This window comes from Streptomyces sp. NPDC002911, from assembly GCF_053591835.1.
This window is the reverse complement of the sequence record NZ_JBSFUO010000001.1, coordinates 461,374-517,494: the sequence shown is the minus strand read 5'-3', so window position 1 is coordinate 517,494 and position 56,121 is coordinate 461,374. Positions and strand designations below refer to the sequence as shown.

At 70.2% G+C, this 56,121-nt stretch carries 55 protein-coding genes and 2 pseudogenes (2 of these 57 cut by a window edge); 36 read left to right on the top strand and 21 right to left on the bottom strand.

What is annotated here, in order from left to right; all coding sequences use genetic code 11:
• Positions 1–1,274, top strand: the 3' portion of a protein-coding gene (locus ACWD04_RS02335) for a thioredoxin domain-containing protein (RefSeq protein ID WP_451127180.1). Its footprint begins 763 nt before the window's first position; 1,274 of the gene's 2,037 nt are visible here — the last part of the coding sequence; its start codon lies beyond the left edge, outside the window; its stop codon occupies positions 1,272–1,274.
• Between the two features lie 59 nt (positions 1,275–1,333).
• Here the strand turns inward: ACWD04_RS02335 and trhA are convergent, their stop codons facing one another.
• On the bottom strand, positions 1,334–2,017 hold the full coding sequence (gene trhA, locus ACWD04_RS02330) for a PAQR family membrane homeostasis protein TrhA (RefSeq protein ID WP_451127178.1): 684 nt from the start codon (positions 2,015–2,017) through the stop codon (positions 1,334–1,336).
• Positions 2,018–2,224: 207 nt separating this feature from the next.
• On the opposite strand from trhA, the gene ACWD04_RS02325 reads away from it, so the two are divergent.
• Positions 2,225–4,060 carry a phosphoenolpyruvate carboxykinase (GTP) gene (locus ACWD04_RS02325; RefSeq protein WP_451127176.1) on the top strand — a complete coding sequence of 612 codons (1,836 nt, stop codon included), beginning with the start codon at positions 2,225–2,227 and terminating at the stop codon, positions 4,058–4,060.
• A 229-nt stretch (positions 4,061–4,289) separates the two neighbouring features.
• Positions 4,290–6,044, top strand: coding sequence for an Ig-like domain repeat protein (locus ACWD04_RS02320; RefSeq protein WP_451127174.1), 1,755 nt, complete (start codon positions 4,290–4,292; stop codon positions 6,042–6,044).
• Positions 6,045–6,187: 143 nt separating this feature from the next.
• Here the strand turns inward: ACWD04_RS02320 and ACWD04_RS02315 are convergent, their stop codons facing one another.
• From ACWD04_RS02315 to ACWD04_RS02290, 6 genes are all read right to left on the bottom strand, one after another.
• Positions 6,188–6,586, bottom strand: a complete 399-nt coding sequence (locus ACWD04_RS02315) for an SCO4983 family protein (protein WP_451127172.1) — start codon at positions 6,584–6,586, stop codon at positions 6,188–6,190.
• Between the two features lie 113 nt (positions 6,587–6,699).
• On the bottom strand, positions 6,700–7,911 hold the full coding sequence (locus ACWD04_RS02310; protein WP_451127170.1) for a pyridoxal phosphate-dependent aminotransferase: 1,212 nt from the start codon (positions 7,909–7,911) through the stop codon (positions 6,700–6,702).
• A gap of 242 nt (positions 7,912–8,153) precedes the next feature.
• Complete coding sequence (locus tag ACWD04_RS02305; protein WP_451127168.1) at positions 8,154–8,978, bottom strand: arylamine N-acetyltransferase family protein; 825 nt, start codon at positions 8,976–8,978, stop codon at positions 8,154–8,156.
• Between the two features lie 101 nt (positions 8,979–9,079).
• Positions 9,080–10,315 (bottom strand): amidohydrolase family protein, encoded by a 1,236-nt coding sequence (locus tag ACWD04_RS02300; protein WP_451127166.1) that lies wholly within the window; start codon positions 10,313–10,315, stop codon positions 9,080–9,082.
• 53 nt (positions 10,316–10,368) lie between these two features.
• A complete protein-coding gene (locus tag ACWD04_RS02295; protein ID WP_451127164.1) occupies positions 10,369–10,836 on the bottom strand; it encodes a GAF domain-containing protein in 468 nt (155 codons plus the stop codon).
• Positions 10,833–12,257 (bottom strand): MFS transporter, encoded by a 1,425-nt coding sequence (locus ACWD04_RS02290; RefSeq protein ID WP_451127162.1) that lies wholly within the window; start codon positions 12,255–12,257, stop codon positions 10,833–10,835. The genes ACWD04_RS02295 and ACWD04_RS02290 overlap by 4 nt, the downstream gene beginning before the upstream one ends.
• 159 nt (positions 12,258–12,416) lie before the next feature.
• Between ACWD04_RS02290 and ACWD04_RS02285 the strand changes: the two genes are divergently transcribed.
• Entirely contained in the window at positions 12,417–13,376 is a 960-nt protein-coding gene (locus ACWD04_RS02285; RefSeq protein ID WP_451127160.1) for a MurR/RpiR family transcriptional regulator, read from the top strand.
• 242 nt (positions 13,377–13,618) lie between these two features.
• Here the strand turns inward: ACWD04_RS02285 and ACWD04_RS02280 are convergent, their stop codons facing one another.
• Positions 13,619–15,289: an N-acyl-D-amino-acid deacylase family protein gene (locus ACWD04_RS02280; protein WP_451127447.1), complete on the bottom strand. Its 1,671-nt coding sequence runs from the start codon at positions 15,287–15,289 to the stop codon at positions 13,619–13,621.
• A gap of 13 nt (positions 15,290–15,302) precedes the next feature.
• On the bottom strand, positions 15,303–16,634 hold the full coding sequence (locus ACWD04_RS02275) for an amino acid deaminase (RefSeq protein WP_451127158.1): 1,332 nt from the start codon (positions 16,632–16,634) through the stop codon (positions 15,303–15,305).
• 107 nt (positions 16,635–16,741) lie between these two features.
• Here ACWD04_RS02275 and ACWD04_RS02270 point away from each other — a divergent pair, with 107 nt between their 5' ends.
• From ACWD04_RS02270 to ACWD04_RS02250, 5 genes are all read left to right on the top strand, one after another.
• Complete coding sequence (locus tag ACWD04_RS02270; protein WP_451127156.1) at positions 16,742–17,800, top strand: sugar kinase; 1,059 nt, start codon at positions 16,742–16,744, stop codon at positions 17,798–17,800.
• A complete protein-coding gene (locus ACWD04_RS02265) occupies positions 17,797–18,555 on the top strand; it encodes an IclR family transcriptional regulator (RefSeq protein WP_451127154.1) in 759 nt (252 codons plus the stop codon). The genes ACWD04_RS02270 and ACWD04_RS02265 overlap by 4 nt, the downstream gene beginning before the upstream one ends.
• Before the next feature lie 6 nt (positions 18,556–18,561).
• Positions 18,562–18,972, top strand: a complete 411-nt coding sequence (locus ACWD04_RS02260; protein WP_451127152.1) for a RidA family protein — start codon at positions 18,562–18,564, stop codon at positions 18,970–18,972.
• A gap of 141 nt (positions 18,973–19,113) precedes the next feature.
• Entirely contained in the window at positions 19,114–20,586 is a 1,473-nt protein-coding gene (locus ACWD04_RS02255) for a GntP family permease (protein WP_451127150.1), read from the top strand.
• Between the two features lie 171 nt (positions 20,587–20,757).
• Positions 20,758–22,062, top strand: coding sequence for an Nramp family divalent metal transporter (locus ACWD04_RS02250; RefSeq protein ID WP_451127148.1), 1,305 nt, complete (start codon positions 20,758–20,760; stop codon positions 22,060–22,062).
• Between the two features lie 157 nt (positions 22,063–22,219).
• On the opposite strand, the pseudogene ACWD04_RS02245 reads toward ACWD04_RS02250, so the two are convergent.
• A pseudogene (locus tag ACWD04_RS02245) lies at positions 22,220–22,400 on the bottom strand (FAD-dependent oxidoreductase); the annotation flags it as partial.
• Positions 22,401–22,725: 325 nt separating this feature from the next.
• Here ACWD04_RS02245 and ACWD04_RS02240 point away from each other — a divergent pair.
• Positions 22,726–23,244, top strand: coding sequence for a hypothetical protein (locus ACWD04_RS02240; protein ID WP_451127146.1), 519 nt, complete (start codon positions 22,726–22,728; stop codon positions 23,242–23,244).
• A 403-nt stretch (positions 23,245–23,647) separates the two neighbouring features.
• Here ACWD04_RS02240 and ACWD04_RS02235 read toward each other — a convergent pair whose 3' ends face one another.
• Positions 23,648–25,381, bottom strand: a complete 1,734-nt coding sequence (locus tag ACWD04_RS02235; RefSeq protein WP_451127144.1) for a chitinase — start codon at positions 25,379–25,381, stop codon at positions 23,648–23,650.
• 563 nt (positions 25,382–25,944) lie between these two features.
• Here ACWD04_RS02235 and ACWD04_RS02230 point away from each other — a divergent pair.
• The 12 genes from ACWD04_RS02230 to ACWD04_RS02175 all read left to right on the top strand — a co-directional run bounded on the left by ACWD04_RS02230 (position 25,945) and on the right by ACWD04_RS02175 (position 35,682).
• Positions 25,945–26,811: a hypothetical protein gene (locus ACWD04_RS02230; protein WP_451127142.1), complete on the top strand. Its 867-nt coding sequence runs from the start codon at positions 25,945–25,947 to the stop codon at positions 26,809–26,811.
• Positions 26,812–26,893: 82 nt separating this feature from the next.
• Positions 26,894–27,598, top strand: a complete 705-nt coding sequence (cpaB, locus tag ACWD04_RS02225; protein WP_451127140.1) for a Flp pilus assembly protein CpaB — start codon at positions 26,894–26,896, stop codon at positions 27,596–27,598.
• Positions 27,599–27,605: 7 nt separating this feature from the next.
• Positions 27,606–28,865, top strand: a complete 1,260-nt coding sequence (locus ACWD04_RS02220) for an AAA family ATPase (protein ID WP_451127138.1) — start codon at positions 27,606–27,608, stop codon at positions 28,863–28,865.
• Entirely contained in the window at positions 28,862–29,275 is a 414-nt protein-coding gene (locus ACWD04_RS02215) for a TadE family protein (protein ID WP_451127136.1), read from the top strand. Before ACWD04_RS02220 ends, ACWD04_RS02215 begins: the two co-directional genes overlap by 4 nt.
• A gap of 6 nt (positions 29,276–29,281) precedes the next feature.
• Complete coding sequence (locus ACWD04_RS02210; protein WP_451127134.1) at positions 29,282–29,695, top strand: TadE/TadG family type IV pilus assembly protein; 414 nt, start codon at positions 29,282–29,284, stop codon at positions 29,693–29,695.
• 31 nt (positions 29,696–29,726) lie between these two features.
• Positions 29,727–31,064 (top strand): CpaF family protein, encoded by a 1,338-nt coding sequence (locus ACWD04_RS02205; RefSeq protein ID WP_451127132.1) that lies wholly within the window; start codon positions 29,727–29,729, stop codon positions 31,062–31,064.
• Positions 31,065–31,074: 10 nt separating this feature from the next.
• Positions 31,075–32,010: a type II secretion system F family protein gene (locus ACWD04_RS02200; protein ID WP_451127130.1), complete on the top strand. Its 936-nt coding sequence runs from the start codon at positions 31,075–31,077 to the stop codon at positions 32,008–32,010.
• Between the two features lie 17 nt (positions 32,011–32,027).
• Positions 32,028–32,915 carry a DUF5936 domain-containing protein gene (locus ACWD04_RS02195; RefSeq protein ID WP_451127128.1) on the top strand — a complete coding sequence of 296 codons (888 nt, stop codon included), beginning with the start codon at positions 32,028–32,030 and terminating at the stop codon, positions 32,913–32,915.
• 613 nt (positions 32,916–33,528) lie between these two features.
• Positions 33,529–33,756 carry a hypothetical protein gene (locus ACWD04_RS02190; protein ID WP_451127127.1) on the top strand — a complete coding sequence of 76 codons (228 nt, stop codon included), beginning with the start codon at positions 33,529–33,531 and terminating at the stop codon, positions 33,754–33,756.
• The gene (locus ACWD04_RS02185; RefSeq protein ID WP_451127125.1) at positions 33,756–34,409 is read left to right on the top strand and encodes a pilus assembly protein TadG-related protein; all 654 of its coding nucleotides are present in this window, start codon (positions 33,756–33,758) and stop codon (positions 34,407–34,409) included. Before ACWD04_RS02190 ends, ACWD04_RS02185 begins: the two co-directional genes overlap by 1 nt.
• Before the next feature lie 26 nt (positions 34,410–34,435).
• Positions 34,436–35,023 carry a hypothetical protein gene (locus ACWD04_RS02180; protein WP_451127123.1) on the top strand — a complete coding sequence of 196 codons (588 nt, stop codon included), beginning with the start codon at positions 34,436–34,438 and terminating at the stop codon, positions 35,021–35,023.
• A gap of 8 nt (positions 35,024–35,031) precedes the next feature.
• Positions 35,032–35,682 (top strand): OmpA family protein, encoded by a 651-nt coding sequence (locus tag ACWD04_RS02175; protein WP_451127121.1) that lies wholly within the window; start codon positions 35,032–35,034, stop codon positions 35,680–35,682.
• 125 nt (positions 35,683–35,807) lie between these two features.
• Here ACWD04_RS02175 and ACWD04_RS02170 read toward each other — a convergent pair whose 3' ends face one another.
• The 3 genes and pseudogenes from ACWD04_RS02170 to ACWD04_RS02160 all read right to left on the bottom strand — a co-directional run.
• Complete coding sequence (locus ACWD04_RS02170) at positions 35,808–36,368, bottom strand: dihydrofolate reductase family protein (RefSeq protein ID WP_451127119.1); 561 nt, start codon at positions 36,366–36,368, stop codon at positions 35,808–35,810.
• 166 nt (positions 36,369–36,534) lie between these two features.
• Positions 36,535–36,726, bottom strand: coding sequence for a hypothetical protein (locus ACWD04_RS02165; protein WP_451127117.1), 192 nt, complete (start codon positions 36,724–36,726; stop codon positions 36,535–36,537).
• A gap of 11 nt (positions 36,727–36,737) precedes the next feature.
• Positions 36,738–37,067: pseudogene (locus tag ACWD04_RS02160) on the bottom strand (Scr1 family TA system antitoxin-like transcriptional regulator); the annotation flags it as partial.
• A gap of 573 nt (positions 37,068–37,640) precedes the next feature.
• On the opposite strand from ACWD04_RS02160, the gene ACWD04_RS02155 reads away from it, so the two are divergent.
• The 4 genes from ACWD04_RS02155 to ACWD04_RS02140 all read left to right on the top strand — a co-directional run bounded on the left by ACWD04_RS02155 (position 37,641) and on the right by ACWD04_RS02140 (position 40,463).
• Positions 37,641–38,243: a sigma-70 family RNA polymerase sigma factor gene (locus tag ACWD04_RS02155; RefSeq protein ID WP_451127115.1), complete on the top strand. Its 603-nt coding sequence runs from the start codon at positions 37,641–37,643 to the stop codon at positions 38,241–38,243.
• On the top strand, positions 38,240–38,902 hold the full coding sequence (locus ACWD04_RS02150; protein WP_451127113.1) for a hypothetical protein: 663 nt from the start codon (positions 38,240–38,242) through the stop codon (positions 38,900–38,902). Before ACWD04_RS02155 ends, ACWD04_RS02150 begins: the two co-directional genes overlap by 4 nt.
• Positions 38,903–38,994: 92 nt before the next feature.
• A complete protein-coding gene (locus ACWD04_RS02145) occupies positions 38,995–39,177 on the top strand; it encodes a hypothetical protein (protein ID WP_451127112.1) in 183 nt (60 codons plus the stop codon).
• Positions 39,178–39,275: 98 nt separating this feature from the next.
• Positions 39,276–40,463 carry a glycosyltransferase family 39 protein gene (locus tag ACWD04_RS02140; protein ID WP_451127110.1) on the top strand — a complete coding sequence of 396 codons (1,188 nt, stop codon included), beginning with the start codon at positions 39,276–39,278 and terminating at the stop codon, positions 40,461–40,463.
• Positions 40,464–40,627: 164 nt separating this feature from the next.
• Here the strand turns inward: ACWD04_RS02140 and ACWD04_RS02135 are convergent, their stop codons facing one another.
• Positions 40,628–41,020 (bottom strand): DUF192 domain-containing protein, encoded by a 393-nt coding sequence (locus tag ACWD04_RS02135; RefSeq protein WP_451127109.1) that lies wholly within the window; start codon positions 41,018–41,020, stop codon positions 40,628–40,630.
• Positions 41,021–41,125: 105 nt separating this feature from the next.
• On the opposite strand from ACWD04_RS02135, the gene ACWD04_RS02130 reads away from it, so the two are divergent.
• From ACWD04_RS02130 to ACWD04_RS02120, 3 genes are all read left to right on the top strand, one after another.
• Complete coding sequence (locus ACWD04_RS02130) at positions 41,126–41,917, top strand: prepilin peptidase (RefSeq protein WP_451127107.1); 792 nt, start codon at positions 41,126–41,128, stop codon at positions 41,915–41,917.
• A gap of 70 nt (positions 41,918–41,987) precedes the next feature.
• The gene (locus tag ACWD04_RS02125) at positions 41,988–42,806 is read left to right on the top strand and encodes a class I SAM-dependent methyltransferase (protein ID WP_451127105.1); all 819 of its coding nucleotides are present in this window, start codon (positions 41,988–41,990) and stop codon (positions 42,804–42,806) included.
• A gap of 104 nt (positions 42,807–42,910) precedes the next feature.
• On the top strand, positions 42,911–43,366 hold the full coding sequence (locus ACWD04_RS02120) for a hypothetical protein (protein ID WP_451127103.1): 456 nt from the start codon (positions 42,911–42,913) through the stop codon (positions 43,364–43,366).
• 27 nt (positions 43,367–43,393) lie between these two features.
• Here ACWD04_RS02120 and ACWD04_RS02115 read toward each other — a convergent pair whose 3' ends face one another.
• Positions 43,394–44,572, bottom strand: coding sequence for a winged helix DNA-binding domain-containing protein (locus tag ACWD04_RS02115; RefSeq protein ID WP_451127101.1), 1,179 nt, complete (start codon positions 44,570–44,572; stop codon positions 43,394–43,396).
• A gap of 263 nt (positions 44,573–44,835) precedes the next feature.
• Complete coding sequence (mgrA, locus tag ACWD04_RS02110) at positions 44,836–45,873, bottom strand: L-glyceraldehyde 3-phosphate reductase (protein ID WP_451127099.1); 1,038 nt, start codon at positions 45,871–45,873, stop codon at positions 44,836–44,838.
• Positions 45,874–46,080: 207 nt separating this feature from the next.
• Here mgrA and ACWD04_RS02105 point away from each other — a divergent pair, with 207 nt between their 5' ends.
• The 5 genes from ACWD04_RS02105 to ACWD04_RS02085 all read left to right on the top strand — a co-directional run bounded on the left by ACWD04_RS02105 (position 46,081) and on the right by ACWD04_RS02085 (position 51,933).
• Positions 46,081–46,842, top strand: a complete 762-nt coding sequence (locus tag ACWD04_RS02105; RefSeq protein WP_451127445.1) for an isoprenyl transferase — start codon at positions 46,081–46,083, stop codon at positions 46,840–46,842.
• Between the two features lie 355 nt (positions 46,843–47,197).
• Positions 47,198–48,520 (top strand): PhoH family protein, encoded by a 1,323-nt coding sequence (locus ACWD04_RS02100; RefSeq protein WP_451127097.1) that lies wholly within the window; start codon positions 47,198–47,200, stop codon positions 48,518–48,520.
• Between the two features lie 389 nt (positions 48,521–48,909).
• Positions 48,910–49,623: an aggregation-promoting factor C-terminal-like domain-containing protein gene (locus tag ACWD04_RS02095; protein WP_451127095.1), complete on the top strand. Its 714-nt coding sequence runs from the start codon at positions 48,910–48,912 to the stop codon at positions 49,621–49,623.
• 130 nt (positions 49,624–49,753) lie between these two features.
• Positions 49,754–51,172, top strand: a complete 1,419-nt coding sequence (locus ACWD04_RS02090; protein WP_451127093.1) for an AI-2E family transporter — start codon at positions 49,754–49,756, stop codon at positions 51,170–51,172.
• Between the two features lie 29 nt (positions 51,173–51,201).
• Complete coding sequence (locus ACWD04_RS02085; protein ID WP_451127091.1) at positions 51,202–51,933, top strand: VOC family protein; 732 nt, start codon at positions 51,202–51,204, stop codon at positions 51,931–51,933.
• A gap of 63 nt (positions 51,934–51,996) precedes the next feature.
• Here the strand turns inward: ACWD04_RS02085 and ACWD04_RS02080 are convergent, their stop codons facing one another.
• Both ACWD04_RS02080 and ACWD04_RS02075 read right to left on the bottom strand, forming a co-directional pair.
• Entirely contained in the window at positions 51,997–52,530 is a 534-nt protein-coding gene (locus ACWD04_RS02080; RefSeq protein WP_451127089.1) for an alkyl hydroperoxide reductase, read from the bottom strand.
• A gap of 11 nt (positions 52,531–52,541) precedes the next feature.
• Positions 52,542–53,096, bottom strand: a complete 555-nt coding sequence (locus ACWD04_RS02075) for a peroxiredoxin (protein WP_056793803.1) — start codon at positions 53,094–53,096, stop codon at positions 52,542–52,544.
• 132 nt (positions 53,097–53,228) lie between these two features.
• On the opposite strand from ACWD04_RS02075, the gene ACWD04_RS02070 reads away from it, so the two are divergent.
• Positions 53,229–54,188: a LysR substrate-binding domain-containing protein gene (locus tag ACWD04_RS02070; RefSeq protein ID WP_451127087.1), complete on the top strand. Its 960-nt coding sequence runs from the start codon at positions 53,229–53,231 to the stop codon at positions 54,186–54,188.
• A gap of 251 nt (positions 54,189–54,439) precedes the next feature.
• On the opposite strand, the gene ACWD04_RS02065 is transcribed toward ACWD04_RS02070, so the two are convergent.
• Both ACWD04_RS02065 and ACWD04_RS02060 read right to left on the bottom strand, forming a co-directional pair.
• Positions 54,440–54,700: a hypothetical protein gene (locus tag ACWD04_RS02065; RefSeq protein WP_451127085.1), complete on the bottom strand. Its 261-nt coding sequence runs from the start codon at positions 54,698–54,700 to the stop codon at positions 54,440–54,442.
• Positions 54,697–55,668, bottom strand: coding sequence for an SPFH domain-containing protein (locus tag ACWD04_RS02060; RefSeq protein WP_451127083.1), 972 nt, complete (start codon positions 55,666–55,668; stop codon positions 54,697–54,699). Before ACWD04_RS02060 ends, ACWD04_RS02065 begins: the two co-directional genes overlap by 4 nt.
• Before the next feature lie 221 nt (positions 55,669–55,889).
• Here ACWD04_RS02060 and ACWD04_RS02055 point away from each other — a divergent pair, with 221 nt between their 5' ends.
• On the top strand, positions 55,890–56,121 hold the beginning of the coding sequence (locus ACWD04_RS02055; RefSeq protein WP_451127081.1) for a transglycosylase domain-containing protein. Its footprint extends 2,003 nt past the window's final position; only the first 232 of its 2,235 coding nucleotides appear in the window; its start codon is at positions 55,890–55,892; the stop codon falls past the right edge of the window.

The following is a 56,121-nucleotide window of genomic DNA, read 5'->3' as shown; positions in this document are numbered from 1 at the left end:
TGGACCGGGAGTGGATCGTCCCGCACTTCGAGAAGATGCTCTACGACAACGCGCTGCTGTGCCGTGTGTACGCCCATCTGTGGCGGGCCACCGGCTCGGACCTGGCCCGCCGGGTGGCCCTGGAGACGGCCGACTTCATGGTGCGCGAGCTGCGGACCGCCGAGGGCGGCTTCGCCTCCGCCCTGGACGCCGACAGCGAGGACGCGCAGGGGCGGCACGTCGAGGGCGCGTTCTACGCGTGGACGCCCGCGCAGCTGCGCGAGGTGCTGGGCGAGGAGGACGCCGCCTTCGCCGCCGAGTACTTCGGGGTGACCGAGGAGGGCACCTTCGAGGAGGGCTCCTCCGTGCTGCGGCTGGTGCGGACCGGGGAGTCCGGAGAGGCGGGGGCCGCCGACGCGGCACGGGTCGCGGACGTACGCGCCCGGCTGCTCGCGGCCCGGGAGCTGCGGACGCGCCCCGAGCGCGACGACAAGATCGTGGCCGCCTGGAACGGACTGGCGATCGCCGCGCTCGCCGAGACCGGGGCGTACTTCGACCGCCCGGACCTCGTCGAGCGGGCGACCGAGGCCGCCGACCTGCTGGTGCGGGTGCACATGGGCGACGTCGCACGGCTCTGCCGCACCTCGAAGGACGGCCGTGCCGGGGACAACGCGGGCGTCCTTGAGGACTACGGTGATGTCGCCGAGGGGTTCCTGGCGCTCGCCTCGGTCACCGGCGAGGGCGCCTGGCTGGAATTCGCGGGCTTCCTGCTGGACATCGTGCTGGAGCGCTTCACCGGCGAGGGCGGGCAGCTGTACGACACGGCCGACGACGCCGAGCAGCTGATCCGCCGCCCCCAGGACCCCACCGACAGCGCCACCCCGGCCGGCTGGACCGCCGCTGCGGGCGCACTGCTCTCCTACGCCGCGCACACCGGCTCCGAGGCGCACCGTACCGCGGCTGAGGGCGCCCTGGGGATCGTCGGGGCGCTCGGCCCCAAGGCACCCCGGTTCATCGGCTGGGGGCTGGCGGTCACCGAAGCGCTGCTGGACGGTCCGCGTGAGGTCGCGGTGGCCGGGCCGGTCGCCGGGGAGCTGCACCGGACGGCGCTGCTGGGGCGGGCGCCCGGCGCGGTCGTCGCGGCGGGCGAGGGGCTGGAGGCGGGCACCGAGTTCCCGCTGCTGGTGGACCGGCCGCCGGTGGGCGGCGAGCCGGCCGCGTACGTCTGCCGGCACTTCGTGTGCGACGCGCCGACGACGGACGCGGGGGAGCTGGCGGCGCTGCTGGGCGGCTGACGCACGGAAACGGGCCCGGCCGTGGTGGCCGGGCCCGTCGTTTCATCCAACAAAGCGTCTCACTGCTGCTGGGCGACCAGGAATATCCCGACGTAGTGCGCGACGAACGCCGCCAGCGTCAGCGAGTGGAACACCTCATGGAAGCCGAACCAGCGCGGTGACGGGTTCGGGCGCTTCAGGCCGTAGATGACGCCTCCCACGCTGTAGAGCAGCCCGCCGACGACGACGAGGACGAGTACCGCGATGCCGCCGGTGCGCATGAAGTCCGGCAGGAAGAACACCGCCGCCCAGCCCATGGCGATGTAGCAGGGGGTGTAGAGCCAGCGCGGGGCGCCGACCCAGAAGACACGGAAGGCGATGCCGGCCGCCGCGGCACCCCAGATCGCCCACAGGAGCGGGCGGCTGGTGGAGGCGGGCAGCAGCAGGAGAGCCAGCGGCGTGTAGGTACCCGCGATGATCAGGAAGATGTTCGCGTGGTCCAGCCTGCGGAGCACCGCCTCGCCGCGCGGGCCCCACGTACCGCGGTGGTAGACCGCGCTCACACCGAACAGCAGGCAGGCGCTGAGGATGTATACGGCGCAGGCGACGCGCGCGCGCGTGCTGTCGGCCAGGGCGATCAGGGTGATGCCGGCGATGACCACCGCGGGGAACATTCCGGCGTGCAGCCAGCCACGCATCCGTGGTTTGACCGGGACGGGGTCGGTGAGCTCGACGGGCCCGGACGCGGAAGCGGCAGAAGTCATATCCGCATGCTACCTACGCCTCCGTAGGTAACCGATCCGAGTGGCGATGCTCACATGTGCGGCCCACTGGACATATGGGCGCGATGGCCGGATGATCAAACGAGTGCGGTCGGCACCGGATGAGCGCCATGGGAATTCGAAGGGGTCAGCATCCGGGTCGCAGCCCCCACGGGGCCTGACAACACACCCTCTCTCCAAGGAGCGATCGTGGCGCGAGACATCGCGGCTCCCCTCACTGTCCCCACTCGGCACCAGGAGCTCGTCTCCTGGGTGGACGAGATCGCCGCCCTCACCCAGCCGGACCGCGTGGTCTGGTGCGACGGCTCGGAAGCCGAGTACGAGCGCCTGTGCGGGGAGCTCGTCGCCAAGGGCACCTTCACGAAGCTCGACCCGGTCAAGCGCCCGAACTCGTACTACGCGGCGTCCGACCCGAGCGATGTCGCCCGCGTCGAGGACCGCACCTTCATCTGCTCCGAGAAGGAGGAGGACGCGGGCCCGACCAACCACTGGAAGGCGCCCGCCGAGATGCGGGAGATCTTCGCCGGGGAGAAGGGGGTCTTCCGCGGCTCCATGCGCGGTCGCACGATGTACGTCGTCCCGTTCTGCATGGGCCCCATCGGCTCGCCGCTCTCCGCGATCGGCGTCGAGATCACCGATTCCGCGTACGTCGCCGTCTCGATGCGCACGATGACGCGTATGGGGCAGGAGGTCCTGGACGAGCTCGGCGCCGACGGCTTCTTCGTCAAGGCCGTCCACACCCTCGGTGCGCCCCTGGAGGAGGGCCAGGAAGACGTTCCGTGGCCGTGCAACTCCACCAAGTACATCTCGCACTTCCCCGAGGACCGCGAGATCTGGTCCTACGGCTCCGGCTACGGCGGCAACGCCCTGCTCGGCAAGAAGTGCTACGCGCTGCGCATCGCGTCCGTCATGGCCCGGGACGAGGGCTGGCTCGCCGAGCACATGCTGATCCTCAAGCTGACCCCGCCGCGCGGTGAGGCTGAGGCCCCCACGTACATTGCGGCGGCCTTCCCCAGCGCCTGCGGCAAGACCAACCTCGCCATGCTGGAGCCCACGATCCCCGGCTGGACCGTCGAGACCATCGGCGACGACATCGCCTGGATGCGGTTCGGCGAGGACGGCCAGCTGTACGCGATCAACCCCGAGGCCGGCTTCTTCGGGGTCGCGCCCGGCACCGGCGAGCACACCAACGCCAACGCCATGAAGACGATGTGGGGCAACTCCGTCTTCACCAACGTCGCGCTCACCGACGACGGCGACGTGTGGTGGGAGGGCATGACCGAGGAGCTCCCGGCGCACCTCACGGACTGGAAGGGCAACGACTGGACCCCCGAGTCCGGCACGCCCGCCGCCCACCCCAACGCGCGCTTCACCGTCCCGGCCGGCCAGTGCCCGACCATCGCGCCCGAGTGGGAGGACCCGAAGGGCGTGCCGATCTCGGCCATCCTCTTCGGTGGCCGCCGCGCCTCCGCCGTCCCGCTGGTCACCGAGTCCTTCACCTGGCAGCACGGCGTCTTCCTCGGGGCCAACGTCGCCTCCGAGAAGACCGCCGCCGCCGAGGGCAAGGTCGGAGAGCTGCGCCGCGACCCGTTCGCCATGCTGCCGTTCTGCGGTTACAACATGGGCGACTACATGCAGCACTGGGTCACGGTCGGGAACGACAAGCCCGACGCGTCCAAGCTGCCGAAGATCTACTACGTGAACTGGTTCCGCAAGAACGACGCGGGCAAGTTCGTGTGGCCCGGCTTCGGTGAGAACAGCCGCGTCCTCAAGTGGATCGTCGAGCGGCTGGAGGGCAAGGCCGAGGGTGTCGAGACGCCGATCGGCATCCTGCCGGCCAAGGGCTCCCTGGACACCGAGGGGCTGGACCTCTCCGAGTCCGACCTCGACTTCCTGCTCGACGTCGACAAGGAGATCTGGCGCGAGGAGGCCTCGCTGATCCCCGAGCACCTCGACACCTTCGGTGACCACGCCCCGAAGGAACTGTGGGAGGAGTACCGCGCGCTGGTCCAGCGACTGGGCTGACCCGCTCCCCGTCCCCGCGGCAGGGTCTCTCGACATCCGCCCTGACCCGTGGGGTCGACGGCCCGCCGCGACGGCACCCGGAGCTTCCCAAGGCCGGGTGCCGTCCCCTTTCGGGGGGAATGGCCATACATCGCCAACAACTTGCGCACGTAACCTTCACATCTGTTGCATGATCCCCACAGGGCGTCCAGAGAGACCGGGGCGCCGTCGACCCTGTGGGGGGAATCAGTTGAGCAGGTTCAACAACTCGAGCAGGCCGGGACAGAGCAAGCGCGGCATAGCGACACTCCTCGCGCTCACGCTCGGGGGCGCCGGCCTCACCGTGCTCGCGGCGCCCGCGGCCCACGCGGCGGACGACGATGTGGCCAAGCTGCCCATCTCGTCGTTCTCGTCCATGGTCGTGGACTCCGCGCACGAACGGGTCTACATCAGCGACGACGCACGGTCCACGACGGTGAAGTCGTCGGTCCAGGTCTACAACTTCCGGGGCCAGAAGGTCGATGAGCTGCCCAGCACGACCGGGTCCGTGGGCGGCATGGCTCTCGCGCACGACGGTTCGAAGCTGTACGTCTCCGAGATGTACCGGGTCGTCGCGTACGACACCGGGACGTTCGAGAAGACCACCCACACCGCGACCAACTGGGCCGGCCAGTGCGGCCGCCAGGTCGCCTACGCGGGCGGCAAGGTGTGGCACACCGACACCGGCTACGCCACCCTGTGCGACGAGCGCCAGAACTATCTGTACGGGAGTGCGAACGGCAGCCCCTCCTACACCGGCTGGGAAGGCGCGGGCAGGCTCCACTTCGCGACCTCGCCCCAGGCCCCGGACCTGCTCGCCGTGGGGCAGACGCTGAGTCCGGGCGGCACCAACCCCTATCTGACCGTCTTCGACAGCAGCGGCGACACGCTCGTGCGGGGGCCGCAGCGACGCTTCGCCGACAGCACGGGTGCGGGCGCGCTCGACCTGAGAGACCTGGCGCTGTCCGCCGACGCCGGCCGGCTGGCCGTCGCCGACGCCGCGCACGGCACCCGGCTGCTGGACACCGCCGACCTGTCCGACGCCCAGACGCAGTACCAGCCGCTGCCGGACGGCGCGAAGGCGTCAGCCGTCGCGTTCAGCGCGGACGGCGAGTACGTCGCGCGAGGCGCCACCGCCACCGGGTCCACGGCCGACCTCCTGATCCAGAAGGCGGATCCGGAACAGGGCACCACCGCGCTGGAGTTCGCCTTCGAAGGTGAACTCGACGGCGCCCGGGTCGCCCCGCGCGGCCTCGGGTGGTCCGAGGACGGCTCCCGGCTCTTCGCCGTCACCACCAACGCCTCCGGCACCGGCTACTGGCTGCATGTGATCCAGCCCCCGGCCGCCCAGCACGACTCCCGCTTCACGGGCACTTTGTCCACCACCCCGGGCACGCCGGTCGTCGGCGAACCGCTCGGCATCCGGGGCCGGCTCGAACTCGACGGCCCCGCACCCGCCGAGCCGGTCAAGGTGTCGGCCGTGCGTCATGACGCCGACGGCGACCGCAAGCTCGCGGCCGTGGAGGCCGGCACGGACGGCACGTTCACGGTCCTCGACGTCCCCTCGCTGGTCGGCGAGGCCACGTACACCCTGTCCTTCCTGGGGGACGTGACCCACCGTCCCGCCGAGGACGTCACCCTCCAGGTCACGGTGGCGAAGGCGCCCACGGCCATCACGCTCACGGCTCCGGCGGAGACGACGAAGAACCAGAGCCTGGAGATCACCGGCACCCTGACCGGCCAGGGCCGGGCCCTGCCCCCGGGCATCACCCTGTCCGTGCAGAGGGCCGACAAGAAGGGCACCTACACCCTCACGTCGGCGGCGGTCGCGGCCGACGGCACCTTCAGGATCAACGACCTGGCATCCGTCCGGGGCGAAGTCGTCTACACGGCCGCCTACGCGGGAGACGACCTGCACAGCGCCTCGACCGCGTCGGCCACGGTGCGCGTCCGCGCCGCCCTGTAACCGCCCAGCCGCTGGTGCCGTGGCAGGCCCGCGCCACCCTCCGGGCGCGCGCGGGCGGAAGACGCGCGTGCCGGGTGCGGTCCGCACCCGGCACGCGCGGGGCACCCGGTCCACGCGTCTTCGCGACCCGTGGGCCGGGGCCGTCAGGGGGCGCCGACCAGAGCGGTCTGCGCGGTGGTGTGCGACAGGGCCGCGGTGTGCGCGTCCATGGCCTCCGCCGCGAGGATCGCCACGGCGGTGTCGGCGCGGGACGCGGCCACCACGAGAGCCCGGCCCGCGAGGGCGTGGGCGCGGCGGTGCAGAGCGGCCGGGGACGCCTCGCTCCGTCCGGCGTGCCGGGCGGGCGGTGCGGAGCGGAGCCGGGCGATCTGCCCGGCGATGCGGTCACCTTCTGCGGTCAGCCCCAGCTCGTCGGTGACGGCGAGCAGGGCGGCGAGGTGCCCGGCGAGCTGGATGTCCAGCTCCTCCTCGCGGCTGCGGTGCGGGAAATCGGCGTTGTCGGCCGATGTGTGGACCGACTGGGTACGGATCGGCTCGTACATGGGTGGCCTCCTGATGTCACAGTAGGACCATCCTATCTTGGATGCAGTCTAAAGTTATGTGGGATCCGAGAGAGCTCGGCCGCGCAGAACGGCTCAGGGCCGTCCGCAGGCGCTCAGGGCTGGCTGTAACCGTCCAGGAAATTGCCGATGCGCGTCACCGCGTCGGTCAGATCCTTGGCCGGCGGCAGCGTCACCACCCGGAAATGATCGGGCTCCGGCCAGTTGAAGCCGGTGCCGTGCACCACCATGATCTTCTCGGCCCGCAGCAGGTCGAGAACCATCTGCCGGTCGTCCTTGATCTTGAAGACCTTGGGATCCAGCCGCGGGAAGAGATACAGCGCCCCCTTCGGCTTCACGCAGGTCACCCCAGGGATCTGCGTCAGCAGGTCGTACGCCACGTCCCGCTGCTCCAGGATCCGCCCGCCCGGCAGCACCAGCTCGTTGATCGACTGCCGCCCGCCGAGCGCGGTGGCCACCGCGTGCTGCGCGGGCATGTTGGCGCACAGGCGCATATTGGCCAGGATGGTCAGGCCCTCGATGTACGAGGAGGCGTGCGCCTTCGGGCCGCAGACCGCCATCCAGCCGGAGCGGTATCCCGCGATCCGGTAGTTCTTGGAGAGCCCGTTGAAGGTGAGCACCATCAGATCCGGGGCGACGGCGGCGGTGGGGGTGTGCGTCGCGCCGTCGTAGAGGATCCGGTCGTAGATCTCGTCGGAGCAGACGACCAGGTTGTGGCGCCGGGCGATCTCCGTCAGCCCGCGCAGCATCTCGTCGTCGTAGACCGCGCCCGTCGGATTGTTCGGGTTGATGATCACGAGCGCCTTGGTGCGGTCGGTGATCTTCCGCTCGATGTCGGCGAGGTCGGGCATCCAGTCGGCCTGCTCGTCGCACCGGTAGTGCACCGCCGTACCCCCGGCCAGTGAGACCGAGGCCGTCCACAGCGGATAGTCCGGAGCCGGCACGAGCACCTCGTCGCCGTCGTCGAGCAGCGCCTGCATCGACATCTGGATCAGCTCGGAGACGCCGTTGCCCAGATAGACGTCCTCGACGTCGAGGTCGATCCCCTTGGTCTGGTAGTGCTGCATCACGGCACGGCGCGCGGACAGCAGGCCCTTCGCGTCGCCGTAGCCGTGCGCGCCCGAGAGGTTGCGCAGGATGTCCTCGAGGATTTCCGGCGGGCACTCGAATCCGAACGCCGCAGGGTTGCCCGTGTTGAGCTTGAGGATGCGATGACCTGCGGCTTCGAGCCGCATCGCTTCCTCGAGCACGGGGCCACGGATTTCGTAACAGACGCCGGAGAGCTTCGTGGACTGGATGACCTGCATGCGTGCGAGCTTACGACCGTGTTCCGCGCGGTGCTCACGGTTCCCGGCCCGGTTGCTCCCTCCGGGGGCGTGCGACGGCACGCCGGGTCTTCCATCGGCATGCCGCCCCGGCCGCGCACCGTGGGAACGGCCGGTCAGGGCCGCGCCGCGGCTTGGAATGAGGGCATCGGCACAAACCGGGTGAGATGCGCCACGCGGGGCTGACGGCCCCTGGGCGCATCTCCCCCGGACCACTCCGGATCTCAGCCGGGCAGAACGGTCCCCTCGGGCAGCCGCACGCCGAAGTCCTCGGCCAGCACCCGCAGCACCTCGGCGGAGGAGCCCAGTTCCCGCTCCTGGACCGTGCCGTCGTCGGCCGTCTCCACCAGCGTCCGGCCGGACAGGGAGCGGTGCAGGCCCGGCAGGGTGCGCTGGGCGTACACCGCCTGCCGGAACGGTGAGCGGGGGTTCGTCGCGATGTGCCAGTTGATGACGTCGTAGTCCGGCGCCTCGAACGGCTCCAGGGTGAATTCGTACTGCGGCTCCCAGTAGCCGCCCTTGTCCGTCTGCAGCTCCCACATCTCCAGCGGCCCGTCGTGCGGGGCGTGCACCAGCCGGTGGCGGCGCGGGGTGTCGAGCAGCTCGGTGTCCACCACGAGCGGGATCGGCTCCAGCAGCGCGCCGTGCGTACCGAAACCCACATCCGCCAGCCAGGAGGCGGGCTCACCCTCACCCGCGGCATCGATGTGCACCTGCATGAGCATGTGCGTACGGGGCCGGATGTCACCGGGGGCGGCTCCCAGAACCACCCGCGCGGTCAGCAACGTCACCCGGAAGCCGAGCTGGGTCAGGACGGCCGAGAGGAGGGTGTTGTGCTCGTAGCAGTACCCGCCGCGCTCACGGCGCACGAGTTTTCTCTCCAGGTCCGGCAGCGCGAGGGACGGGGCGCTTCCGAGGAGGGGCTCCAGATTCTCGAACGGAATACCCAGCATGTGGGCGCGGTGCACGGACCGCAGCACCTCCACGGTGGGGCGGCGCTCCCCGGACCATCCGATGCGGGCGAAGTAGGCGTCGAGGTCGAGTGTCATACAGCGACACTACGCAGACACCTCAGAGGTTTCTCAAGTCCGGTGACGGCGAAGGAGATACGGGGAACGCGGCCCCCGTGTGCCATGCGGCGGCCCCCGTGTCACGCGGCGAGCGTGGACCCCCGCTGCGCGGACACGACGGAGCCGCCCTGGACGACGCCCACCACATGGGCCGGGTCCGCAAGGAAACCGATGTCCGTCAGCGGGTCACCCCGCAGCACCACCAGGTCGGCGTGCGCGCCCGGCTCCAGGGTCCCGATCTCGCCCCGCATGCCGAGCAGTTCGGCGGCCGTGGAGGTGGCCGCGCGGATCACGTCGATCGGCTGCTGCACTTCGGCGCGGATACGGAACTCCTCGTTCTGGTGGCGGTGCATCCCGCCCAGGAGGTCGCTCCCGTACACGGTCCTGACTCCTCCCCGTACGGCCCGCTCCAGCGCCGCGAGGCCCTGCCCCAGCACCTCGTCCACCTTGCGGTGGCTGTCGGCGGGCAGTCCGAATTCGGGCCCCTCCTTCTTCAGCGCCCAGTAGGTCACCAGCGTCGGCACGAGAAACGCGTCGTACTCGGCGAAGAGCCGTACGCTCTCGTCGTCCAGCAGGTTTCCGTGCTCGATCGAGCGAATGCCGGCCCGCAGCGCCCGGTTGACGGCCCGCGCCGTGTACGCGTGCGCGGCGACGTAACGGTTCGCGGCCTCGGCCTCCTCGACCACGGCGCGCAGCTCGTCCATGGAGTACTGGGTCGAATCGATGCGGTCGGTGGGCGAGGCCACGCCCCCGGAGGCCATCACCTTGAGGTGGTGGGCGCCCTTGCGGAGCTCGTCGCGCGCCGCCGCCCGTACCGCGTCGACGCCGTCGGCCACCCTGCCGAGCCCCGCGCAGCAGGGGTGGTCGTCGCTGACCCGGGTGCCGCGGCCACGGCTGTCCCCGTGCCCGCCGGTCTGGCTGAGGGCACGGCCGCAGAACATCAGCCGGGGCCCGCGCAGCAGCCCTTCCTCCTGGGCGTCGCACAGGCCGTAGTCGGCGCCCGAGGCGTCCCGCACGGTAGTGAAACCGCGGTCGAGCATCCCGCTCATGATCCGGGCGCTGTGGGCGGCGACGTAGCTGGGCGAGGAGGACGGCAGCGCGCCCAGATCGGCGGTGGAGGCCGTCACATGGACATGGGCGTCTATCAGGCCCGGCAGGACGTGCGCGCCGGCCAGGTCGACGGTCCTGACACCGTCGGGAGCGCTCAGCGCGGTGCCGGTCTCGGCGATGCGCCCCTCGGCGCACCGAAGGTCGGTCTCCTGGTAGTCGCCGGTGGCCACATCGAGCAGTCGGGCGTTGCGCAGCAGCAGGGACAAGGGGGTCTCCTCGGTGAGTCAGGTGTACGGGGACGCGGGCGCGGGTGCGGGGGTCAGTGGCCGGTCCTGTCCGCCCGCACGGTGAAGGCGCGCAGGTCCGGGACCGCCTGTGAGGCGAGGGCGCTCAGGGCCCGGACGGACTCCTCGTCGTAACGTCCCTCGGCGTCCAGGACGTTGAGCATGCCCAGCGTGCGGCCGTCGTCGACGACGGGGACGTTGACGACCGCGCCGCAGCCGAGCTCGTCGATGGTCCGGTGATCGGCGAAGACCTCGCGTACGGCGGCGCGGTCGGCTCCCAGATAGGGCAGCTGCCGTGCGATGCACTGCTCCAGCCAGCCGCCGGACACCTCGACGGACTTCTCGCCGCCGACCGGGTACGGGCCGGGGTGGCTGCTGTGGACGCGGTGCAGGACGCGCCGCTCGGGAATCCAGGCCAGGACGGTGAAGAGGCGGACGCCCACCGTCGTGCGGATCTCCTCCTCCAGCGCGGGGAGCAGGCCGGTCGTGGATGTGTCGCTCATCGGGAGTTCACCTCGGTCGTGGTGGATGCGGGAGGGAGGCCGGACGGTGCCGGTTCGGGTTCGGTGAGCTCCTCCAGGGAACGTCCGGCCGTGCTCACGCCGAACAGCACCGTGCAGATCACCCCGACCGCGAGCACGGCCGTGGTCAGACCGAAGACACCGGCGAAGCCGAAGCTGGCGGAGGAGACCCCGATGATCACGGGGGCGAGGATGGAGCCGACGCGGCCGAAGGCGCTGGACATGCCCGTCCCGCTGGCCCTGATCCAGGTCGGGAAGACCTCGGGGGTGTAGGAGTAGACGCCCGCGTAGGTGCCGTTGAGGAAGAAGGAGAGCACCGCCCCCGCCATGGTGATCGACACCGGGGTCGTGGTCTGGCTGAGCCAGAAGGCGCTGAGGGCCGAACCGGTGAGGTAGAGGGCGATCACGTTCTTGCGGTCGAGCCGCTCCGACAGCCAGGCCGCCGAGAAGTACCCGGGGATCTGCGCCAGATAGATGATGATCGAGAACTCGAAGCTCTTGGTGACGGTGATGCCGCGCTGGATCAGCAGGGTCGGGATCCAGGAGAAGAAGCCGTAGTACGAGAACGTGATCACGAACCAGATCAGCCAGGTGATCGCGGTGCGCCGGGCCATCCGGCCGCTCCAGAGGTACTTCAGCGCGGCGAACAGGCCCAGCGCCGGCCGGGCGGGCGCGATCGCGGCCGCCGTCGCGCCGCCCCCTACCGGTACGGGAGGCAGCGGTTTGCCGATGGCCTTCTCGACCTTGCGCTCGAGATCGGAGACGACCTCTTCCGCCGCCGCGAGCTCTCCCCGGGCGATCAGATAGCGCGGCGATTCGGGCAGGGAGCGCCGCCACCAGAGCAGCATCACCACGGGCAGCGCCGTGATCACCTGGGCGACCCGCCAGCCCTCGGGGACGGTCGGGACGACGAAGCGGCCGATGAGCGCCGCGGCGACGAAACCGAAGGAGAAGAACCCGGCGAGCGCCCCGACGAACCAGCCCCGGCGCGCGGCCGGCACGAACTCCGAGAGGAACGGGGCGATGATGGCGCTCTCCGCGCCGGCCCCCGCCCCGGCCAGGATCCGGGCGCCCAGGAAGAGCTCGTAATTGGGTGCGACGGCCGCCACCAGGGAGAAGAAGGCGTAGAAGGCGAGCGCCCACATCATCACCTTGCGACGGCCGATGCGGTCGCCCAGGAGCCCGGCGGCCACGGCACCGAAGAGGAAGCCGAACGGCGAGGCGGAGCCGATGAGCCCGAGCGCGCCGTTGCTGAGGTCCCAGGCCTCCTGCGCGCTGGGCATCAGGAAGGCCACGACGGCCGAGTCCATCCCGTCGAACGTGTATCCGAGGCCACCGATCAGGAGCAGGGCGTAATGGGGCTTGCTCAGCGGCAGCCGGTCGAGTCGGGCCAACAGCGTCATGCCGCACCTCCAGGTCTTCGAGTTGGAGGCAACGTAGTATGCAGAATCTGCGAACTGCAATGGTTGTTGCAGATTTTTCTGATCGTTACACCGGTAGCCTGGGCCGGAAACACGTCGGAGACCCGCCTCACGGGGCCGTGGAGAACAGAGGGAGGCCCAGTGGCGGCAGCAGGACCCGACCCCGACGTGGATGACGACGGCAAGCGTGGCCCCGAGGGCGAGCGGCCCGCCCCCGACGCCGGCGACAGCTTCGAGGAGTGGCTGCGCGGCCGGCTCCCCGCCCGTGGTCTGCGCAGCAAGGGCACGGCGGTCCTGGACGTCCTCCTCACCCAGCCGCGACGTGCCTCGTTCGCCTCGACCGCCGAGCTGGCGTCCCTGGCCGGGGTGAACATCGCGACCGTCACCCGCACCGCCCAGGCTCTCGGATTCGCCGGCTGGCCCGCACTTCAGCAGGAGCTCAGGGCGCGCTATCTGTCCGCCCTCAGCGCTCCCGACGTCGCCGCCGAACACCACGCGACGGACGGCGTGGCGGACGCGTCCCTGCGCCGCGACCTCGACAGTGTCGCCCTGCTCACCCGGCGCCTCGACGGCGGCGCGATACGGAGGGTCGCCGAAGCGGTGGCGGCCGCCCGGCACACGGTCGTGGTCGCCGACGGCAGTTACGCGGCGACCGGGATCGCCTTCGCGCACAACGCGCGACTGGCCGGCTACCGCGTCACCGCGATCACCGGCGGCGACGCCCAACTCGCCAACGTCATCTCCGACATGACGGACGATGACGCGCTGGTCGCCATCAGTTTCTGGCGGCTCTACGCGAGCACGGTCCTCGCGGCCGGAGAGGCGCACCGCCGGGGTGCCAAGGTCTTCGCCCTCACGGACGCGGCGAGCCCGGCGCTCACCGAGGCGGCGGACGAGGTCGTTCTCGTACCGGCCGAAGGCGTGTCCTTCTTCCCCTCGCTCACGGCCGGCACCGCGGTGGTACAGGCCGTCGTCGCGGAGCTCGCCGCCATCGATCCCGAGCGGACCCGCCGTGCCATCGAGGCCGCCGAGGCCCAATGGGACCGCTTCGGCCTGCTGCACCGGCGCCCCCGGCCGCGCAACGGGGCCGCCGAGCACTAGGCGCGGGCCGCTGTCCGATGATGTGACCAACCCGGTTCACCGGCCGCGGATCCGCAGCATGCTCCGGACAGCCGGTCACGCACCGGTCAGGGAAGCGTCCGGGAACTCCCGGACCCACACCTGGCCCGCCCTCACCCCGGCCGGCCGTGAAGCCCTCGCCGGACATCCCTGGCGGAGCTGCGTCGCATCGCTGCGCCGGCAACAGCGTGTCCAGGGGCGCCTCGTGCGCCGCCGGCCCGCGGTCAGCCCGTCCGCCGGCCGCTGCCCCGTACCGCCCGGCCCGCCAGGACCGAGGTCCGCTTGCCGTCCTCGATGACGAAGCGGCCGTCGATCAGGACGTACGGGACGCCCACCGGGAGTGTGCGCGGCTCGTCGAACGTCGAGCCGGCCGCCACCGTGGCCGGGTCGAAGAGGGTGAGGTCGGCGCGGTAGCCCTCGCGGACGTGACCGCGGTCCGGCAGGCGCAGGCGGGCGGCCGGACGGGAGGTGAGGTGGGCGACGCACTCCTCCAGCGAGAGGATGCCCAGCTCCCGGACGTACCGGCCGAGGTACTGGGGGAACGTGCCGTACGCACGGGGGTGCGGCTTGTCGCCCTGGAGGATGCCGTCGCTGCCGCCGGTGTGCACCCGGTGGCGCATGATCTGTCGCACGTTCTCCTCGTGACCGACGTGCTGGAGAATCGTCGTGCCCAGCCGGTCCTCGGTGAGCAGCCGGCGGGCCGTCACCCAGGGGTCTTCGCCGCGCAGCAGGGCGGACTCGGCCACCGTACGGCCGACGTACCCGGCGAGGCCGGGTGAGCCGACGCCGGAGATCTCGATGGTGTCCCACTCGATCGGGACGCCGTGGCAGCCGTCGGAGCCCAGGACCTCCAGGTGGTGGCGGATCCGCTCCGCCGTCGCCTCGTCCGCGAGCCGGCCCAGGATCGAATCGGGTCCGCCCTCGCTCGACCAGCTGGGCAGCATCGCCACGAGGGTCGTGCAGCCGGGGGTGTACGGATAGGTGTCGAGGGAGATGTCCGCGCCCGCCGCGAGGGCGTCGTCCAGGAGGGCGAGGAGGTCGGGGGCCTTGCCCTCGTTCACGCCGAAGTTCATGGTGGCGTGCGCGAGATGGAGGGCGCAGCCGGCGTCGCGGGTGAGCTGGACCATCTCCTCGTACGCGGCGAGCGCTCCCGCGCCGTACGAGCGGTGGTGAGGGCAGTAGTAGCCGTCGTGGGCCGCCACCACCCGGCACAGCTCGGTGAGTTCGGCGTCCTTCGCGTACATCCCGGGGGTGTACGTCAGGCCCGAGGACATGCCGACCGCGCCTTCGGCCATGCCCTGGGCGATCAGCTCCTTCATCCGGTCCAGTTCGGGGTCGGTGGCGGGGCGGTCGTCCCAGCCGACGGCGAGCATCCGGACCGTGCCCTGCGGGATGAGGTAGGCGGCGTTGACGGCGATGCCCTGGCCGCCGAAGTTGCGGTCGAGGCGGTCCAGGTAGCCGCCGACGGTGCGCCAGTCGAAGTCGATGTCGCTGCCGTCGCCGTTCCAGCCGGCGATGGAACGGCGGACCTCGGCGAGGGTGCGGTCGTCGGCGGGGGCGTACGACAGACCGTCCTGCCCGAGGACTTCCAGGGTGACGCCCTGGGCGGCCTTCGCACTGTGGTCGGGGTCGCGCAGCAGGGCGAGGTCGCTGTGCGCGTGCATGTCGATGAAGCCGGGCGCGAGCGCGAGGCCGTCGGCGTCCAGGGTGCGGGCGGCGCCGGGGCGGGGGCCGTCTCCCTCCCTCCGGATCTCGGTGATCCGGCCGTCCGTGATGCCCACGTCGGCGCGGTAGGAGGGGGCGCCGGTGCCGTCGATGACGCGGGCGTCGCGGATGACCAGGTCCATGAGAGGTCGCCTTTCGGAGGTGGGGGAGCGGGAGGGGCTCCGCCGGATCGGAGGGCCGGGATCAGAAGAAGGTGCGGATGTAGTCGGTGACGGTGCCGTCCGCCTCCACCAGCGGGATCAGCTGCCACTTGTCGAAGGAGGTGCAGGGGTGCGAGAGCCCCATGCCGATCCAGTCGCCGACCTCGAGCTCCGCGCCCGCCTCCGTACGCACCCAGCCGTGCTGGTCGGACAGCCCGCTGACGGTGATGCCGGTGGCCGGACGCACCGAGCCGTCGCGTGCGGAGCGGACGACCTGCGCCTCCGGGAGGTCCAGGTCGTAGGCGGCGTCACGCTTTCCGGCGTTGACGAAGGCCTGCTCGGGGGTGGGGCGGGAGACGACCTGGGCCCAGAGGCGGAAGGCCGGCTGCAGCGCGCCCTCCTCGGGGATCCGGTTGAAGGGGGTGAGATGGCGGTAGTGGCCGTCGTCGTGGCTGACGTACGCGCCGGAGCGCAGCAGCCTGAGGACCGGCCGGCTCAGCGTGGGGATCCCGGCGAAGACATCGGCGACCGCGTCGAACCACGCGCTGCCGCCCGCGCTGACCAGGATCTCCTCGCCGTCGGGCAGCGCCGCGAAGCGGCCGGCCGCGTCGAAGTCCGTGGCCAGTGCGACGAGGCGGCGCAGCCACTCCCGTACCCGCTCGGGGGAGGCGTCCGGCACCTCGCCCTCGTAACCGGCGACGCCCACCAGACGCAGGGTGGAGGCGGCGGCCACCGCGTCGGCGACCGATGCGCAGTCGGCCTCCGTACGGGCGCCGGTGCGGGCGCACTGGCCTGCCCCCAGCTCCACCACGACGTCGACGGGGCGCACGGCACCTGCCGCGCGCAGGGCCTCGTCCATCAGCTCGACGCCGCGCACGGAGTCGACGTAACAGGCGAACGTGAAGTCCGGGTCGGCGTCCAGCTCGCCGGCCAGCCAGCGCAGCGCCACTGCGTCGACCAGCTCGTTGGCCAGGAAGATCCGCCGGATGCCGTAGGCGCGGTACACCCGGGCCTGGTGGGGGACGGCGGCGGTGATGCCCCAGGCGCCGTACTCCAGCTGACGGGCGAAGAGCTGCGGGGACATCGACGTCTTGCCGTGCGGCGCGAAGGCCAGGCCGTGCCGCTCCGCGTACGTTTCCAGCAGGGCGAGGTTCGCCTCGACCGACTCGGCGGAAAGGGCCAGCACGGGGGTGGTGAAGCCGCCCGCGAAGAGGTTGCGGCGCTCGGCCGCCAGTGCGCCCACGGTCAGCCCTTCCGCGTCGGGCGGCAGCGCCTTGAAGCGGTGGTCGACCCGCTCGCCGGCGAGTGCCGTCACGGACTGTTCGGGGGACTGCTCGGTGGCCAAGGGGGTCTCCTCGGGAACTGGTCGTTGCATTCTGTGCAACGGGCGTTGCGTATATCGCTCAAGGCTGTCTAACATCCGAGCCGATGCCGGGTCAATGGTGAGCACCGGTGCCCACGGCCGACCATGAGGAGCCCAGAGTGTCCGGATCCGCAGCCAGGACAGCCACCGCGGACGTCGTCTGCCTCGGCGAGTCCATGGTGACGTTCCTGCCCTCGCAGCCGGGCCGCCTCGCCGACGTCCCCTCCTTCGGCCGCGGCATCGGCGGCGCCGAGTCCAACGTCGCCTGCGCGCTCGCCGCCGCGGGCCACCGGGCGAAATGGGTCGGCAGGGTAGGCGCCGACGGCTTCGGCGACCACCTCGTCGACACGATCGCCGCCTACGGGGTCGACACCTCCGCCGTACGCCGCGACCCGGCCCGCCCCACCGGCATCTACTTCCGCACGGCGACGGACCGGGCCACGGACACCCACGAGGTGGCGTACTACCGGGCGGGTTCCGCGGCCTCCGCGATGTCCCCGCACAACGTCCCGCACGAGGACCTCCTCGCTACCCGCGTCCTGCACCTGTCCGGCATCACCGCCGCACTCTCCGCCGACTGTCTGGCGCTCCTCCACGACCTCACCGCCCCCCGCGACGGCCGCCCGCTGATCTCCTTCGACGTCAACCACCGCCCCGGCCTGTGGCGCGACGGCGAGACCGGCCCGGACGTCCTGCTCGCCCTCGCCCGCCGCTGCGACCTCGTCTTCGTCGGGGAGGACGAGGCGGAAGAAGCCTGGGGCGTCCACGGCGCCGAAGCGATCCGCGCGGCCCTGCCGGAGCCGGACGTGCTGGTCGTCAAGGGGGGCGCGGAGGGCGTCACGGTCTACTCACGGACGGCCGGCAGTCCGGCACAGGACACCGTCACCACCGTCTCCTCCCTCCACGTCGACGTCGTCGCCGCCGTCGGAGCGGGTGACGCCTTCGCCGCCGGGTTCCTCTCCGCCACCCTGCGCGACCTGCCCGTACGCGACCGCGCCCGGCACGGCCACCTCATGGCCGCCGCCGTCCTCACCGTCCCCGGCGACCTCACCGGCCCTCCGTCCCGCGCCCACGCCGACCGGCTGGCCGCCCTGGACGACGACGCCTGGGGCACACTTCGTCTCGGCCCCGGCTGGACAGCCGCCGCCGGGGCGAACGAGGAGGTACCAGTCACATGAGCCAGACCGTCGACCGCGCGCTGAGCATCCTGCCGCTGCTCGCCCAGGGCCCCGCCGACCTCGGCCAGGTCTCGACACGGCTCGGCGTCCACAAGTCCACGGCACTGCGCCTGCTCCGTACCCTCCACGAACACGGACTCGTCTTCCGCCAGGACGACCAGCGCTACCGCCTCGGCGCCCGGCTCTTCGCGCTCGCGCAGGAAGCCGTCGAGAACCTCGACGTACGCGAGATCGCCCACAGCCACCTCGTCGCGCTCAACGAGCAGTGCGGGCACACCGTCCACCTCGCGGTGTACGAGGAGAACGAGGTCCTCTACATCGACAAGGTCGAGAGCCGCTACCCCGTCCGGATGTACTCACGGATCGGCAAACCCGTCGCGATCACCGTCGCCGCGGTCGCCAAGCTGCTCCTCGCCGACCTCACCGAGCCCGAACGGCGCGCGATCGCCGACCGGCTCGACTACCCCATGTACACGTCCCGTTCGGTCCCGAACGCCGGTGCCTTCCTCAAGGAACTCGCCGTCGTACGCGAACAGGGCTGGGCCACCGACCTCGGCGGCCACGAGGAGTCCATCAACTGCGTCGGCGCCCCCATCCGGGGCGCCGACGGGCGGGTCGTCGCCGCCATGTCGGTGTCCGCACCGAACGTGGTCGTCACGGCCGAGGAACTCCTCACCCTGCTCCCGCTGGTGCGCCGCACCGCGGACACCATCAGCCGGGAGTACTCCGGCACCGCCCCCACCAAGAAAGCCTGAACCGTCATGACCGAGAAGACCGCCCTCACTCCCACTACCCACACCACGCCGCCCGCCAAGTTCTCGCACGGCGTGAAGAAGGGGAACATCCTCCAGGTCGCCGGTCAGGTCGGCTTCCTGCCCGCCGTGGAGGGCCAGGCCCCCACCCCGGCCGGCCCGACGCTGCGCGAGCAGACCCTGCAGACCTTCGCCAACGTCAAGGCGATCCTGGAGGAGGGCGGCGCGAGCTGGGACGACGTGATGATGATGCGCGTCTACCTCACGGACGTCGACCACTTCGCCGAGATGAACGCGATCTACAACGAGTACTTCGAGGAGCAGGGCCTCAAGGCCCCCGCCTCCGCCCGTACGACGGTGTACGTCGGCCTGCCCGAGGGGCTGCTCGTCGAGATCGACGCCCTCGCGGTCCTCGGCTGATCTCCGGCCCCTCCGCACCACCTGACTCAACCGCTCGCCTCACCGCAGTACGGCACGGCGCCCCGAACCTTCCCCCCGGGGGGCGCCGCGCCGCGCTCCCCCCTGCCCGAAGGGCCCCGTCACCAACGGAGTTGACCGCTCATGCTGCTCGCCGCCACCCCCGCCGCCGAGGCGCCACCCCACACCGGTGGGCTCCTCCTCCTGATCGGCGGGACCCCCGGTCTGCTGACCGTCGCCGTCCTCGGGATCGCGCTCCTGCTCCTCCTGATCATCAAGGTCAGGCTCCAGCCGTTCGTCGCGCTGCTCGCCGTGTCCATAGCCGTCGGCCTGGGCGCCGGTCTCTCCGTCACCGAACTCTTCGGCACGGTCCAGAAGTCGGCCGCCGTGTCCGTCATCGAATCCGGCATGGGCGGCATCCTCGGGCACGTCGCGATCATCATCGGCCTCGGCACGATGCTCGGCGCGATCCTGGAGGTGTCCGGCGGCGCGGAGGTGCTGAGCGGCCGCCTGCTGAATCTCTTCGGCGAGAAGCGCGCCCCGCTCGCCATGGGCCTCACGGGCCTCATCTTCGGCATCCCGGTCTTCTTCGACGTCGGCATCTTCGTCCTCGCGCCGATCGTGTACGCCGCGGCGAAGCGCTCCGGCAAGTCGGTCGTCCTGTACGCGATGCCGCTGCTGGCCGGCCTCTCGATGACCCACGCGTTCCTGCCGCCGCACCCCGGACCGGTCGCCGCCGCGGGCCTGTTCAACGTCTCCCTCGGCTGGGTCATCCTGATGGGCGCCGTCGTCGGCATCCCGTCCGTCCTCGCCGCCTGGGCGTACGCCGCCTGGATCGGCAAGCGCATCTTCGTCGACGTACCGCAGGACATGGTCGAGGCGGCCGAGGAGTCCAAGGCCGCCGTCGTCGCCGAGCAGCGCGCCGCCGGTGTCACCCCGCACGAGCAGCCCGTCGCGCTCGGCACCGTCCTCGCGATCATCGGCACCCCGCTGGTCCTCATCCTCGCCGCGACGTTCTCCTCCATCGCGCTGGACCCGTCGACCCTGCGCTCCGTCATCGAGTTCTTCGGCAACCCCTTCGTCGCGCTGACGATCGCCCTGCTCCTCGCCTACTACCTGCTGGGCATCCGGCGCGGCTGGTCCCGCAAGTCCCTCGAGTCGGTCTCCACCGCCTCGCTCAAGCCCGTCGGCAACATCCTGCTGGTCGTCGGCGCGGGCGGCATCTTCGGAGCCGTGCTGAAGGGCAGCGGCATCGCCGACGCGCTCGCCGACACCTTCAACGACGTCGGCCTGCCGGTCATCCTGCTCGCCTGGCTGATCTCCGTCGTCCTGCGGGTCGCGCAGGGATCGGCGACGGTCGCGATCGTCACCACCGCGGGCATCGTCGTCCCGCTGGTCGAGGGCCAGGGCATGTCGCAGCCGCACCTCGCGCTGATCATCATGGCGATCTCGGCGGGCTCCATCTTCGCCTCGCACGTCAACGACGGCGGATTCTGGATGGTCTCGAAGTACTTCGGCATCTCCGAGCGCGACACCCTGAAGACCTGGACGGTCCTGGAAACGGTCCTCTCGGTCGCCGGCTTCGTGGTCGCCGCGGCGCTGAGCCTGGTGATCTAGGAAAGCGCACGTCCGATCAGGCCGGGCACGCCCGGCCTGATCGGGACGGATCACCGTACGTCCATTCAGTGCCACGTATGTCCCCGTATGCCCCGGACTCGCGTGGCGCGGAGCACGGCGGTAGGCCGCGCCCTCTTGTGCGATCCGGCGTGATGCGCTTCGTTGATCAACATGGCGGAGACAATCGAGATCACAAGGGCGGGGGAGCCCGGCTCCCAGCCGCGTAAATCCAGTTGGCGTTACATCGGCCCCGGCATCGTCGTCGCGGCCACCGGCGTCGGAGCAGGGGACCTCGTCGCCACGCTCATCGCGGGCAGCAAATTCGGCTACACCCTCATGTGGGCGGCCGTGATCGGCTGCCTCGTCAAGATTGCCCTCGCGGAAGCCGTGGGCCGCTGGCACCTCGCGACGGGCCGCACCCTCTTCGAGGGCTGGCGCAGCCTCGGCGGGTGGACCACGGGGTACTTCGCCGTGTACGTCGTCATCTGGGGCTTCGTGTACGGCGCGACGGCGATGTCCTCCAGCGCCCTGCCCATCGTGGCGCTGTTCCCCGACGGACCGGGGCTGAAGACCTGGGCGATCATCACCGGGCTGATCGGCCTGGTCTTCGTCTGGTTCAACCAGTACGCCGTCTTCGAGAAGGTCATGACGGTCCTGATCGGCGTGATGTTCGTCGTGGTGGTCTACGTCGCGATCCGGGTGGCTCCCGACATCGGCGCCTCCTTCGCGGGGCTGCTCCCGGTGCTCCCGGACGGCTCGCTGGTCTACACGCTCGGGCTGATCGGCGGGGTCGGCGGCACGATCACCATGGCGGCGTACGGGTACTGGGTGAACGCCAAGGGATGGTCCGACACCTCCTGGATGAAGGTGATGCGGATCGACAACCGGGTCGCCTACATCACGACCGGCATCTTCGTCGTGGCGATGCTCATCGTCGGCGCGGAGCTGCTGCACTCCTCGCAGATCGCCCTGACGAAGGGCGACCGGGGGCTGATCGACCTCGGTCAGATCCTGGAGGACCGATTCGGGGCGGGCACCGCGAAGCTGTTCCTGGTCGGCTTCTTCGCGGCATCGTTCTCGTCGCTCATCGGTGTGTGGCACGGAGTGAGCCTGATGTTCGCCGACTTCGTGGAACGGATCCAGGCCGCCCGCGTCGGAGCGGGCGCCGAGAAGGCGAGCGGCGTGACGGTCCGCCGGCAGGAGCGGTCCGTGCCGTTCCGCGCGTACCTGCTCTGGCTGACCTTCCCTCCGATGACGCTGCTCTGGCTGGACGAGCCTTTCGGGCTGGTCATCGGCTACGGGGTCCTCGGCGCGTTCTTCATGCCGTTCCTGGCCCTGACCCTGCTGTGGCTGCTCAACTCCTCACGCACGCCGAAGGAATGGCGCAACGGCTGGCTCAGCAACGGGATGCTGGGCGCGGCGGGCCTGCTGTTCATCGTGCTGTGCGTCCAGCAGGTGCGCGAACTGCCCTGGTGACGGCGGCGTAGGTGTCCGCACTCTCTTCCACGAGGTCGCTGAGGGGCCTGGACCCGGAGGTCCAGGCCCCTCAGCGACGGTTCACCGCGTCCCGACATCGTGAGCGGTGCCGTCGGCGACGGCCTGGAGTGTGTCCGGATCGGCCATGTCGTGGAGCGCGGATCGCGGCCGCGTCGCCCACCGCGTACACCTCCGGGTGCGACACCGACCGCAGGGCGGCGTCGGTGACGATGCGGCCGCACTCGTCGACGGTCGGCCCGGCGGCGGCCGCAAGCGGCGAACACCCGTGTACCGCTGGTCCATACGACCACACCGGCGGCGATGCTCTCCCCGCCCGCCCGCCCGCCCGCCCGCCGGCTCGACCGCGCCGGGCAGCACAGATTTCGGCGTGTCCGGCGGACGCCGTCGAGCTACGTCCACGGCGTATCCCCGCTCCCGCGGGCCTGTGCTCATGGGGTTCTCAGCGGCGAGGCCACAGCCCCGAGCCGCCACGCCATCGGGTGACGCGGCTCAGCCAGGCGAGTGATAGCGGCCACCGCAGGCTGCTACCGGGCGGGCCGGTGTTCCAGGATCGGTGCCGTCGCTGTCTCCGGCGGAATGTGCATCGACCGTGTCTGTGCCGTGCGGTCAGCTCAACCACGACTGTTCGAGGAGTCCCATCCCATGCGTTCACGCGTCATCGCCGTCATGGCCGCCGCGGTCGCGGCCACTGCCGCACTCGCGCAACCCGCCCACGCCGCCCCGCTCTTCGACGGGGTCTTCCGGTTCGTGGCTCTCAAGGACGGCAAGTGCATGGTCTGGCCCAAAACGCACGCGAGTATCGGCATGGTGTCGCTGGGCGCTTGCACGGACAGCGGGTCCACCTCGGCGAACTGGCAGGTACGGCAACGCCCCAACGGAACAATGGAAGTCTCCACGCCGGGTTCCAACCCGCGCACCTGCCTGAAGTTGACGACGGACCACACTGTGATGGTCAACGACTGCGCTGACAAGCTCGCCGAGTGGACCGTCTCCTACGGCTCCGCCGGGCCCGGCAGCGTGGTGTGGGCCGACATCGAGCACACCCCCGGCGACCGATCCAACTCGTGGGGGAAGCTGGTGGACAGCGACGTGCCCGGTCGAATCGTGGTGAGGCAGGCCCCTATCGAGCCGCACTATTGGGCATTGCAGCAGGTCAGCTAGGAGCGTATCTCGATAACGGGCGCCCGCGTGCGTCTCGTGATCTTTCGTGCGGATAATCCCGGTACGTGTGGTGGGGATGGGCTGTTCGAGGTCGAGCCGGTCGAGCCGGTCGAGCCGGTCGAGCCGGTCGAGGTGAGGTGGTTGCAGGGCCGCCTGGTGGCGTGGACAAGACATTCCGGGCGTTCGACCCGCACCAGGCCCTGCTGTTGCCTCCCTCGCTGGACAACTGGCTGCCCGAGGACCACTTCGCCCGGTTCGTCGCAGACCTGGCCGAGGACCAGAACGCGGTGGGTGGTCGCCCTGCCGGCTTCGTGCCGTGTGCGCGACACGTCGTGCATGACGCAGCAGCGCCGCCGGGGGAGCGGCGGCGCTGTTGGTTCGTTGCCCGACGGGATGGTGGGATCTACGGGAGCCCGTGGACGTGCGGGCCGACCGCGTCGGACCAGGCGTTGCCCGCGGTGGCGTCCCAGTTCGTGGACCAGGTCATCGCGCCGCGCAGGTCCGGGTAGGTCCTGGAGGGCTTGAACGAGCCGCAGTTCGTGCCCTTGGTCAGGCAGTCCAGGGCCGCGTTCACGACGGACGGAGCGACGTAGCCGCTGCCGGCGCCGCGGGTGGAGGCGGGAACGCCGAGTCCCACCTGGGACGGGGCGAGGCCACCCTCCAGCTGGATGCAGGCGAGTGCGGTGAGGAAGTCCACCGAGCCCTGCGAGTAGACCTTGCCGTCGCAGCCCAGCATCGAGCCGCTGTTGTAGTACTGCATGTTGACGACGGTCAGGATGTCCTTGATGCTGAGCGCCGTCCTGAAGTACTCACCGGAGGTCGACTGCATGTCGATCGTCTGAGGCGCCATCGTGATGACGAGCCCGGGGCCCGCCTTCGAGGACAGCGAGCGCAGCGCCTTCGTCATGTAGGTGGAGTCGAGGCCGTTCTCGAGGTCGATGTCGACGCCGTTGAAGCCGTACTCCTGGATGAGCGCGTACACGGAGTCGGCGAACGCGGTGGCGGAGGCGTCGCTGTTGACGGCGACGGACCCCTTCTCGCCGCCCACGGAGATGATGACGTTCTTGCCGGCGGCCTGCTTGGCCTTGATGTCGGCCTTGAACTGGGCGACGGTGTAGCCGTTCAGGCCCGCCGAGTCCAGGTTGAAGGTGACGGCTCCGGGCGTGGCGGTGGCGTCCGCGAAGGAGACGGCGATGATGTCGTAGTGCGCGGGGACGTCGCCGAGCTTCTGGACGGCGGCGCCGTTGTCGAAGTTCTGCCAGTACCCGGTCACCGCGTGCTCGGGCACCGAGGTCTCCGGCCCGGGGCCCGGGTCGGTGGCCTTCGCCGTACGGCCGCTGACGGTGGCCGACTTGTCGGATTCACCCGCGGCGTTGGTCGCGCTGACGGAGAACTGGTACGCGGTGTCCGCGGCCAGCCCGGTCACCGTCGCGGAGGTGCCGGTGGAGGTGGTCGCCTTCGCGCCGTTCCGGTAGACGGTGTAACCGGTGGCGCCGGAGACCGCGTTCCAGGTCAGGGCGACGGAGGAGGCGGTCGTCGTACCCACGGCCAGCCCTGCGGGGGCCCCGGGGATCGCGGGCTCCGGATCCGTGCCGCCGCCGCCGTCGGGGCCGGTGACCTGGACGTCGTCCGCGAGGTAGGCGGCCTGTCCGTACCAGCCGTGGGTGTAGACGGTCACCGAGGTGGTGGAGGGGCCGGTGGTGAAACCGGTCCGCAGCTGGGTCCAGCCGCTGGATCCGGGGGACCAGGTGGAGACGTCCGTAGTCCCGGTACCGCTGGCCCCGAGATAGACGTAACTGCCCTGCACCCAGGAGCTGAGCGTGTACGTGGAGCCGGGCTTCACGGCCACGGTCTGCGTGCACTTGGCGTTGTCCTGCCCGGCCGGGGTGGCCTTGAGCGCGGAGGTGCCGCCGTGCACGGGGGAGGAGACGGTGGTGCCGCTGCCGCCGGAACAGGTCCAGTCGGCGAGCCCGGACTCGAATCCGGCGTTCCTGGCCACGTTGATGTCAGCCGCCTGTGCGGTGCTGACGAGCCCGGTGACGCCCAGCGCCCCGGTCGCGACGACGGCGACGACCCCGCCGAGGAGAGACCGGACCCGGCGCCTTCTGTGCCTGCTGCTTCCTGCGGAGCGTTCCACTTGCTGCCTCCGGTGGGGGAGTTGGGGGTGCCGGCGGTAACGGTGGCCACCGTTGGCCGATAAGCTGGTCCAGACCAATCAGGTTGTCAAGGCCTCCGGCGGGCCGGATGCGTGGCACGAGGCGAGCCCGGGTTCTCCACCGGCCGCCCGGTCGCTCCGGGTGGTCGCTCCAGGGCGCTCGAGCACGCACACCCGGACGGGTGACTCGGCCGCGTTACCCCGAACGTGACCGAGTGGATATCCGGGAGGGCCCGCAAATGCGGCTGACGCTCCTTCCTGACGTGGGCAGTTGAATTCACGTGGATTTCAAACCTGGTCGGCTGAAGTAACCCTGTGCAGTGGTGCAGGAGTTAACGACCAGTCCTTTCGTCCGATTTCGTACGGAGGCGTTGTGCCCGTGTGTGCCCCATGTCTTCGTACTGGGTTCCGATATCTGTTCTCTGCCTGGTATGAGGTGGCTAAAGTGCTGGGGGAGAAAGCACGGAGCAGGAGCGATGGCGACCGGAGTCACCGCAGACGACGGCCGGAGCCGAACGGGGAAGAGCGTGCCCACCGCAATAGCAGTGACCAGTGCTGATCTGGTGCTACCGCCGACCGATCAGCAGACGCCCACAGCGGCCCTGCTGCAGGCCCCCGAAGCCCAGCCGCTGGATCTCGCGATCGGTGACATGCACCTGCTTCTGGAGCAGCACGGTCATGTGATCGCGGTCTATCCCACGGGTATCAGCCCTGCCCATGAACGCAGACTGCACGCCATCCGCTCGGTCCTGGAGAGCGACCGCATCGCCCTTCTCAAGGTGGACCTTCCGCCCCTCGGCGTGGCCGTACTCGTGCGCCAGCTGAGACAGCTGTCCCTCTGCGATTTCAGCCCGGGAGTGGTGGCGTCGGCGGTGCGGCTGCTCGCCCACTACATCCGCGCCGGAGCCCTGCTGAACTCGGTGGCCAGGCTCGACCGGGTCCCCGTCAGTCTCAAGACGCATGCGAAGTCCTGGGTGCCGGGCTCCGTGTTCGCCGTGTTCGCCGGCCCCAGCCCGCAGCTCCTCAAGATCGGTCCGGCCGTCGAACCTCCGGCCGGACCGTCGTACGCCTCACACCTGCTCGTCGCCAAGGGGCAGCTGACATCCGAGTGGGTCCGGCAGACCCTCGTCCCGGCATGGGGCGTACAGGCCGTGCAGGAGTGCGCGCTGCCTTCCGGCTCGCCGCGTTGGTGGGGGACGGGGAAGCTCGTCGAATTCGCCTCCTTCCTCCCGGACATCTCCGTGATCTATCAGCTCGTTTCCTCCGTACGGCGGGAAAACTGCCACTGGTGCGGAATGGAGCTCATCGGCGACCGCTGCGGGTTCTGCTCCTCCCCCCTGGTGCCGCCGGAGAACCGAATGCGTCCTGCCGGTGTCCTGAGCCAGGGAGCGCCCGCGCCCCCGAGCTCTTAGCGCGCCCAGGGCTCTGCAGACACCGCGCATCCCTCTCTGTCCGTTGCTCCCCGCATCCGATTCGAACGAGGTTGTCCGGCCCATGAACTCCCGCCAGCGCCGCGGCGTGATACTCCTGCTCCTGTCGGTCCTGTGTGCCTTCGGCGCCTTCGCCGGGGTGCTCTCGGTGATCAGCGACGTCAACGCGAAGGTCGGACCCGAGGTCGACGCCTACCGGCTCAAGACGAACGTGGCCCCGTACACGGCCCTGTCCGCAGGTCAGTTCGAGAAGGTCGCCATGCCCAAGCGCTGGCTGTCGGACAACGCCGTCACGGAGATCGACGAGATCGACGGCAAGATCGCCGTCACCGAACTGCAGAAGGGTTCCCTGATGCAGTCCGACATGATGGTGAAGAGCCCGGAACTGAAGCCGGGTGAGCAGGAGATCGCCATCATGATCGACGCGGCGACGGGCGTGGCCGGCAAGATCCGGCCGAACGACAAGGTGAACATCTATGCCACCTTCGCGGGCGAGAAGGAGGGTGAGGTGTCCCAGTCCAAGGTCATCGTCTCCGACGCCAAGGTCCTCGACGTCGGCGAACTGACCGCCCTGGAGCCGCGGAAGGACGACCGTAACCAGGCCTCCGAAGCGGTGCCGATCACCTTCGCGCTCAACACCCTCGACACCCAGCGCGTGGCGTACGCAGAGTCCTTCGCCCAGCACGTACGCCTCGCCCTGATCGCTCCCGGCAGCGACGGCACCGTCCGCCCGGGCGACCGGACCTACACGCTCGACAACGACAAGTGAGGATGGGATGACCACCAGAATCCTCCCCGCAGTCGGTGACGCAGACGCGGTCAGGTCCGTGACCACCCTGCTCAGCCAGCTCCCCGACGCGGAACCAGCGGCTCCGGTCGGTGACTCGACCCAGCTCCTCGACACACTCGCCCGCCTTGCCGGCGAGTCCGTCGAGGAGCTGCCCGAGGTCGTCCTGGTGCACGAGCGGATCGGCCCGGTGCCCGCCCTGGAGCTGGTCCGGGAGGTCTCCCTGCGCTTCCCCGCCGTAGGGGTCGTGCTGATCACCGCCGACGCGAGTCCCGGTCTCTTCGCCGCGTCCATGGACGCGGGCGCACGGGGTCTGGCCACCCTCCCCCTGAGCTACGAGGAACTCGCCAACCGTGTGCAGGCCGCCGCACAGTGGTCCACGGGTGTACGACGCCATCTCGGTTCCGCCGGCGACGTGTTCACCGGTCCCGGCGGCACGGTCGTCACGGTCACCGGGGCCAAGGGCGGAGTCGGGACGACCCTCACAGCCGTACAGCTGGCCCTGGCCGCGCAGGCCTCCGGGCACACGGCCGCACTGGTCGACCTGGACCTCCAGGCCGGTGACGTCGCCGCCTATCTCGATGTGCAGTTCCGGCGCTCCGTCGTCGACCTGGCGGCCATCGCCGACATATCCCCGCGGGTCCTCTCCGACGCCGTCTTCTCGCACGACACGGGCCTGGCGCTGCTGCTGGCACCCGGGGAGGGCGAACGCGGGGAAGAGGTCAGCGACCGCGCCGCACGCCAGATCGTCAGCGCCCTGCGCTCGCGCTATGAGGTCGTCGTCATCGACTGCGGAAGCCAGATGAGCGGAGCCAACGCCGCGGCGATCGAAATGGCCGACACCGCGGTGCTGGTGACGACACCGGACGTCATCGCGGTGCGTGGCGCCAAGCGCATCGTCCGGATGTGGGACCGGCTCCAGATCCGCAAGGCCGAGGAGACGGTCACCCTCGTCAACCGCTTCAACCGCAACACGGAGATCCAGCCCGCGCTGGTCCAGCGCATCACCGGCACCCGGATGGCGGGCACAGCGGTCCCGGCGAACTTCAAGGAACTCCAGGGGGCGGTGGACTCCGGGCGGATGCACGAACTGGACCCGCGCTCCACCGTGAAGCAGGCCCTGTGGGCCCTGGCGGGAGAGCTCGGACTCGTGAAGCCTTCTCCAGGAACCGAGCCGCGCGGCGACAGGGGCTCGATCGGGGGCCGTCGGCGCAAGGGCGGCACGACCAGCGGGGGAGGCCGGCAGTGACGAGGGACGCGGGAGAGCCGGGCCGGATACGGGCAGGGCTGAGAAGCGACCGCGGGCAGCTGAGCGTCGAGTTCACCGGGATGGTGCCCATCATCCTGGTGACGCTGGTGCTGCTCTGGCAGGCGGTGCTGGTGGGGTACACGTTCACCCTGGCGAGCGGCGCGGCCGACGAAGGCGTACGGAAGGCCGTCGCCTCGGGCACCGGGGAGGGCCGGAGCAGCTGTGAGGCCGCCGTGTACGAACGGCTGCCCGGGGCCTGGGAGGGCTCGGCGCGGATCGACTGCGGGGGCGGCGGGAACGACATGGTCAAGGCCACCATCAGGCTGGAGGCCCCCGTGCTCTTCCCTGGATTCGTCGGCCTCCCCATTCCCGTCACGGCGACGGCCGGCGCCGCCGCGGAAGGGAAGTGACCCGTCATGGCACCCGTACGCATCCCACGCGCGGCCGGACCGGGACCGGGCAGGGGAAGGGACCGCGGCTCGACCGCCATCGAGTACCTGGGTTTCCTCCCCGTCCTCATCCTGATCGCCCTCGCCGGCATCCAGCTCGGCCTGATCGCGTTCACCGCGCAGCAGGCGGGCACCGGGGCCAGGGCCGCCGCGCGTACCGCTGCGCAGGAGGATGTCGCCGGGTCCTACGAACGGGTCGGAAAGGCCTCCATGACCGGTTGGGTCGCCGAGCGGGCCCAGATCTCGCCGGCGGCCCGGGGCGACGCGGTCACGGTGACGGTCACGGTCGCCATCCCGGACGTCCTGCTCGGCCTGCTCGGTGACCGGACCGTCGAGAAGTCCGCCACCATGCCGCGCGACTCCGCCATGCCGCGCGACTGAGGGCATCCATCCCATCCGAGGAGTACCAGCCATGAGCCTGCGGGCACGCATCACCGCCCCCGAGGAGCGCGGAGGGGGGCGGGAGGACGGCCACCTGGTCGCCACGTACCGCGCGAAGCTTCTCGAGGAGATCGACCTCGCGGAGATGTCCTCGCTGGCCGCCGCCGACCGCCGGGCCCGGCTGGAACGCGTCCTGGGCCACATCATCAGCCGCGAGGGCCCGGTCCTCTCCACCGTCGAACGCTCCCAGCTCATCCGCCGGGTCGTCGACGAGGCTCTCGGGCTCGGCGTCCTCGAACCACTGCTGGAAGACGCCTCCATCACCGAGATCATGGTCAACGGACCCGACCAGATCTTCGTCGAACGGGCGGGCCGGGTCGAGCAGCTCCCGATGCGCTTCGCGAGCCACGAGCAGCTCATGCAGACGATCGAGCGCATCGTCTCCACGGTCAACCGCCGGGTGGACGAGGCCAACCCGATGGTCGACGCCCGCCTGCCCAGCGGTGAGCGTGTCAACGTCATCATTCCGCCGCTCTCGCTCACGGGTGCGACGCTCACCATCCGCCGCTTCCCCAGGTCCTTCTCGCTCCAGGAGATGATCGGCTTCGGCTCGCTCGACCAGCAGATGCTGCTGCTGCTCGCCGGTCTCGTCCAGGCCAAGTTCAACGTGATCGTCTCCGGGGCCACCGGCACGGGCAAGACCACCCTGCTCAACGCGCTCTCCGGACTCATCCCCGAGAACGAACGCATCGTCACCATCGAGGACTCCGCCGAGCTCCAGCTCCAGCAGAACCACGTGATCCGGTTGGAGTCCCGCCCCGCGAACGTGGAGGGAAAGGGCCAGGTCACCATCCGCGACCTGGTGCGCAACTCCCTGCGTATGCGCCCCGACCGCATCGTCGTCGGTGAGGTCCGAGGCGGCGAATCACTCGACATGCTCCAGGCGATGTCGACCGGCCACGACGGCTCACTGGCCACCGTCCACGCCAACAGCGCCGAGGACGCCCTGATGCGTCTCCAGACCCTCGCGTCGATGTCCGAGATCAAGATCCCCTTCGAGGCCCTGCACGACCAGATCAACAGCGCCGTGGACGTGATCGTCCAGCTGACCCGGCACGCCGACGGTGCCAGGAAGGTCACCGAGATCGCCGTGCTCGACTCACACGGGCGTGACCCCTACAGAATCGTCACCGTCGCCCGGTTCAACGCCCGGCCGATGGACGCCGACGGCGTGATCCACGGTGAGTTCCAGGCCCTCCCGCTCCCGCGACGTATCGCCGACCGGCTGTACATGGCCGGACAGCCGGTCCCTCAGGCCTTCGGGGTCGCTCCGTCAGACGAACACCTCGCCACCCGAGAGGCCAGATAGGTACCCCGACATGGACAACCTCGCACCGCTCACCCTCGGTGTCACGCTGCTGTGCTGTGTACTCGGCGTCCTGGGCCTGCACGCTTACACCTCGGGCAAGGCCCAGCGCGAAGCACTCGTCGACCGGCTCACCTCGACCGGGCAGATCGAGAAGGGCCCGCAGCGTCGCTTCCGGGGCCTCGACCGCAGGCTGCGCCGCACGAAGACGGGCAAGAGGATCGAGCTGAAGCTCGCGGCCACCGGGCTCGATGTCACCCCGGGCGAATACCTCGTCCACGTGATGGCCGGGGTCGCAGCCCTGTGGCTGATCGCCGCGTCCGTCCTGGCCTCGTTCTTCGGCCCGCTCGCCGGGCTCGCCGGGATCTGGAGCGCCAACACCTTCCTGAACTGGCACCGCACCAAGCGCACCGAGGCCTTCATCAGCCAACTGCCGGAGATCTCCCGGGTGCTGGCCAACGCCACCCAGGCCGGGCTCTCCCTGCGTACGTCCATCGCCATGGCCGCCGACGAACTCGAGGCACCCGCAGGCGACGAACTCCGTATCGTCGCCGACCAGCTGGGAGTGGGCCGCACGCTCGACGACGCGCTGGACGGACTCGCCGCCCGCCTGCCGTCCCGCGAACTGGTCGTACTCGTCGCCACGCTGATCCTCTCCAACCGGGCCGGCGGCCAGGTGGTGTCCTCGCTGCGCAACCTCACCGTCACCCTGGAGGAGCGCAAGGAGACTCGGCGCGAGGTCCGCACCCAGCTCTCCCAGATCAACGCCACCGCGTACGCGGTCCCGGCCATCGGCGTCGGCGCGATGCTCCTGGTGAACTCGATCATGCCCGGCGCGCTCGACCGGATGACGGGATCGTTCATCGGCCAGACCGCCGTCATCATCTCGCTGGGGCTCTACGCCGTCGGATTCGTCGGCATCCGCCGCATTTCCAAGATCGATATCTGAGGAGGCAACCGACCGATATGGAACTGCTGCTCGCTCTCGTGGTCGGCCTCAGCGTGTTCGGCATCTTCAAGGGGGTGCGGATGTACCGGGCCGAGGCCGCCCTCCCCGATGACCTCGCCCTCGCCCTGGAGATGGGCTCGACCCGCACCACCGTGGTGGGCTCCGGCCTCGACCGGCTCGGTATGCGCTGGGCGCCCCTCGTGCTCCGCCTGATGGGACCGAAGAAGGTCAACGAGAAACGCCGCAAGATCGACATGGCCGGCAACCCCGGCGGACTCACCATCGACCGCTACGCCGCCCGCCGAGCCGTCTACAGCGCCCTCGGCGCCTTCGCAGCCTTCGCGATGCTCACCAGCGGCCGGTTCCTCATGGCGCTCCTCATGGTCGCCTTCGGTCTTTTCTGGGGCGAGGTCGGCATCTGGGCAGCGGTCCGTAAGCGCAGGGACGACATCGACCGCACACTTCCCGACTTCCTGGATGTCCTCGCCGTCGTCGTCTCCGCCGGACTCGGCTTCCGGCAGGCACTGGACCGGGTGTCGGAGAAGTACAAGGGCCCATGGGCCGACGAACTGCGCATCACCCTGCGGCAGATGGACATGGGGATCAGCCGCCGCCAGGCCTTCGACGAGTTGCGCAAACGCAACGACTCCGAGCAGGTCGCCATGTTCGTCACCGCACTCCAGCAGGGCGAGGAACTCGGGGCGCCGATCGTGGACACCCTCATCGCCATCGCGAACGACATGCGCCGCACCGACGCCCAGAACGCCCGGCGCAAGGCGGCCAAAGCCGTTCCCAAGGCCACCCTGATGGTCACCACCTTCATGATCCCCGCGACCGTGCTCCTCATGGGCGCCGCCATGCTCCTCGGCTCCGGAACCGACTTCGGATCACTGACGGGCGACTGAGCCCGCGCCACCGCTCCGAGAACCCATCCCCATCAGATCCGAGAGGAGGCCGCAGGATGCCGAACGACGTCTCACGGGCCGAGGTCCCTAACCGGGCGTCACGGAACCACTCGCCGCGGTGCGCCGCCCAGTATGTCGTCCAGCGGGGAGCTCTTTCGCGACTGCAACCCTTTGTGGCACAGTCTTCGGCTGAAGGAAGCCGTGCCGGGCCAATGATCCGCAACACGGGGCACATCGGCGTCAGTTCGAGGGAGGCGAAAGGCATGGAACGCGTCGTATCCGGGACGGTCGACCACCGGATCACTGGTCCCTGCTTCGCCGGCGAAAAGACGCTCGAGCAACCTGGGGCGAGGGGAACGGACCGCCATGGCTGAACAGGGGAGCGCAGGCCCGGACGCGGGAGCGCGAACCGGCCCGCAGCCGACGCCAGGAGCCCGGCGCGGGTTTTGGGGCCGTTTTTGGGCCCCGAGGGCCTGCGGCGGGCGGGGTGTCCGGCCTAACGTTTCATACGTCGCAAACGGCACCGGCCCGGAGGAAGCCGGAAACGGGAGCGGCACCACAAAGTCTTACGCATCGGTCGGCAACCGGCCGGCCGAACCCGGAGGGGAACACCATGAGCAAGCTGATGCTGAAGGCTTCCGTCAACGCCAAGGTCTGGGCGAACACGTCCGTCGAGCGCATGAAGCTCCGGGCGGACCGAGACCGGGGACAGAGCGCGGTGGAGTACCTGGGCATCATCGTGGTGGTTGTGGCGATCATCGGGGTGCTCATGACCACGAACCTCGGCAACGCCATTGCGACTGCCCTCACCGCACAGATCAACAAGGTCACGGGTGGCTAGTGACGGCACGACGGGCTCGTGACGCAGGACAGGCCTTCCCCATCTACATTGCGGTGGTAGCAGGTCTGCTCTTCCTTACGTTCGCCTATTTTGCCGTCGGTCAGGCTTCAGTGAAGAAGAACGAGGCCCAGACGGCCGCAGACGCGGCAGCCCTTGCGGCGGCACTGGATGCGCGTGACGAGTGGAGTTGGCCGGGGGCATTTGATTTCGAAGAGTGGGACGACCTGCTGAGCGGGCGGGACATCGGAGCGGGGTCGTGCTCCGCAGCCGGCCGGCTTGCGGCCGAGAATGATGCCCACCAGATTTCCTGCGGTTCGGATGACTGGCCCGAGGCGTCCTACACGGTCACGGTCGAGACTAACCAGACCGTCGGTAGCTCGGTCATCCCCGGCACCGAAGCGAAGAAGGCCCAGGCAACCGCCAGAGCGGTGATCGAGCCGCGCTGCCGTCTCGAAGAAGACACAGCTCCTCCGCCGAGCGCTACGCCGAGTCCTTCACAGGAGGATAGCGAAGGTGGCACGAACGAGGGTGAAAAGCAGCAACCGCACAAAGTCGTCTGCGATGACGAAGAAGACTTCCGTATCGACCCGGAAAACCTTGATCTGCTGCCCGACCTTGCAGGCCTTTTCTCCGTCCACCTGGCCGACAAGTAAGTGACGTCATCGAGAGGAACACGCAGATGCGTGCAGTCATGACCCGGATTCGTCTCAACGGAGCCGCTGTCGCTGCTGCCACCGTAGCTATGGCTGTCGTGCTGACGGCCTGTGGGGGCGATGACGGTTCGGAAGAACCTGAGAGTAAGGGGCAAAGTTCTTCGGCCTCGTCGTCGAAGCAGGAGAGCGAGGCTCCTGTGCCAACTGAGGACGACGAGAACCAGGTGCTTGCCACAATCAAGGGCGGGGACGGCGTTGAGGTCATCGTAAATTCGATAAAGCGTGAGGCTGGTGGGTTTGTCACGGTAAAGGGAAAGGTTAAGAACGGGTCAAAGCAGATCTGGACCGCTGCTGGCTGGCAAGGTATCGAAAGGGAAGTGGCTGGCAATGGGGCTTCGGTGGCAGGTGCCTCTCTCGTTGACCAGGCAGGCAAGAAGCGGTATCTCGTACTCCGGGACACTGACGGTCGCTGCTTGTGCACCAAGTTCGAAGGCCTGACACCAGGAGCGGAGGCGCCGTTCTTCGTCCAGTTCCCGGCCCCGCCGGCAGGGACCACCGACGTCGACTTCCAGATCCCCACCATGCCCACCGCGACGATCAAGATCACAGGGTGATGGCCGTCATGCAGCCACCGACCCCCACACCAGCCGCACCCCGGAGCGCACTCCGATGCCGCATCGGACTGTCCGCCGCTGCGGCGGTCGTCCTTGGCACATCGACTCTCTGGGGAGCGGCCCCCGCAACGGCGGACGATGACCCCAACGCCGTTCCCTCCGCCTCGCCGCCCGTCGAGGTCGACGCGAACTCGCCCGGGCTGATGCTCGGTGACGGCGCGACCCTCGGCGATATCCGCGTGCTCGACATCAAGTCGGTCGTCGAGGACATGGGCGGCGAGGAGCGCCGCGAGGACACCAACGTGGACATCACCTTCGCCCTCCAGGCGGAGGTCCTCTTCGGCAAGGACAGCGCGAAGCTCAGCGGTGAGGCCAACGCCCGTATCGTCGCGATCGCGGCGGAGATCAAGAACCAGAACGCTTCCAAGGTCCGCGTCTTCGGCTTCACCGACAACCTCGGTACCTCCGCCCATGGCGACGTCCTCTCCAAGGAGCGGGCCAACGCGGTGCAGGGCGTCCTGTCCCCGGGCCTCCCGAACGTCACCTTCGAGATCCGTGGCTACGGGGAGCAGTACCCGATCGCGAGCAATGACACCGAAGAAGGCCGTAAGAAGAACCGCCGTGTGGAGATCACCTTCCAGCGCACCGGCAGTTCGTAGAAGGAGCGGATCAATGGCGAGGTCCTGCAGCCTTTCAATTCTCGCTGCACTCGACCATCGCAGCAGACTGCTGGCTGAGGGCCGGGGGCGTCCTTCCTGAGGCGCTGATCATTCAGGAAGGGCGCTCACCGCCTCGTCTCGTACCTGGTCAGAATCACGCCGCAGGGAAGCGTCCGCGTCTCCACCAGGTTGAGGTTCACCCAGTTGCCCAGCGCGGTGAAGAATGGTGTGCCGCCGCCCACCAGGACCGGCGCGGTGGCCAGCACGTACTCGTCGATCAGCCCGGCCCGCACGGCCGCCCCGGCGAGCGTCGCGCCGCCGATGTCCATCGGGCCGCCGTCCTCGGCCCCGAGCCGAGTGATCTCGGCGACCGCGTTGCCGGTGACCAGGCGGGTGTTCCAGTCGACCTTGTCGATCCTCGAGGAGAACACCACCTTCGACATGTTCCGCCAGCGGCGCGCGAACTGGATCTCCGCCGGGTTGGCGTCGGGTTGCTGGTCGCCGGTCGGCCAGTAGGAACTCATCTGCCACAGCTTGCGCCCGTAAAGCGACAGGTCGGTCGCCTGCGACTGGTCGGACCAGAACTGGAACAGCTCGTCGCTGGGCAGGCTCCAGCCGATGTCGTCGCCGGGCGCGGCGATGTAGCCGTCCAGGGTCACGTTCATGCCGTAGATCAGTTTCCGCATGGTGCGGGCCTTCCGTGAGTCGGCCTCACGTGTACAGACGGGCGCGGCGCGGGAAGCTCATCGGTGCGCGATCTCAGCTCGCATGCAGGCCTCCACATCTAGGGCTGGGCGCCTGGCAGCCCCTGGGCCGTCGCAGGCGCCCGGCCGGTGGGGGTACGGCTGCGGTCTACAGCAGGTGATCGGCCTTGCCGGCCTTGATGTCCCGGATCATCTGCTGGAGGGCCTCGCGGCTGTCTGTGAGGTAACGATCCTCCGCCCCGGCGAGGGCTATATAGCTGTTGCCCTGCTCGTCCGTGCCGAGCTGGTAGCAGCTGGCTCCTTCACCGCAGAACGGCGCTTCCCCTGTGACGTCCGGCATGGACTCTCCCCTCAGAGGCTGCGTGCGACTGTGTGGATGAACTCCCGAGACCCCTCGGGTGGCAGTGCAATCCGTTCCATCCAGTCCAGGTGTGAACGGTACTTCTGTAGCTGAGCTTCCCCATAGAGGAACTCGGGTCCGTGCGTGCTGTCCACTTGTACGGTGTCCAGCTGCGATGTGGGACCCTCGGCGTAGTTGACGGTTTGCCCCGCGCCTGGGAAGGCGCCCGCTTCGAACGGGATGACACGCAGCGTGATGTGGGGCATCTCCGTCATGGTCAGCAGGTGTTCCAACTGCTGCCGTGCGGACTTCCGTCCGCCGAACTGCATGCGGAGAGCGGATACCGGGCGCCGCCCAGGCGCCGGGTACGACGCGCTGCCAGTGCTCTGCGTGCAGCGACCGGCTCAACTGCCGTAGGCCCGATCCGGCCGCGACGGCCTCCCGGGTGAGCAGAATGCCCCATCGGGCGAAGTGCTGAAGGTTCCCCGTCATGGGGAGGATGCCGCGCGGGCGTGGATGCTGCGCCGGCCTGTGGAAAACCGCGGCCGCGGTGAGGGAGGGCGGGGTGTGTGGCGAAGCGTGCCTCTGCGACCGGCGCTGGGGGGAGGGGGGTTGTGTCCTGCGCCACAATCACCGCCGCGCGGACACGCGTCCCCTCCGTACGGCGGGGGGATCGCGCCTGCTCACAGATGCCATGAAGTGACCTGTGTCGGCTGTGGATCTTGCGCCCAGTGGCGGAATGAGCACGTCCGGTAATTTTTTCTGACTACGAATGAGTCCGGGGGGCCCGGATTCGCTTGAGTGGGGACCAGAAGCCAACCGGGCCGCAGGCACCGGTAGTCGGTGCCCCTCAACGAAGAGGAATCCCGTGAAGAGTGCTGTGCCCACCAGAGCGCCGCGTGCCGGAGGTCCCCATGCGCGATGACGACGTCCGCGAGGGCGGGCGAACCGTGGACGGCAGAAGCCGTGATGTGGACGAACCGCTGGCGCTGCCGCTGGACTTCGAGGCATTCGTCCTCAGTCACCAGCAGTTCTTCCACGCGTACGCGGAGATCCACTGCGGCACGAGGCCCGCAGCGGAGAGCATCGTCCACGAGGTCTTTCTGGAGATCCACGCCGTCTGGGACGGGCTGCTCCAGGAGGACGAACTGGAGCGACGCACGCTCGCGGTGCTGCACCGCCACGTCACCCGGCGTCTGGCGCGGGAGGGCCGGGATCCGGCCTACATCATCAACGGGCAGATCGAACGGGACCTGCGGGTGCTGCGGGGTGAACTCGAGCTCGCCGAGAGCCGTATCGGTCTGTACGAAGCGATATCGGAACTGCCGGTGCGGCAGTACACGGTGGTCGTTCTGCGCTACCTCCTGGGCTACCCGACCAACCGGATCGCGCGCTTCATGAGCCTGGACGACCGCACCGTGAACTACCACTGCCGCAGGGCGAAGGAGCGCCTGGGGAGAAAGCTGGGACTGCCCGTACGCACACGGGCCAAGCAGGGAGACGAGGGAGGACAGTGACCGCAGCGACCAGCGCCACGATCGACGGTGCCCTGGAAAGGGCACGCGTCACCGTCACCGACCCCACGGAGTTCGACGTAGGTGCAGCACTGCGCCGGCTGGCGGCCGACGTAGGCCGGTCCGCGCCGGCGACCGACACCGCCAGGGCCGCCCAGGCGGGGCACCGGCTGAATACGGTCTGCCGGTGGATGATCAACGCGCCCGGCGCGGCGGGGCACATCGACAAGCTCGCTGTTCCGCTGCCGGAGACCACCTTCGACGTCGAAGGCGCCGCCGTCTTCGCATGCCTCCTGCATCTGACGGGACACCCGCAGAGCGCGCAGTTCTGGTGGCAGCTCTCGGCCGGAGCCGGGCATCGCGTCTCCGCGTACTGCCTGCATCTGCATCACCTCTCCCTCGGGGAGAACCGTGAGGCCGCGCACTGGAGGCACGAGGTCACCGACTCCCGCCCCGGTGCCGAGAGCATCGACGACGTCCTCCTCGGGTGCCTGGAGACGGTCGCCACCTACGTCCGGAAGAACGGCTCGGACGCCAGCACGCCCCCCACCGGACTGCTGGAGATGGAGGTGGACCGGCTCGCGGGAGAGGGCAGCAGTCCCATACTGAGCCGCCCGGACCGTCGGCTGGCCGATCACCTGCGCGATTTCACGAGCCGCTGAAACCCGTACCCCCACCCGCACCGAACCGAAGGGAGCCCCCTGGGCGCCGATGTGCCCCGGAGGGCTCCCTTCTTCCTGCCCGGAGGACCGACATGCACCGTGTGACCACGACTCCGCCCGCACACCGGACGCCCCGCGCCCGGACCAGCCGCCTACGGCGATGGGCGCGCTCCCAGCGCCGGGCGGCGGCAGGCCACTTCGTACGTGGGCTCTGCTACGGCGCGGGGCTTCTCACCGCGAGCCTCGCCGGGCTCTGGTTCCAGCAGTACCTCTGAAGCGGGGCCCGCGGCCGTGGCGGCCGAGGCCGGGTGGACGGGCGCCAGGGCAGGCCCGGCCCGGTGACCCGCGCGGCGGCGGGCCCATAATCGGCCGCATGCCCGATCAGCAGACGCGCCCCCGCCGGGCGGCGCCCGGAGCCCCCGGCACCCGGCACCGCGCCCTGGCCCTGCTCACCGCCGCCGCCCCCGCGCTGGGCGCCTACGCGGCGGTCAGGGCCGTCGGGCTCCTCGTCTTCTGGGTGTCGGCGTCGGTCGCCGGGAAGGACGCCCTGCATCTGCTCGGCGGACGCTGGGACTCCGTCTGGTACCAGCGGATCGCTGAGGACGGCTACGGCTACACCGTCACCCTCCCCGACGGTGGCGTCCACCCCGACCTGGCCTTCTTCCCGCTGCTGCCGGCCCTGGAACGCGGCCTCGCCGCGGTCACCCCGTTCACCGTGCAGGGCGCCGGAATCGCCGTCGCCTGGCTGGCGGGGCTCCTCGCGGCCTGGGGGATCTTCGCCGTCGGCGCACGGTTGTACGGGCGGCGGGCCGGGGTGGTGCTGGCCGCGCTGTGGGGTGCGTACCCGACGGCGTTCGTGCAGTCGATGGCGTACACCGAGACCCTGTTCACCGCGCTCACCGCGTGGTCCCTGTACGCCGTCCTCAGAGACCGCTGGATCGCCGCCGGCGCGCTCTGCGTGCTCGCCGGGCTGACACGGCCCTCCGCCGCCGCGCTCATCGCCGCGCTGGCGCTCACCGCCGTCGTCGTCCTTGTACGGGAGTGGCGTGCGGGCGACCGGCGTGGTCTGCCGCGCCGGAACGCGCGGATGCTGCTGGGGGTCTGCCTGGCGCCGCTCGGATGGCTGGCCTACGTGGTGTTCGTCGCCGTACGGGAGGGCAGCGCGTTCGCGTACTTCGACGTCCAGGCGCAGTGGGGCAACAGCATCGACGGCGGCCGGGCGCTGGCCGCGTTCATCGCCGGACTGCCGCTGCCCGCCGCGCTCGGGCTCTGCGCCGCACTGGGGCTGCTGGGATGGCTGGTGTTCCTGTGCGTACGGCAGCGGCAGCCGCTGCCCGTGCTGGTGTACGGCATCGCGGTCGTCGTCATCTCGCTCATCGGCTCCGGCTACTTCGGCTCCCGGCCGCGCCTGATGATGCCCGCCTTCCCCCTGCTGCTGCCCCCGGCCGTCGCGCTGGCGGGGCTGCGTACGACGGTGCGCACGGGGGCGGTTGTCGCCGTGCTCGCCGCCGGCTCCGCCGCGTACGGGGCGTGGACGCTGCTGGGGCCGGGGCCGCCGTGAGCTGGTCCCACGGGCCCACGGGCCGGGGGCACCGAGTGACGGGCGGCCTGGAGGGGGGCAGGGGCCCGCTCGTCTTCCGCCTCGTACGGACCGGATCGACGGTCGTCCCCCTTCACGCGGCCGACTTCGCACGGCGACGACACCGGAGGTCCCCGCCGCACTCGTCACGGCGCAGGCGGCGAAACTCCCGTGACGCCGGGTACGGAGACCCGCACCCGCGTCCCGGGCCGCAGACCCCACCGCTCCATCGCCCCGGCCTCCGACTCCACCACGTGGCGGGCGCGGAGCCTGGGCGGGCCGAGCCGGCCGGGCTCCATGGTGCGGACCGCCAGTACGTTGAACCCCCGGTCCAGGTACGCCACATCGATGGCGAACCGCATCCGGAAGGTGTGCACGCTCCCGCACGGGGTGATCAGCAGCGCGCCCTCGACGCCGTCCACGCCGAGCAGCCCACGCGCCCGCGCCCGGTACGAAGCGGCGATGCGCAGCGGCACCTCCCGCACGTCGGCGTCCGTCCCGAGCGTCAGTGTGCCGCTGCCGTCACGCCATGTCCCCATGGGAAGCGACCGTAGCCTCCCCGGCCGGGGCATGGGCCCGGAACGGCGACCGGTGGGCCCCAGAGCCCAAGACCCCGCAGCGCGGGCCGGATTAAGGTCGGAGCCGTGGACGCCACAATGATTGCGGTCGCCGCGCTCTGGGGCGCCGCCGCCGGACTGCTGCTCCCGCGCGCCGCGTACCGCTTCTCCGTAGAGCCCGAAGAGCCCTGGCGGGACGCCTGCCCGGCCGGGCACGCCCTCACCGGGCCGGCCCGGGGCTGGCTCGGCTCGACCAGGTGCGCGCCATGCGCCGTGGCCGTCCCCTCGTTCCCAGGAGGCGCGGTACCCCGGGCCCCGGCACCGGTCGGGCAAGGCCGCTACGCCCCCGCCGTCGTCGCCCCGGTGGTCACGGTGCTCGCCTGCGTGGCCCTCGCCGCCGCCACCGGGGCCCGGCCCGAGGCCGCCGTCTGGCTGCTGCTGACCCCCCTCGCCGTACTCCTCGCCGTCATCGACCGCCGCGTCCACCGGCTCCCCGACACGCTGACGCGGGCTCTCGCCGGTGCGGCCGTCGTGCTCCTGGGCGGTGCGGCCCTGCTGCCCGAGCACGGCGGGTCCTGGACGGCCGCGCTGCTCGGCGGAGTGGCGCTCGGCGGCTTCTACTTCCTGCTCTTCCTGATCAACCCGAACGGCATGGGCTTCGGCGACGTGAAGCTCGCCCTCCCCCTGGGCGTGGCGCTCGGCTGGTACGGCTGGGGGGTCGTCTTCGCGGGCGGCTTCGCCGGGTTCCTGCTCGGCGCGCTGTACGGGACGGGACTGATGCTCATGCGGCGGGCGGGGCGCAAGACCGGTATTCCGTTCGGCCCGTTCATGATCGCGGGAGCGCTCGTCGGCCTGCTGTTCGGGGGCCTCGCCGCTTGAGTCCCACCTGCGCACCCACGTAGGGAATACCCGCTCGCGCCAGGTCGTGGCGGACTGGCACCCTCCCCAGATGACCGCATCGTCCGCACCCTTCGTCCCGTCCGCCTCCGATGCGCGCTTCGACTCCCTCGTCGCGGAGGCCGATGCCGTCTCCGTCGACGGCTGGGACTTCTCGTGGTTCGACGGACGGGCCACCGAGCAGCGCCCCTCGTGGGGGTACGCGCGCGCCATGGCGGGCAAGCTGGCACGGGCCCGGGCCGCGCTCGACATCCAGACCGGGGGAGGGGAGGTCCTCGCCTCCGCGTCCGTGCTGCCGCGGCTCACCGTGGCCACCGAGTCCTGGCCGCCGAATGTCGCCCGCGCGACCGCTCTGCTCCATCCGCGCGGCGCAGTCGTCGTCGCGGACTCCGACGAGCCGCCGCTGCCCTTCGGCGACCGGGCCTTCGACCTGGTCGTCAGCCGGCACCCGGTGGCGACGTGGTGGGACGAGATCGCCCGGGTGCTGGCCCCCGGAGGCACGTACTTCTCCCAGCAGGTCGGTCCTGAGAGCGTGTTCGAGCTCATCGAGTACTTCCTCGGTCCGCTGTCCCCCCAGCAGCGCGGCGCCCGGGACCCGCAGCGCGCGCGACGGGACGCGGAGGCCGCCGGACTGGAGGTGACGGATCTGCGCGCCGAGCGGCTGCGCGTCGAGTTCCTCGACATCGGCGCCGTCGTCCACTTCCTGCGCAAGGTCATCTGGATGGTTCCGGGGTTCACCGTCGCCGCCTACCTTCCACAACTGCGCTCCCTGCACCGGCAGATCGAGGAGGAGGGGCCGTTCGTCGCGCACAGCGCCCGCTTCCTGATCGAGGCGCGGAAGCCGCAGGGGGCGCCAACGTTCCCACTCTGAAGTCGCCTTCCCCGGCCGGCTGATGAAACGGCATCACCCGTCCCTCCGTCCTATCCCTGAGTAGTGCGACCCTGGTGGTTGAGCGCACAACGAAGGAGCAGGTCATGTCGGTGGGAAGGGAAATGCCGGGCGGAGAGATCAGTGCGCCGACCGGCCGGCCGCGCCATGGGAAGGCCGACTGGCTCAAGGGCGCGCGGATCACCGCGGTCCAAGGCCTCTTCTACCGGCCCGAGGGCCGCGCGGGTGAGCCGGAAGCCGTCGAATTCGTACTGGAGGACGGGCAGTCGGTCCTGCTGACCTGCGCCTCCGACCGGACGTTGAGCATCACCTCCGGAGCCTGGCCCGGCCTTCCCGACTGGTGCGTACCCGCGGGCCAGTGGCAGTTCGAGCAGTTGAGCCGGCTGCCGGTCCCTCCGTACGGCGGGGCCTGGACGGTCACCGGCACGCAGGAGCGGCGCGACGAGCACGGCGAGGTGCGCGAGGCGGTGATCCGGTGCGAGAACGGTGACTTCGTGGTCATCGGCGGGGACACGGTGGCCATCCGCTTCGTCCCCTGCTGATGCCCCTGATCCCCGGCGGGCCCCGCGCTACGCGTGACCGCCCACGCTCACCTTTCCCACCGTCAGCTCGGGTGTGCCCTCCAGCACTTCGCCCAGCCTCTGCACCTGCTCCTCGAGCGCCCGCATCCGCCCGGTGTCCAGCGGGCTCAGCGGTTCCACCGTCACCGCGATCCGCTTCCCCGAGCGGCGCTGGTGCCACACCCCGGCGACCGTGCCGTCCACCAGCAGCACCGGGAAGTTGCCCGCCTGGCCGCCGGCCAGCGCGCGCTCGTACGCCGCGCCGGGGAACAGCCGCTCGCGGGGCCGGGAGGCGATGGTGAACGCGTCGAAGTAGGGGAGCAGCCGCACCCCGCGGGGCGCCTCCGAGGGGAACAGGGTGTCGCCCGCCGCCACCCACGCCGTCCCGCAGTCCTCGAACGTCACCTCCTCGATCGCGCCGGCCCCGGCCAGGTCCTCGAAGAGCTGCCCGGCCCAGCCGCGCGGCGCCGCGAGCCACTGGGCGAAGTGGACGGGCGTGGCGGGGCCGTACGCCCGCAGATAGCGGTGTACGAGCGCGGCCGTCGCCTTCTGGCCGGGCATCGGGTCGGTCCCCGGGTTGGTGTACGTGGCCTTCCGGCCCTGGTTCGGCGCGTAGCACAGGGCGCCCCGATGGCCCGCAAGATGCAGCACCTGGCGCCAGCGCGGCCAATATCCCTGGAACGCGGGCATCACCAGGTCACCTGCCCAGGGGCCGGTGCGGGCGATCACCTCGTCGGAGAGTTCGTCGATCGTGAGCTCGGTACCCGTCAGGGCTTCGGCCACCGCGGCCACGACCGCCTCGACCTGGTCCGGCGACATCCGGGCGTCCTTGGTGAACGGGCTGCTGCCCCTCGGTACGGCGGACAGGGCTCCGGTCCACATCGGCAGTTCCCCGGCGGGCAGCAGATGCACAGTGCCGCGCGGGCCGAACGTCTTGACGAGGGCCCGGTCCGCCCACAGCGCCGTCCGTACCCCTGTACGTGTCACTCCCGGCGCGCGGAGCCCGGCCGAGAGTTCGGCGGCGGACAGCACCTGCGCGTGCGCCCCGAGCATCGCGGTGACGGCGCCGGTGACGTCATGGGCCGCGTGGCCGGCGGACAGGGCGCTCTCGGACAGGGACTGCCGGTCCAGGCGCCGGGCATTCGCCTGGGACCAGCTCACGGTCATGCTGCGGGCTCGTGTCGTCATGGCCCGAAATCTAGGACACCAACAGGACAGTTCCTGTCCTGTTGGTTCCCTGTCCGAGTGCCCGAAGATATGGCCGCTACGCAGTCCTCCGAATTCGGAGAGTGATTATTCGTGGCGTGGCACGCAGCATCACTTACGAAGGGTTATGGTGGAAACCCCCCCTCGGGCCGGTCCGTACCCCCCCCCCACGGACCGGCCCGTTTTTTTGTGCCCGGATCGTGCTCCGGATGTGCGGCCCGTACGCAGCACCGGCGGCGGGTGTGTCAGCGCCGGTTGGCCCAGATATTGGTGCTCGCGGTGTCCACGGCGAAGGTGTCGATCTCCTTCAGCTCGGCGGCGGTCAGCGCCGGGGCGGCGAGCGCGGCCACGTTCTCCTCCAGCTGCTTCACGCTCGACGCGCCGATCAGGGCCGAGGTCATACGGCTGTCACGCAGGACCCAGTTGAGCGCCAGCTGTGCGAGGGACTGCCCGCGGCCCCGCGCGATGTCGTTCAGCCCCCGCAGTCGGCGCACCATCTCGTCGGACAGCAGGTCCGGGTCCAGAGACTTGCCCTGGCTGGCGCGTGAACCCTCGGGGATGCCCGTCAGGTACTTGTCGGTGAGCAGCCCCTGGGCGAGCGGAGCGAAGGAGATGCAGCCCATGCCGGCCGTCTCCAGCGTGTCGAGCAGCCCGTCCGCCTCCGTCCAGCGGTTGACCATCGAATAGGACGGCTGGTGGATCAGGGCGGGTACACCCATCTCCTTGAGAAGCCGCGCCGCCTCTGCGGTCTGCGCCGCGTTGTAGGAGGACACGCCCGCGTACAGCGCCTTGCCCCGGGTCACGGCGGAGGCGAGCGCGCCCATCGTCTCCTCGAGCGGGGTGGCGGGGTCGAAGCGGTGCGAGTAGAAGATGTCGACGTGGTCGAGGCCCATCCGCTGCAGGGAGGCGTCGAGCGAGGACAGCAGGTACTTGCGGGATCCCCACTCGCCGTACGGGCCGGGATGCATGCGGTAGCCGGCCTTGGTGGAGATGACGAGCTCGTCCCTGTACGGGGCGAAGTCCTGGCGGAAGAGCTTGCCGAAGTTCAGCTCGGCGGAGCCGGGCGGCGGGCCGTAGTTGTTGGCCAGGTCGAAGTGGGTCACGCCCAGGTCGAAGGCGCGGCGCAGGATCGCCCGCTGGGAACCCAGGCCCCGGTCGTCGCCGAAGTTGTGCCACAGACCGAGCGAGACGGCCGGCAGCTTGAGCCCGCTGCGGCCGGTGCGGCGGTATTCCATGAAGTCGTAGCGGGAGGTGCCGGCGAGGTAGGAGAGGGAATCAGTCACGTTTCACTCCTTATCACGGACTTGTGACACACCGAATTGGGCCCCTGCGACCCGTCAGCAGTAATGTGGCCGCTTCGGGACATGCCGGTCCGCGGCGCGAAAGCGCGGTGCGCGGAACGCGCGGCGATCCCCCGGGGGGCGGCCCCGGACCCCCGGTGAGGGGGAGGGCGGGCCTCGGGCCCGTACAGGACCGAGAGGGTGAACTCAGTGAACTTGCGCGACCTGGTGTACGGGCTCTACGCACGCCGGGTGGAAGGCCGCCTGGATCACGACCAGGTCCCCAAGCACATCGGAGTCATCCTCGACGGCAACCGGCGCTGGGCGAAGGCGTCCGGCGGCTCGGCGGTGCAGGGACACCAGGCCGGGGCGGACAAGATCTCGGAGCTGCTCGGCTGGTGCAGCGAGACCGATGTCGAGGTCGTCACCCTCTGGCTGCTCTCCACGGACAATTTCGACCGGCCGGAGGCGGAGCTCATCCCGCTGCTCGGCATCATCGAGAACACGGTGCGCCAGCTCGCGTCCGACGGCCGGTGGCGCGTGCACCACGTCGGTACGCTCGACCTGCTGCCGTCGCGGACCCAGACCGTCCTCAAGGAGGCGGAGGAGGCCACGGCGGGCATCGACGGGATAATCGTCAATGTCGCCGTCGGCTACGGCGGACGCCAGGAGATCGCGGACGCGGTCCGCTCCCTCCTCCTGGAGCACTCCGCCAGGGGCACGACCTTCGAGGAGCTCGCCGAGGTCGTCTCCACGGACCTGATCTCCGAGCACCTCTACACCCGCGGCCAGCCCGACCCGGACCTCGTGATCCGTACCAGCGGGGAGCAGCGGCTGTCGGGCTTCATGCTCTGGCAGAGCGCCCATTCGGAGTACTACTTCTGCGAGGTCTTCTGGCCGGCCTTCCGCAAGGTCGACTTCCTGCGCGCCCTGCGCGACTACGCGGCGCGTCACCGGCGCTACGGGGCCTGACGGCACCAGGCCGCCCCGTCCGGCGGCCGGAGGGCGGAAGAGGACAGGCGCGGTCGGCACACCCGGGGCCCCTCGTTTGTCGCAGGCCGGGGCATGGCTTCCCGCGTGGAAGGGAATACAGCTCTCAGGTCGACGTCCGGTCGTTAACCAGGCGGACGTCGCAGCCAAGTGAGCGGCACCAGCCCGCTCGCCCGGGAGGCCCTTTGCACACGAAGGACCGCACACCGTGCGGCCGACGCGGAGGGCCGGCGTCCGGCCCGCGCTCGGGGTCCGGACCCGGCCCGTTCTCTCCCTTTGGGAAGTTCCGCGACGTCCGTCGCACTCCCCGACCTCGTCCGAGGGGGTACGTCCTTCCGTGGTGACCAGCACCAAGCGCCGCATGCCCGACAGGCGCACCTATGTTCTCGACACCAGCGTCCTGCTGGCCGACCCCAACGCCATGGCCCGGTTCGACGAGCACGAAGTCGTGCTCCCGATCGTCGTGGTCACGGAGCTGGAGGCCAAAAGGCACCACCCCGAGCTCGGATACTTCGCCCGGCAGGCCCTGCGCCTGCTGGACGACTTCCGGGTCCGGTACGGCCGGCTGGACGCCCCGATCCCGCTCGGGGATCTGGGCGGGACGCTCCGTGTCGAACTCAACCATTCCGACCCCGGCGTCCTGCCCGCCGGCTACCGGTTGGGGGACAACGACTCACGGATTCTCGCGGTAGCACGCAATCTGCAGGCCGAGGGGTACGACGTCACCGTCGTCTCCAAGGACCTGCCCCTCCGGATCAAGGCGTCCTCGGTCGGTCTCCTCGCGGAGGAGTACCGTGCCGAACTCGCCGTCACCGACTCCGGCTGGACCGGGATGGCGGAGCTGTCCCTCGCCGCGGAACAGGTCGACCTGCTGTTCAGCGAGGACAGCCTGTACATCCCCGAAGCCGCCGAATACCCCGTGCACACGGGGCTGGTTCTCCAGTCCGACCGCGGCAAGGCGCTCGGCAGGGTCACCGCCGAAGGCAACGTACGTCTCGTACGTGGCGACCGGGAGGCCTTCGGGATCCACGGCCGCAGCGCCGAGCAGCGCATCGCGCTCGAGCTGCTCCTCGATCAGGACGTCGGCATCGTCTCCATGGGCGGCCGGGCGGGTACCGGCAAGTCGGCGCTGGCCCTCTGCGCGGGCCTGGAGGCCGTGCTGGAGCGCCGGCAGCATCAGAAGGTGATGGTCTTCCGGCCGTTGTACGCGGTCGGAGGGCAGGAGCTCGGCTATCTCCCCGGCAGTGAGGCCGAGAAGATGAGCCCCTGGGCGCAGGCCGTCTTCGACACGCTGTCGGCGGTCGCCGGGCGCGAGGTCATCGAAGAGGTGCTGGGGCGCGGGATGCTGGAGATCCTGCCGCTCACCCACATCCGGGGCCGTTCGCTCCACGACGCGTTCGTGATCGTGGACGAGGCACAGTCCCTCGAACGGAACGTCCTGCTGACCGTGCTGTCCCGTATCGGGACCAACTCACGGGTGGTCCTCACGCACGACGTGGCACAGCGGGACAACCTCAGGGTCGGCCGGCACGACGGAGTCGTCGCCGTGGTCGAGAAGCTGAAGGGGCATCCGCTCTTCGCGCATGTCACGCTCACCCGCTCCGAACGCTCGCAGATCGCGGCGCTGGTGACCGAAATGCTGGAGGACGGCCACATCTGACCCGCTACACCCCATAGATGCCGCCCGGCGAGCGAAGGAGCTTAGCCGGGCGGCACTGTGCTGCGCCGTCATTTCCGAAAAAGTCGTGCACCAAACGAGGTGTGACCTTTCACACGCAACACAGAATTGCAACGCGCCGTGTCCTTCCGGCAGAGTCTTGCTTCCGTCAGGCCCCGCATACGGCACTGAGGCACCTCCGAAGGCGCCACGCACCACACAACTCAACAAACGCCGTCCGTATGCCGCCCGCGAGCACCACGCGGCACTTCCGCAAGGAAGTCGCCCACCGGGCCCGTGCCTCCCGTGACCCAAGCAGTAGGGAGGCCAGTGTCAGGGGCACGATTGCGCCCGCGAGGTCACCTAAGCGGGCGATGCTGGAAGGACACCGTGTGAGCCGGATCTCGGTCCGGGGGTTCGCCGTGGCATCTGCCACCGCGGTCACCACCGTTGGCGCCGTCGTAGGCGTTGCATCGGGCAGCACTCCCGCTGTCGACGACAACAACTTCGAGGCGGCCGCAGCCGACACCACGCTGCTCGCAGACATCCCGGCGGGCCAGCAGGCCCAGGTTCAGACCGCTTCGCTGACGCAGCAGGCCGACGCGCAGGCTTCGGCAGCCGATGCGGCGGCCAAGAAGTCCGCCGAGGAAACGGCCCGCATCCAGGCCGCCAAGGACGCCAAGTCGAAGAAGCAGGCGGCCGAGGACAAGCTGGAGGCGCAGCGCGAGGCCAAGAAGAAGGCGGATGCGGCCGAGCGTGCGAGCCGCTCCTCCGTCCGTGACGCCTCCTCGTTCTCGGCGCAGGGCTCCTACAGCGTCGCCGAAGTGCAGGCGATGGCCCGCGCGATGATGCCGTCCGACCAGTTCCAGTGCTTCAGCAACATCGTGGAGCGCGAGTCGGGCTGGAACTACAAGGCCACCAACCCGTCCTCCGGTGCCTACGGCATCATGCAGGCGCTGCCGGGCTCCAAGATGGTCTCGGCGGGTGCGGACTGGCAGACCAACCCGGCCACGCAGATCAAGTGGGGCCTCAGCTACATGAACAGCGACCGCTATGGCAGCCCCTGCGCCGCCTGGTCGTTCTGGCAGGCCAACCACTGGTACTAGGAACGCACGAGGTTCCGCGCCCGGCTCCGGGAAGCCCCGCACCGTCCCAGGTGCGGGGCTTCACGCGTGTACGGTCGACCCCGACAGCTCCCGGGGGCGTGTGGGGAGCGTATGGGGGAAGGGAAAATCCATGTCCAAACTACCGGGGTGGCTCGGTCGGCTGGGCGCCGAACTCACTGAGATCGGGGCGCGTCTGGAAGAACGCCGCGCCGAGGACGAGCGCCGCGCCGACGAGGACGCCGTGAGTGTCTCCTCGTCGACGCTCTCCACGGCCGTCGTCGAACAGGTGCCGCGCCCGCCTGCGTACGCCCCCTCCGTCGCCGCCCGACCCGACCCGGTGGCCGCGGTCCCGTGGGGGATGCGTGTGGCGGCCGAGGCGGGCTGGCGGCTGCTGGTCCTGGCCGGCACGCTCTGGGTACTCATGCGGGTCATCAGCGCCGTCCAGTTGGTCGTCCTCGCCTTCGTCGCCGCCCTGCTGGTGACCGCGATGCTGCAGCCGACCGTCGTACGTCTGAAGCGGCTCGGGCTGCCGCGCGGTCTGGCCACCGCGGTCACGGCGGTGCTCGGCTTCGTTGTCATGGGCCTGGTCGGCTGGTTCGTCGTCTGGCAGGTGATGGACAATCTGGACACCCTCTCGGACCGGGTCCGTGACGGCATCGACGAGCTGAAGCGCTGGCTTCTGGACAGCCCGTTCCATGTCACCGAGTCGCAGATCAACGACATCGCGAAGAACCTCAGCGACACCATCGGCACCAACACCGAGGAGATCACCTCCGCCGGGCTCCAGGGCGTCACGGTGATGGTGGAGGTCCTGACCGGGCTGCTGCTGGCGATGTTCTCGACACTCTTCCTGCTCTACGACGGGAAGCGCATCTGGCAGTGGGTGCTCAAGCTGGTGCCCTCGCAGGCCCGCCCGGGCGTCGCGGGCGCCGGACCCCGCGCCTGGCGGACGCTGACCGCCTATGTGCGGGGCACGGTGATCGTGGCGCTGATCGACGCGATCTTCATCGGGCTCGGGATCTACTTCCTCGATGTGCCGATGGCGGTACCGCTCGCCGTGTTCATCTTCCTGTTCGCCTTCATCCCGCTGGTCGGCGCCGTGGTCTCCGGAGCCCTCGCCGTGGTCGTCGCGCTCGTCACCCATGGCGTGTTCACCGCTCTGATGGTGCTGATCGTGGTGCTCGCCGTGCAACAGATCGAAGGCCACATCCTGCAGCCCTTCATCCTGGGCCGCGCCGTACGCGTCCACCCGCTGGCCGTGGTGCTGTCGGTCGCGGCGGGCGGGATGATCGCCGGCATCGGCGGCGCTGTCGTCGCCGTACCGCTGGTCGCGGTGACCAACACGGTGGTCGGCTATCTCCGCTCGTACGGGCAGAACCCGGGCGTGCTCCAGGGGCCCGGACCGCACGGCGCCACAGCGCTCTCGGCCGTACCACCGACGGAACCGCCCTCCGCCCGGCCGCTTCCGCTTCCCGCGGACGGACCCGGTCCGGACGCGCCGGACGGCCGCGGGGACGGGGCCGGCTCGCCGGACGACCAGAAGCACTGACCGACACGAGTGATCCGGCACGGAGTGCTATGACACCGCGACACCTGGGCGCGATCCACGAGTTCTGCTGGATGGACCTCAAGACCCATGACCCGTCCGGTACCGCGGCGTACTTCTCCGCGGTGCTGGGCTGGGGCTTCGCCGTGGACGAGAACGACTGGCGACGGGCGACCACGATCACTGCCGACGGCCACCGGATAGGCGGTCTCAGCGATCTGACCGGTCCGCTCTACCCGGCAGGGCTCCCCGCACACACCGCCTACTACCTAGCCGTCGAGGACGTGGACGCGGCCACGGACCGGGCCCTGGACGCGGGCGCACACCTGGTGCTCGCTCCTTTCGACGCCGGTGACCGGGGCAGGATCGCGACCCTGCTGGATCCCGTGGGGGCCGCCGTCTCCCTGTGGCAGACGCATGAGTCCCACCGGTGGTCCCCGGCGGCCGGCGGCCCGGAGAGTATGATCCTCGCCTCTCCGGACCCCGGGCGGGCGCGCGACTTCTACGCGGTGATGCTCGGTACCGTCCCGGACCGCGCCCACTTCGTGCCGGCACGCGGCCCGGACGCCTCAGCGCCACGGTGGGAGCTCGCCCTCGGTGTCGACGACGTGGACCTCGTCGCGGCCCTGGCCCTCGCCCACGGTCGGGAGTCGCGCAGGGAGCGTGACCCCGACGGCCGGCCGTGTCTCCGGCTCAGCAGCCCGGAGGGCCTGACCTTCCACGTCAGGCCGCGCTCCCCGGCCCCTGCCACGGCGTGCACATGAAAGAAGGGCCCCGGGGACGGTCGGTCGTCCTCGGGGCCCTTCTCGTACAAGGTACAGCGGGTACTACTGGGCGAGCACGGCCTCGGCTTCGAGGGTCACGCCGACCGCCTGGATCACCGAAGCGATCTTGACGGCTTCCTGAATGGTCTCACGGTCGACACCGGCCTTGCGCAGCACCTGCTCGTGGGAGTCCAGGCACTGGCCGCAGCCGTTGATCGCGGAGACGGCGAGCGACCACAGCTCGAAGTCGACCTTCTCCACGCCCGGCTTGCCGATGACGTTCATCCGCAGGCCCGCACGGAGGTTTCCGTACTCGGGGTCCGACAGCAGGTGCCGGGTGCGGTAGAAGACGTTGTTCATCGCCATGATGGCGGCGGCCGACTTCGCGGCGGTGTACGCCTCGGCGGAGAGGGCGGCCTTGGCCTCCGGCTCCAGCTCGCGCAGCACCTTCGGCGAGCGCGAGGCGATCGCGCAGGCCAGGACGGTGCCCCACAGCTGCTGCTGGGGGAGCTCGCTGTTACCGATGACCGAACCGAGGTTCAGCTTCAGGTCCTTGGCGAAGTCCGGTACCGCGGACTTCAGTTCATCGAGTGCCATGTCGTATCAGCTCACTCGCCCGAGAGGAGCGCGACCGGGTCGAGGGTGGTCTCGCCCTTGGTCCAGTTGCAGGGGCAGAGCTCGTCGGTCTGCAGGGCGTCGAGAACCCGCAGGACCTCCTTGGGGTTACGGCCCACGGAACCGGCGGTCACCATCGTGAACTGGATCTCGTTGTTCTGGTCGACGATGAAGACGGCGCGCTGGGCGAAGCCGTCCTCGCCCTCGATGCCGAGGTCACGCATGAGCTCGTGCTTCGAGTCGGCCAGCATCGGGAAGGGCAGGTCGGTCAGGTCCGGGTGGTCCTTGCGCCAGGCGTGGTGCACGAACTCGGAGTCGCCGGAGAAGCCGAGGACCTGCGCGTCACGGTCGGCGAACTCGTCGTTCAGCTTGCCGAAGGCGGCGATCTCGGTGGGGCACACGAAGGTGAAGTCCTTCGGCCACGCGAAGACGATCTTCCACTGACCCTCGTAGGTCTTGTGGTTGATCTGCTCGAACTCCTTGCCGCTCTCCAGTGACACGCAAGCGGTCAGGTCGAACTCGGGGAACTTGTCACCGACAGTGAGCACGCGCACTCCTTGCTGTGTAGGAAATCCCCTTTTGGGGGCGTTCCTGGGGGTTGGACTGCTCTCACTTTGGCACAGAGTGCATTGATCACGGAAATAGCTACACTCGGTCGGGATGATCGGAGGTGCCTATCAGTGGCGTATGTAAATCAGACCATCAGGGTCAAGCAGCCCAGCCTCTCGCAGCTGCGCGCCTTCGCGGCGGTTGCGGAGCATCTGCACTTCCGGGATGCCGCGGCAGCAATCGGGATGAGTCAGCCGGCGCTCTCCGGTGCGGTGTCCGCGCTGGAGGTGGCACTGGGTGTCCAGCTCATCGAGCGTACGACGCGCAAGGTGCTGCTCTCGCCCGCGGGGGAGCGCCTCGCGGTGCGGAGCCGAGCGGTGCTGGAGGCGGTGGGTGAGCTGATGGAGGAGGCCGAGGCGGTGCGCGCGCCGTTCACCGGGGTACTCAGGCTCGGCGTGATCCCGACCGTCGCGCCGTATCTGCTGCCGGCCGTGCTCAGGCTGGTCCATGAGCGCTACCCGGACCTCGATCTCCAGGTCCATGAGGAGCAGACCTCCTCGCTGCTGGACGGACTGGCGGCCGGCCGGCTGGACCTGTTGCTGCTCGCCGTGCCGCTCGGGGTGCCCGGAGTCACGGAACTGCCGCTGTTCGACGAGGACTTCGTCCTCGTCATGGAGAAGGAACACGACCTCGCCGGGCGCACCGGTCTGTCCCGCGAGACACTGCGCGACCTGCCGTTGCTGCTGCTCGACGAGGGGCACTGCCTGCGCGACCAGGCGCTGGACATCTGCCGGGAGGCGGGGCGCACCCAGGGGGCGCCGGTGACGACGACGGCGGCCGGGCTCTCCACCCTGGTACAGCTCGTCGCGGGCGGGCTCGGGGTGACGCTGCTGCCGCGTACGGCGGTGACGGTGGAGACCGGGCGGGACGAGGCGCTGTCCACCGGGTACTTCACGGACCCGGCGCCCTCGCGGCGGGTGGCGCTGGCCGTGCGGACCGGCTCGGCGCGGCACGAGGAGTTCGAGGAGCTCGCGGCCGCGCTGCGGGGCGCGATGGAGACGCTGCCGGTGCGGGTGCACGCGGAGGGGTGAGCGCGTACGCCGATGGGCTCGCCCCTCGCGTTCTCACTCCGTGCGCAAGCCGCCCGGGCGCGGCCGCCCGGACCCAGGCCGCCCGACCAGCAGGCCGACGGCCATCCGTCGACCCGGATCCGAGCCGTGATCCGAGCGTGGGGAAGGGTGCCCGGGCCGATCGCGCCGGGCGTAGCCATGATGCCCCGGTGCTCCTCGCCGAGCGGATCGAGGCCGGCCCGCGCCGTCCGGGGCGACGTTCCCGGCCGGGGTCACTCCTCCGCTTCGGGTGGCGACTTCGGGGGCCGGCCCCGGCGCGGGATCGGGGACGCGCTCCCCGGGAGGCGGCCGGCCTCCGCCAGCGCCCGCCGCAGCAGGAACTCGATCTGCGCGTTCGCGCTGCGCAGCTCGTCGGAGGCCCACCGGGCCAGCGCGTCATGCACCGCGGGGTCCAGCCGCAGCAGCATCTGCTTGCGCGCGGGCCCGCGCCGGGCCGCCGGCCGGCCCGCGGGAGGCGTGACGTCGTCCGTCACTGGTAGAGCGTGCCCGTGTTCAGGACCGGCTGCGCCGCGCGGTCACCGCACAGCACCACCATCAGGTTGCTCACCATCGCCGCCTTGCGCTCGGAGTCGAGCTCGACGATGTCCTGCTCCGCGATGCGGGTCAGCGCCATCTCGACCATGCCCACCGCGCCCTCGACGATCTGCTGGCGGGCCGCCACGACCGCCCCCGCCTGCTGTCGCTGCAGCATCGCCGAGGCGATCTCCGGGGCGTACGCGAGGTGGCTGAAGCGAGACTCGATGATCCGTACGCCCGCCGCCTGCACCCGCGCGGTGAGCTCGACCGCGAGCTTCTCGGTGATCTCCTCGGCGTTGCCCCGGAGCGAGAGGCCGCCCTCGTCGTGGGCGTCGTACGGGTACTCGATCGCGATGTGCCGCACGGCCGCCTCGGTCTGCGTGGCGACGAACTCCAGGAAGTCGTCGACCTCGAAGAGCGCCTGCGCGGTGTCCTCGACCTTCCAGACGACGATCGCCGCGAGCTCGATCGGGTTGCCGTAGGCGTCGTTGACCTTCAGGACGGCCGTCTCGTGGTTACGGACCCGGGTGGAGATCTTGCGGCTGGACGTCAGCGGGTTGATCCAGCGGAGCCCGTCCGCGCGGATCGTGCCGACGTAGCGGCCGAAGAGCTGGATGACCCGGGCCTCGCCCGGAGCGACCATTTTCACACCGCTCATGCAGAAGAACGAGGCGATGGCCAGGAGCAGGCCCAGGACGAGGAGCGGGACGCCGACGCCCTTGTGTCCGTCGGAGCCGAGAACACCGCCGACGATGGCCAGGGCCACTCCGAGGAACACCCCGAAGACCGTCAGCAGCAGGCCCAGACCGCCGGGGATGGAGTGGGCGGTGGTCTCCCTGACCTGCGGTGTGGGCATCTCCGGCGCGTCCGGCGTCAGGTCGGCGCCGGGGCCGGTGGTGCCGGGACGGTCGTGTGCTGCGGACATGGGTCCCCCGTTTCGTACGGCATAGCGCCGCGCTAGCAATGTGATTACACATTAATCGATGTCGCAACCTTGTGCACCCCTCGGGAGTCGGTTCCATAGGGGCGGGTGCTGATTCTCACGCCCGGAAAAGACCGGATCGCCCGCCATTTGTCCCGGGTTTCAGTGTTAGCTGACAGGTCTGACCGGAGCGGTACGAGCCGAAGAACAGGAGCACCACAGCGATGGGTCGAGCGGATGCGCGGCGAGCCCAGGGGCGGGGAGCGCGCGGGGCCGCCAAGAGCGGCGGCATACGCCGGCTCTTCACCTGGCGGAAGATCCTGGGCACCTTCTTCGGGCTCTGTCTGCTGGTGATGGGCGCCTTCGCGGCGCTGTACGTGTACGTCGACGTGCCTGCGGCCAATGCCCAGGCCGAGAAGCAGAGCAACGTCTACAAGTACAGCGACGGCACCCTCC

Bases quoted from the DNA above. Each gene is read 5' to 3' on its own strand.
- trhA (WP_451127178.1), bottom strand. From the start codon at position 2,017: ATGACTTCTGCCGCTTCCGCGTCCGGGCCCGTCGAGCTCACCGACCCC.
- ACWD04_RS02315 (WP_451127172.1), bottom strand. From the start codon at position 6,586: ATGTACGAGCCGATCCGTACCCAGTCGGTCCACACATCGGCCGACAAC.
- ACWD04_RS02310 (WP_451127170.1), bottom strand. From the start codon at position 7,911: ATGCAGGTCATCCAGTCCACGAAGCTCTCCGGCGTCTGTTACGAAATC.
- ACWD04_RS02305 (WP_451127168.1), bottom strand. From the start codon at position 8,978: ATGACACTCGACCTCGACGCCTACTTCGCCCGCATCGGATGGTCCGGG.
- ACWD04_RS02295 (WP_451127164.1), bottom strand. From the start codon at position 10,836: ATGAGCGACACATCCACGACCGGCCTGCTCCCCGCGCTGGAGGAGGAG.
- ACWD04_RS02290 (WP_451127162.1), bottom strand. From the start codon at position 12,257: ATGACGCTGTTGGCCCGACTCGACCGGCTGCCGCTGAGCAAGCCCCAT.
- ACWD04_RS02275 (WP_451127158.1), bottom strand. From the start codon at position 16,634: ATGCAACGACCAGTTCCCGAGGAGACCCCCTTGGCCACCGAGCAGTCC.
- ACWD04_RS02265 (WP_451127154.1), top strand. From the start codon at position 17,797: ATGAGCCAGACCGTCGACCGCGCGCTGAGCATCCTGCCGCTGCTCGCC.
- ACWD04_RS02260 (WP_451127152.1), top strand. From the start codon at position 18,562: ATGACCGAGAAGACCGCCCTCACTCCCACTACCCACACCACGCCGCCC.
- ACWD04_RS02255 (WP_451127150.1), top strand. From the start codon at position 19,114: ATGCTGCTCGCCGCCACCCCCGCCGCCGAGGCGCCACCCCACACCGGT.
- ACWD04_RS02250 (WP_451127148.1), top strand. From the start codon at position 20,758: ATGGCGGAGACAATCGAGATCACAAGGGCGGGGGAGCCCGGCTCCCAG.
- ACWD04_RS02240 (WP_451127146.1), top strand. From the start codon at position 22,726: ATGCGTTCACGCGTCATCGCCGTCATGGCCGCCGCGGTCGCGGCCACT.
- cpaB (WP_451127140.1), top strand. From the start codon at position 26,894: ATGAACTCCCGCCAGCGCCGCGGCGTGATACTCCTGCTCCTGTCGGTC.
- ACWD04_RS02220 (WP_451127138.1), top strand. From the start codon at position 27,606: ATGACCACCAGAATCCTCCCCGCAGTCGGTGACGCAGACGCGGTCAGG.
- ACWD04_RS02210 (WP_451127134.1), top strand. From the start codon at position 29,282: ATGGCACCCGTACGCATCCCACGCGCGGCCGGACCGGGACCGGGCAGG.
- ACWD04_RS02205 (WP_451127132.1), top strand. From the start codon at position 29,727: ATGAGCCTGCGGGCACGCATCACCGCCCCCGAGGAGCGCGGAGGGGGG.
- ACWD04_RS02200 (WP_451127130.1), top strand. From the start codon at position 31,075: ATGGACAACCTCGCACCGCTCACCCTCGGTGTCACGCTGCTGTGCTGT.
- ACWD04_RS02195 (WP_451127128.1), top strand. From the start codon at position 32,028: ATGGAACTGCTGCTCGCTCTCGTGGTCGGCCTCAGCGTGTTCGGCATC.
- ACWD04_RS02190 (WP_451127127.1), top strand. From the start codon at position 33,529: ATGAGCAAGCTGATGCTGAAGGCTTCCGTCAACGCCAAGGTCTGGGCG.
- ACWD04_RS02180 (WP_451127123.1), top strand. From the start codon at position 34,436: ATGCGTGCAGTCATGACCCGGATTCGTCTCAACGGAGCCGCTGTCGCT.
- ACWD04_RS02175 (WP_451127121.1), top strand. From the start codon at position 35,032: ATGCAGCCACCGACCCCCACACCAGCCGCACCCCGGAGCGCACTCCGA.
- ACWD04_RS02170 (WP_451127119.1), bottom strand. From the start codon at position 36,368: ATGCGGAAACTGATCTACGGCATGAACGTGACCCTGGACGGCTACATC.
- ACWD04_RS02165 (WP_451127117.1), bottom strand. From the start codon at position 36,726: ATGCCGGACGTCACAGGGGAAGCGCCGTTCTGCGGTGAAGGAGCCAGC.
- ACWD04_RS02155 (WP_451127115.1), top strand. From the start codon at position 37,641: ATGCGCGATGACGACGTCCGCGAGGGCGGGCGAACCGTGGACGGCAGA.
- ACWD04_RS02145 (WP_451127112.1), top strand. From the start codon at position 38,995: ATGCACCGTGTGACCACGACTCCGCCCGCACACCGGACGCCCCGCGCC.
- ACWD04_RS02140 (WP_451127110.1), top strand. From the start codon at position 39,276: ATGCCCGATCAGCAGACGCGCCCCCGCCGGGCGGCGCCCGGAGCCCCC.
- ACWD04_RS02135 (WP_451127109.1), bottom strand. From the start codon at position 41,020: ATGGGGACATGGCGTGACGGCAGCGGCACACTGACGCTCGGGACGGAC.
- ACWD04_RS02125 (WP_451127105.1), top strand. From the start codon at position 41,988: ATGACCGCATCGTCCGCACCCTTCGTCCCGTCCGCCTCCGATGCGCGC.
- ACWD04_RS02120 (WP_451127103.1), top strand. From the start codon at position 42,911: ATGTCGGTGGGAAGGGAAATGCCGGGCGGAGAGATCAGTGCGCCGACC.
- ACWD04_RS02115 (WP_451127101.1), bottom strand. From the start codon at position 44,572: ATGACGACACGAGCCCGCAGCATGACCGTGAGCTGGTCCCAGGCGAAT.
- ACWD04_RS02090 (WP_451127093.1), top strand. From the start codon at position 49,754: ATGTCCAAACTACCGGGGTGGCTCGGTCGGCTGGGCGCCGAACTCACT.
- ACWD04_RS02085 (WP_451127091.1), top strand. From the start codon at position 51,202: ATGACACCGCGACACCTGGGCGCGATCCACGAGTTCTGCTGGATGGAC.
- ACWD04_RS02080 (WP_451127089.1), bottom strand. From the start codon at position 52,530: ATGGCACTCGATGAACTGAAGTCCGCGGTACCGGACTTCGCCAAGGAC.
- ACWD04_RS02060 (WP_451127083.1), bottom strand. From the start codon at position 55,668: ATGTCCGCAGCACACGACCGTCCCGGCACCACCGGCCCCGGCGCCGAC.